Below are 57,280 nucleotides of genomic sequence, written 5' to 3' on the forward strand. Positions count from 1 at the left end.
AGCGCCCGTGTTACCTCGAGGTCCGGTAGCACCAGTAGCGCCTGCTGGTCCAGTAGGTCCGGTAGGTCCTTGAATGAACGAAGCAGAATTAACTAGAGCAGTTTGTAATGCTGCTATTAATTTAAGAAGCTCTTGAAGTGTGCAAGGGTCAATTCGGAATAATTTTGTAATGTATAGTAAATAGTTAATGAGATTTTGAAGCTCAATAAATACAGCGCTTGCTACAAAGGTTGGATTTCTTAATATAGTTATTAAGTTTTTAATAATAGCTAACCCTTGTGCTTTCAGGGAGGAAGTAGCGTCTAGTGAACAAATAAATTTACTTAGTAGGTTCAATGTATCGATTAGATCTTCAATATTTTGGGGAGATGGATTTGCAAAAAGTGTTGGGATTATTTTTGTTAAATCAATAATAATCGCACGAAATGTTCTAAGTTGAGCTTTAGTAATTGGGATTGATGGAGTATTTGGGATTCGTCCAGCGCTACTTGGAAAGCATGGTTTGGAGAATTTGTTTTGATTGTCGTTATAACGAGACATTAAATCTCTCCTTTCTCACGAAAATGTGAACGAAACTCATCATAGTAGATGCAGAAATTAGTTAAATGGTCATAGTAAAATCGTTTGTTTAAAGAAAAAATAGAAAAAACGCCTTACAATAAGGCGTTTTTTCTATTTTCTGCGTATTGATAATATCGCTTTAATGAAATTTTTGATTTGAATCCAGCGAGTTTTATAATTTCTGATTCAGGAGTTTCTTTTTTTATTAAGTTTAAAATATAGGTGTTACGAAAATGTTGTCCTGAAATTCCTTTACGTAAATTGGCTCTAGCCACTTCGAGGCGAATCATTTTTTGTATAGCAATTTCCGTTAATGCCTTTGGTGCATCATTTTCATATACCCACCTGTATGTTCCACGGTTAAAATCAAATGCGACAAACAATGAATCATCACTATGATACTTAGGACGAACTGGTTCTGGGATACTTTTGTAATAATTATATAGTTGTTTTTTGTCTTCTTTTGCTAATGTAATTGTTCTTTCTACACCTGCGGTTGCTGGGATTGACAATGTGTTAGTTTCAAAGTGAACGTGATGCATTGTTAATGCTGTAAGTTCCTGTAAGGATAAACCGTAGTCGATCAATAGATTTAAAATAGCAATATTGCGATCCATTAATAAAGGGCGCACAGGAAGTTGTTTTTCTGAAAGTCCTTCTAATGAAGTGACTATATACTTTAATCTTTTTTCTTCATCAGGTGAAATGAAATCTTCGTTACGAAGTGTACGGTCTGGTTGAATAGATATTTCCATATTCTTCAATGGATTGGGAATGTTTAGAAAGTGATGCATTCTATTTAATACAGTAAATACACGATGCATCGTTTTTTCTGAGTAATGTCGATTCGTTTTTAAATCGGAAAAGTAATCTTCGTAGTCTTTTGTACAAAGTGTAGCCCATATATTACTGGAAGGGAGCTTTTTGTTTTTTTCTAACCAATGTCCGAAGTCTTCAACGTCATAAACATAACGTTTAATAGTTGAGGGTTTTCGGCCTTTATTCAATAAAAAAATAGAAAAGGCTTGTATTGTATCATGGAATTCCGTTGTCTCCATAGTCCCACCACCTTAATTATTTCTTATATTATAGCAAACTTTTCTGAAAATAGGCATTTACAAGGGGGACAGGAATAATAATATTTGGTGAGTGGATAAAGTGAAACTATAATCAGTGGGGATTTTGTTCATCCCCTGCTGATTATTAGTTGAACCAATCGGGCATTTACGGGCGGTTATCTCCCGCTTAAATACCAAGCGTTTGCTGAATGTCGAGGTGGGAGTCTTACTGCTCGCAAATAGCGGGATAAAATGAGGTGATTGTATGGAACAATCGATGCGAAAGAAAAACAACAATCAAATTAATATTGTGTTAAACCATCGAAAGAAAATTTCTTTGCCAGCCGCAGAAAATAAAACGGTAATTTCAAATGAAACTACAATTAAACATGAAATGCTGCAGAGAATTGAAGAAGAGATGGGGAAGCTTGTTGGGATGGATGATATAAAAAAGATAATAAAAGAAATATATGCTTGGATTTATGTGAATAAAAAAAGACAAGAGAAGGGATTGAAGTCTGAGAAGCAAGTACTTCATATGCTGTTTAAAGGGAATCCGGGTACAGGGAAGACAACTGTTGCTAGAATGATAGGAAAATTGCTGTTTGAGATGAATATTCTATCGAAAGGCCACTTGGTTGAAGCTGAACGTGCTGATCTTGTAGGTGAGTACATCGGCCATACAGCTCAAAAAACAAGAGACTTAATAAAAAAAGCAATGGGAGGTATTTTGTTTATTGATGAGGCGTATTCTTTAGCTCGAGGAGGAGAGAAGGACTTTGGAAAAGAAGCAATTGATACGCTTGTAAAACATATGGAAGATAAACAACATGGTTTTGTATTGATTTTAGCTGGATATTCAAGAGAGATGAATCACTTTCTTTCATTAAATCCAGGGCTGCAATCTCGTTTTCCATTTATTATTGAATTTGCGGATTACTCGGTAAATCAGCTATTGGAAATTGGAAAGAGAATGTATGAAGATCGTGAATATCAGTTATCAAAAGAAGCTGAATGGAAATTTAGGGATCATTTACATGCGGTGAAGTATTCGTCGCAAATTACATCGTTTAGTAATGGGCGGTATGTACGGAATATTGTTGAAAAATCAATTCGTACACAGGCGATGCGGTTGTTGCAAGAAGATACGTATGATAAAAATGATTTAATTGGAATATCGAGTATGGATTTGATGTTCGAAGAGGAGACGCACAGTACATAAGCTGTGCGTCTATTTTTGTGTATAAGTTCGTTTACTCTTTTTTTGCTTTTTCTTGGTGCGCTTTATGGAAGCGTTCCATTTTAGCGCTCTTTTCGTGTGCTGAATTAGGGTCGTGTCCAAATTGGTTTACTGAACTTTTTTGAGCTCCTTTATTAACGTGGTTTGTCATTTGTATTCACCTCACTTTAAAAATTAGTATAAACATTATATAAAGAAAAAATCGTTAGAAAAGAAAAACCTCTTTACGATATGTAAAGAGGTTAGATTGCTATTTATGCATTGAACGTTCTTTCGTTTCGATACGTCTGTGCGGTAAATGCCATTTGTAATGAATAGAAACCATGCGGAAGCAAACAATTAAAATGAATAAAATGTAAAGGGCCCAATCGCTAACAATAATTTGAGCGCCAATTAAGAAACCTGCTAAAATTGTCCAAAAGGCATATACTTCAGCTCGAAGAACGAGAGGTTTTCTGCGGGCTAAAAGGTCGCGAATGATACCGCCGCCGATACCAGTTAAAACAGCTGCCACGATTGTGGCGCTAATTGGTAAATTTAATTTTTGAGCATATAATGCTCCTTGTACAGCAAATGCTGATAAGCCGATAGCGTCAGTGATATTTTCCCACTTTTTCCAATGTCTAATTAACTTATTTGGAAAAAGAAAAATAATAGTCATTGATAAAAGTGCGATTTGGAATAACATGTCTTGTTGCCAAAACGCGACAATCGGATAACCGATTAATAAATTACGAAGGGCACCTCCCCCAAATGCGGTTGCCATTCCTAAAATATACACCCCGAAAATATCATAATCCTCTTCCATTGCAACAATGGCTCCGCTTAGTGCGAAAGCGATTGTGCCTATGATGCTAAAAATCTCCCATGCCATGAATTTTCTCCCCCGCTAACTAGATGAAATGTGCTTCCTCTGCTATTATATTAGAAGGTTTAAATTTCGAAAAGGATGAGTGAACATATTTGATGGAAGAAAAAGAAAAAGTCATATTAGTAGGCTGTCAATTGCCGCAAGATGATGATGAAAAATTTATGCATTCCATGAAAGAGCTTGCATCACTAGCTAAGACTGTGAGAGCGGAAGTGTTAGTTTCAACAACGCAAAAACGACCGAAGTTTCATCCGGCAACTTACATAGGTAAAGGGAAATTAGAAGAGCTTACAATGCTAACTGAAGAATTAGAGCCGGATGTTATTATATTTAATAATGAATTAACGCCGAGTCAAATTCGAAATTTATCCTCAGTATTAGATGCGAGAGTAATTGATCGAACGCAACTAATACTAGATATTTTTGCGCAACGTGCGAAGTCGAGGGAAGGTAAGCTTCAAGTAGAATTAGCTCAGTTGCAATATACAATGCCACGTCTTATGGGGCAAGGGTTGTTCTTATCACGTCTTGGTGGTGGTATTGGAACGAGAGGACCGGGTGAGACGAAACTTGAGACGGATCGTCGTCATATTCGATCGCGTATTGATGAAATAAAGAAACAACTTGCAGTTGTTGTGGAACACCGAAAAAGATATCGTGAGAGAAGAAAAGACAATAAAGTATTTCAAATTTCATTAATAGGCTATACAAATGCAGGGAAATCGACACTGTTTAATAGATTAACGGAAGCTAATACGTTTGAAGAAAACCTTCTGTTTGCAACACTAGACCCAACGACGAGGAAGATGCCCTTACCTTCTGGTTATACAGTATTACTAACTGATACTGTTGGTTTTATACAAGATTTACCCACTTCATTAATTGCTGCTTTTCGTTCAACACTGGAAGAAGCGGGGGAAGCAGATGTTATTTTACATGTAGTTGATTCTGCGGATCCTAACTACATAGGGCATGAAAAAACAGTAAAACGATTATTATCAGAACTTGAAATTAATCATATTCCTATTATTACGTTATATAATAAAAAAGATGAATTACATCAAAACTTTATTCCGTTTCCGAAAAGTGATTTCTTAATGACTAGTGCTTTTGAAGAAAGTGATTTATTGCGTATAAAAGAAGCGATAGAAATGAAAATGAAGAAAGAAATGGATCGTTATCGAGTAGAAATCCCTCCGAGTGAAGGTAAGTTATTAACGCTTTTAAAGACGGAAACGCTATTAGCAAAGATGGAGTTTCTGGAAGATAAATTTGTATATGATTGTGCAGGGTATATTTTTACTCATTCATCGCTTAATGTGCAATTAAAGAGATTTTTAGTGGAAGAAGGAGAAAATAAAAATGTTTGATCGTTTGAAAAATGGAGAAAAAATTGCTCCAATCGTAAAAGAAGTAGAGAATCAGATTACAGAAGTACATAAACGTGCGGATGAAGTAATTGAAAGTAATCAGTTTCGTGTATTAGAAAGTTTTCGTAAACATAAAATTAGTGACTCGCATTTTATCCCGACGACAGGTTATGGTTATGATGATATTGGCCGTGATACGTTAGAAAAAGTGTATGCTGATGTATTTGGGGCGGAAGCTGGACTTGTTCGTCCGCAAATTATTTCAGGTACTCACGCTATTTCTACAGCGTTATTCGGTATTTTACGTCCAGGAGATGAGTTATTGTACATCACTGGAAAACCGTATGATACGTTAGAGGAAATCGTTGGCGTGCGTGGGAAAGGTGTAGGTTCATTTAAAGAATATAATATTGGTTACAATGCAGTTCCGCTAACTGAAGGTGGGCTTGTTGATTTTGAAGCTGTTGCAGCAGCGATTCATAGTAATACGAAAATGATCGGTATTCAGCGTTCGAAAGGTTATGCTACTCGTCCATCGTTTACTATTTCTCAAATTAAAGAGATGATCGCGTTTGTTAAAGAAATTAAACCTGATGTTGTTGTGTTTGTAGATAACTGTTATGGTGAGTTTATTGAAGAGCAAGAGCCGTGTCATGTTGGTGCAGATTTAATGGCGGGTTCGCTTATTAAAAACCCAGGCGGGGGAATTGTAAAAACTGGTGGTTACATTGTCGGTAAAGAACAGTATGTTGAAGCGTGTGCATATCGTTTAACATCTCCGGGAATTGGTGCGGAAGCTGGAGCGTCTTTATACAGTCTGCAAGAAATGTATCAAGGGTTCTTCTTAGCGCCACATGTTGCAGGACAAGCGCTGAAAGGTGCAATTTTTACAGCTGCGTTTTTAGAAAAGTTAGGAATGAACACGTCACCAGCGTGGAATGCACCAAGAACAGACTTAATTCAATCTGTTCAATTTGATGATAAAGACCGTATGGTTGCCTTCTGTCAAGCGATTCAATATGCATCTCCAATTAATTCGCATTTTACTCCGTATGCAAACTATATGCCAGGTTATGAAGATGATGTAATTATGGCGGCGGGAACATTTATTCAAGGTGCAAGTATTGAATTGTCTGCTGATGGTCCGATTAGACCACCGTATGTTGCATATGTGCAAGGTGGATTAACGTATTCGCATGTTAAAATTGCGATTTGTTCTGCGATTGATGAATTGATTGAAAAGAATTTATTAACAATTTCTTAAAGGGGAGCTGTCGATATCGGCAGCTTTTTTCGTATAAAAGTAACGATTTATGCGATTAGAAAAAAGAATGAAAAAATTTATAAAAAATCATGTAAGAAAAGCTAACATCTATTGACACTAAACATAACATGTTATAAAATGAGAAGCAGTTAAGGCGAAGGAGGAACTGAAAAATGAAAGAAGATAGACGTTCTGCCCCGCTGTTTCCAATTGGTATTGTTATGGATTTAACACAATTGTCTGCACGTCAAATTCGCTACTATGAAGAGCATAATCTTGTTTCTCCAACCCGTACAAAGGGGAATCGTAGATTATTTTCATTTAACGATGTAGATAAGTTGTTAGAGATTAAAGATTTGTTAGATCAAGGCTTGAATATGGCTGGTATTAAGCAAGTGTTACTAATGAAAGAAAATCAAACAGAAGCAGTGAAAGTAAAAGAAGAAACGAAAGAAATTTCAAAAACTGAGCTTCGCAAAATACTTCGAGATGAACTACAACATACAGGTAGATTCAATCGAACTTCATTGCGACAAGGTGACATTTCAAGATTTTTTCACTAAAGATAACTGATTCTGAAGGCGATTAGAGGGACTAAGGAGGAATTTATAATGTCTAGATACACAAAAGAAGATATTTTCCGTTTGGCGAAAGAAGAGAATGTAAAGTATATCCGTTTACAATTTACGGACCTTTTAGGGGTAATTAAAAACGTAGAGATTCCAGTGAGACAATTAACGAAAGCTCTTGATAACAAAATGATGTTTGATGGATCTTCGATTGAAGGTTTCGTACGTATTGAAGAATCTGATATGTATTTATATCCTGATTTAGACACTTGGGTAATTTTCCCTTGGACAGCTGAAAAAGGTAAAGTAGCTCGACTAATCTGTGATATTTACAATGCAGATGGCACTCCATTTGATGGAGACCCACGTAACAACTTAAAACGTGTGTTAAAAGAAATGGAAGCTTTAGGATTTTCAGACTTCAATCTTGGACCAGAGCCAGAATTCTTCCTATTTAAGGTTGATGAAAAAGGAAATCCAACATTAGAACTAAACGATAACGGTGGATACTTCGACCTTGCGCCGATGGATCTAGGGGAAAACTGTCGTCGTGATATCGTTCTTGAACTTGAAGAAATGGGATTTGAAATTGAAGCATCTCACCATGAGGTTGCTCCAGGGCAGCACGAAATTGACTTTAAATATGCAAATGCAATTCGCTCATGTGATGACATTCAAACATTCAAACTTGTTGTAAAAACAATTGCTCGTAAACATGGTTTACACGCAACGTTTATGCCAAAACCACTATACGGTGTGAACGGTTCAGGTATGCACTGTAACTTATCATTATTTAAAAATGGTGAGAACGTATTCTTTGATGCAAACGGTGACTTACAATTAAGTGATGATGCTCGTCACTTCATCGCAGGTATTTTAAAACATGCACCAGCATTTACAGCGATAGCAAACCCAACTGTAAACTCATACAAACGTCTAGTACCTGGATATGAAGCACCTTGTTACGTAGCATGGTCTGCACAAAACCGTAGCCCGTTAGTACGTATCCCTGCATCTCGTGGTATTAGTACACGCGTAGAAGTACGTAGTGTTGACCCAGCTGCAAACCCATATTTAGTAATGGCTACATTATTAGCTGCAGGTCTTGATGGAATTAAAAACAAATTAACTCCACCAGCTGCAGTAGACCGTAACATCTATGTAATGACAAAAGAAGAGCGCGAAGAAGCAGGTATCGTTGACTTACCAGCAACATTAGCGCAAGCGTTAGTTACATTACAATCTAATGAAGTAGTATGCGGTGCACTAGGAGAACACTTACTTGAGCACTTCATCGAAGCGAAAGAGATTGAGTGGGATATCTTTAGAACACAAGTTCACCAATGGGAACGCGATCAATATATGTCTCTTTACTAAGAGGCTTGAACCCTTGATACAACTCGTATCAAGGGTTTTTTAATTCCCTATTATTACAATTTTATATGGTTGCAAAATGAAAAACAGCCACATAAAAGCCAATAATTAATAACAAGTAGTGATATCATAGAAAAACATTATCAGATAAATGTAAGTTTTATATAATTTGTGAAATGAAAAAGCCTTGATACTACGGTATCAGGGCTTTTTTAGTGAAGTTATTGGATATGTTAACTACTAGATAATGGATTGTTTTTGGTTATTTTGAATCATGTTACTAAGAAAATCTTTTCAAAAGAAGTGATTTTATCTTTTTTTTTAAATCACTTGTGCTATAACTTAATAATTCTTTACTGCCTGTACAACGCGACCAATGATTTTTACATCTTCAGCTGAAAGATCGTAAGTTTTTGGTTCGTGGATAGGATCATTACTCAATGGTATTAAAGTAATGATGCTTCCAGACTTTGAAATCTTTTTCACGGTAGCATCATAACCATTGACTTTTACAACAGCAATTTGTCCGTTTTCAACATAAGGAGTTTCCTCTACTAAAACATAAGAACCATCAGGAAATTCGAGATTCATGCTAGTGCCTTTTACAGTAAGATAAAAATACTTTTTACGCTTGTTTAAAAATGTACTCAGCATTGGTAAATAGCCTTCGATATTTTCTTCAGCGAATATAGGTGTACCAGCTGCTACAGAACCAATGATAGGAATATGAATAATATTTGATTGATCGTTTTGGATGGTTTCATAAATAGAAACTTCTTCTTTAACAGTATTGTCCTCTTGAGTTGCGAGTTTTTCTAAATCATCAGTAGTGATTCCTAATCCCTTACAAACTTTTATTACATTATCAACAGATGCTTTACCAATCCCTCTTGATAACATGGATTGCAGTGTTGTGGGGGGGAGACCTATTTTTTCGGCGAAGGCTCTTTTGCTATAGCCAGCTTCTTTTATTAAGCGTGTTACAACCTCTGCTTTTTTCATTACTTTCACCATCTTTCATATTAAAATGTATACGATATTGCGTATTTCTGTATATATCATAACCTAACTGAATTTGTTAGTAAATAGAAAAGTATACGAAATTGAGTATTTAAATACGTTTTTTTGTTGACTAAATACGAAATTGAGTTTATATTTAAATGGAAATGAACGCAATATCGTACAAAAAATAGGTGGTGAGTCGATGTATTCGAATTTGCGTGCAGAGATGGCGAGAAAAAGAATTATGATTACACAAATTTCTTCGCATCTGAAACTTCGCCACGCAACAGTGAGCGACAAAATAAATGGTAAATTTCGTTTTTATTATGATGAAGCTTTTGAAATTAAGAAAACTTTTTTTCCAGAACATAATTTGGAATATCTCTTTGAATTTGAAGAAAACGAAGCGAATTGAAATCGGAGGAGAATTGCTTAAAATGGATAACCGAATTATTGAATAATGACTTAATAAAAGGGTTCATATCATAGTATTTATTTTAAATTTCGATAATTAGTTAATCTGTAAAAAGAAAGCAACGAATTATGCGTAGTGCGAAATTATCTCAATACAATAAAGATAGTTCAAAATTAGTAGTGAGGAGGAGATGAGGATGGGGCAATTAACTGACTCATCAGTACATAGTTCATTAGTATTTGAAGTTAATGGAAAAGTAGTAACGGATAGTTTGGTAATTGCGAAGATATTCAAAAAAGATCACTTCGACGTTTTGAAGGAAGTTCGAAAACAAATTGTATCTGTAGGTGAAGAGTTTGGAGGAGAAAATTTTCACGAGTCCACTTATATGAATTCAAAGAACAGGCGAATCCCTAAATATGATTTAACAGAAGAAGCATTTACGTTACTTGTGATGGGATATACCAGTAGAGAAGCGGTTGGAATAAAAATTAAATTCATGAAAGAGTTCAAACGAATGAAGCAGTATATACAAAATCAACAAAATGTGCCAAAGGATCCAATGGGGGTTTTAAAGTTAACATTTGCTGCGTTAGAAGGGCATACCCAGGAGATACAAGAGATTAAGTCTGAGGTGAAGGGATTGCGAGAAAATACGCCGCTGTATGCTATCGAGTGTGAAGAAATAACAAGGGCTGTAAAAAGGTTAGGTGTTATGTTATTGGGAGGTAAAAATTCAAATTCTTATCAGGATATCGGCCTTAGAAGGAAGTTATATAGAGATATTTACAGTCAGTTACATCGGGAATTTGGTGTGAATAGTTATAAAGCTATTAAGCGTCATCATTTGGATAGAGCAATACAAATTATTAATGAAGAATATTCAATCCCAACTGTTTTAAATGAAGAAATTACAGTTAAAAACTCACAAATAAATATGGCAGACATTCAGTAGGAGGAAAGAACATGCAAAGAAAGATTTTAGTAATTACTAGCAGTTTAGCAGGATTACCAACTGTCAGTGAATTTAAAACAAAAGAAGATGCAAAAGAGCAGGTTAGAAAGCTTATTCAAAAAGGAATGAGTCAAAATGTGATTCGTATAACACAAGAAATTCCAATGAATATCGAAATTCAAGTGGATGTTGAATTTGAGGAATAAGAGAGGTTTAGAAGAAAATAGATATGGATAGCATGATTGTTTTGAATGAATAAGAAAAGAATCCGTTGCAGCGGATTCTATAAGAAAAAATATCTCTAGATAAGTATAACATTGAATACCGTTTTTGAGAATTTATGAGGTGGCTAGTATGGGGATTATTCGAGTGAAAAAAGATAGTAATTATTCTGTTATAAATAATACTGGTTTAAAAGATGAAAGGTTGTCATGGAAAGCGAAAGGAATCTTAGCCTATGCGCTTACATTACCAGACGATTGGACTTTTCATATTAGCGAATTAGCTCGACATGCTAAGGATGGAGAAGATTCGCTCCGTACAGGTTTTAAGGAATTAAAAGAATTAGGTTATGTAAAACGTTATCCTGTTCGTGATGGGAATACGAAAAAAATTACAAGGTGGGATACGGAAATTTACGAAACGCCACAAAGGAACATGCCACAAGTGGAAAACCAAGATGTGGTAAAGCCATATGTGGAAAATCAGACACTACTAAATACTAATAGACTAACTACTAATAAACGAAATACTAATATACAAAATACTAATCATTTTGATGATATGGATAAATTAGACTCTCGTGTATTTATTAATGAGAGGGTTAAAGTAAGTTGTAACTTTATTAAGGGGATGGGCATTCCGTTAAGTGAAATTGCAATTGCAGAGTTGGGGGATTTTTGTAATTTGTTTAGTGATGAGTTAATTCAGTATGCAATTAATAAAGCCGTTGATGAGAATGCACCAAGATGGAACTACATTAAGGCTATATTGAGGAATTGGAAGGAGCAAGAAGTTAAAACATTAGTTGATGTGGCTATAATAGATAGACGTTTCGAAATGAGCAAGAAAAAGAAATATAACGGGACAGGTAGGAAGTATTCAAATAGAAAAGAGATTGTACCCGATTGGTTATATAAAGATGATGAATCAACAAATCTAGAAGAGGAAAGAAAAACTGTGCAGTCTATTGATGAAGAGCGTGAGAGATTACAAGAAGTGTTAAATAAATATAGGTCATAAGAAAAAATACTAGATGATTTACGAGTAATAAAGATTGAAAAGGCTAATAAGCATATTCATTCTATTAAATTAGTATTAAGAGACTTTGTAAAAAGAACGGAAGTGGGTGAATCAGTAAGTGTTCGAATGGCTCAAAGATTATAAGAAGTTAGAAGAAGAAATTGCTTATTTAGAATACAACTTAGATAAATCAAAAGCCGAATTGAAGCGTTGGATTAGCGGTGATTTGCAAAATGTAAGGTTAACCGCTGAATCGGAAGGGGCTAAGGTAGAAGGGCGGATTGAAGCAATTGAATATGAATTAGCTCATAAGATGAATGAAGAGTATGATTTAAAGCTTTTGATTAATAAGTTTACAGGACTGGATCATCAAATACTTAAAATGAAATATGTTGATGGAATGACTTTAGAACAAATTGCGTTTGAATTACATTATAGTACAGGTTATATACGCCGGAAACACGCTGAAATAAGGAAGATTGTCAAGTTTTTAGATGGATTTTAATGTTACCTTTTTGTAGGATACATGCAGTGTACAGAAAGTATTGAAAAAGTGATTTATAGTAGTAATATAAGATTTCGACGAAAGGGCAACTATTTTTATGGTTGCTCTTTTTGTTGTGAAAGAAGGTGAGTAACATGAAGTGATTTGATGGATTAATGGGTCTTTAGCTTCTAGTTATATTTAGTAAAGTAGTAGTTTTGCAGGCGAAAATAATAGAAAAATAAGGAGATGTTTAATGATGAGTTTATTAGCTGCTTCAGTCAAAACAAAGAATTTGCCACAACAGGTGTTACGTTGGCAATCAATGGTAGAAAGTGAATGTGCTGCACAAGGTGTATCTGAGTTAGTTCCTTACGTGCTTGGAGTTATTATGGTAGAAAGTGGAGGGAATTCTGAAACGACACCTGATATTATGCAGTCCAGTGAATCACAAGGATGGGCAATGAATACGATTAAAAATCCGAAAGATTCAATTTATTACGGAGTGAAGCATTTAAAGGGTGCTTTTGATGATGCGAAGAAAAATGGCATTACAGATTTAAGTGCCATTGTTCAATCATATAATTTTGGACGAGCTTACCTTCGCTGGTTAGCATCTAATAATAAACAGCATTCATTACCGGTGGCAGATCTGTATTCTAAAACGGTTGTTGCACCATCTCTTGGAAATACAACTGGTGCTATGGTTCGATATAATCAGCCTATCGCAGTGGCATACAATGGTGGTTACCGATATAAAAATGGAGGGAATTTTTTCTACTCTGAAATCGTTAAGCAATATGTGAATTTTGATGGAGGTGGCAACAATACTGATAAACCGATACAACCAGTAGGTCTTGGAATTGCTGTAAATAAATATCCGAATAACGGTGGTATTAATCTATATAGCCAACCACAAGGTGGACATTTTACGAGAGTAATTTATGATAAAACACCGTACCTTATTATAGATGCAGCATGGTTTGAAAATCCTATGATTTGTCTCGGGAACGAGGCATGGGCTGCTCTGGAACATTTCGATGTGCAATGGTTCAGTGCTTATTCAAAATATCCACCAGGTGGCGGTATTAACACGTATGATGGTCCTAACGGAAATTATACAGGTTTTGTAGATGGGTCTGTTCCGTATAGACTTTTAGGACGAAAAGATGGTTACCTGGGTATTGGAAATAATGCATGGGTAAAAGAAGAACATTTTGATGTTAGATAATAACGGGGAGCTTTTCGTTCGGTTAATCTTAAGATTTGAAAAACTAAAATACATCCAAAAAATAATAAATATAGACAGTGAACGAAGGTGCTCATTCAAGCACCTTTTTTATATTGTGTAAAAATAGAAAGGAAGACTAATATGGCAAAATTTATTTATCCTACAGATACAACAAGAGTAACAAGTGGTTTTAGAGGTAGTAGACCAGATCATCATGGGGTAGACCTTGCTGAAGCGGGCTATCATCCGATTTATGCAGCAGCTAGCGGGCAGGTTAGTCGTTCTTATCTTTCATCTAGTTATGGTGAATGTATTATGATTGTGCATACTATTGATGGAGTTACATGGGAAACTGTATACGCTCATATGCGTAGTGGTTCTCGAACAGTAAAAGTAGGCGATTATGTTACACAAGGACAAACTATTGGGGTTATGGGGAACACAGGGGAGTCTAGTGGCCAACACTTACATTTTGAATTGCATAAAGGGCGCTGGGATGCTAGTAAGAGTAAAGCTGTGAATCCACTAGATTATTTGGGGAAAGGTGACAGTGGCAACAATACTGATAAACCGATACAACCAGTAGGTCTTGGAATTGCTGTAAATAAATATCCAAATAATGGGGGTATTAATCTATATAGCCAACCACAAGGTGGACATTTTACGAGAGTAATTTATGATAAAACACCGTACCTTATTATAGATGCAGCATGGTTTGAAAATCCTATGATTTGTCTCGGAAACGAGGCATGGGCTGCTCTGGAACATTTCGATGTGCAATGGTTCAGTGCTTATTCAAAATATCCACCAGGTGGCGGTATTAACACGTATGATGGTCCTAACGGAAATTATACAGGTTTTGTAGATGGGTCTGTTCCGTATAGACTTTTAGGACGAAAAGATGGTTACCTGGGTATTGGAAATAATGCATGGGTAAAAGAAGAACATTTTGATGTAAAGTAGTATCTCGAAATCCATGAATATTAAATTAGATAAACAAAAAGCATTATATGATGATTTTTTGAGGTGAGGTTAATCTCTGTAAACCGGTGGGCGAAGAGTAGAGAGAAATTAATGGAAGAGCAAGAGCAACGGACACATAGTTGCTCTTTTTTTTTTGAAAGAAAGTGATAACAATGAATCACCTATAGAAAATGCTAGCCGTATATGCATTAAGCCATCAGATGTACTTAGTAACACAGTAGAAATTTTAGGTGAAAAAACAAGAGAATAAAAAGGAGATGTTCAGCAATGGAAATTAGACAAAAATTAGTTAACTCAAGTAAATATGGTATAAAGTGTCCCAATACAATGACACCGGAATTCATCACAGTGCATAATACATACAATGATGCATCAGCTGAAAACGAAATATCTTATATGATTGGAAATAATAATTCAGTTTCGTTCCATGTTGCAGTAGACGATAAAGAGGCAGTACAAGGTATTCCATTCGATCGTAATGCTTGGCATGCTGGTGATGGTAACGGAAATGGTAATCGTAAATCTATCGGGGTTGAAATTTGCTACTCTTTAAGTGGTGGGGATAAATATTACAAAGCAGAAGATAATGCAGCAATTGTTATTGCTCAGTTAATGAAACACTTCAATATTCCAATTAGTAATGTACGTACACATAAGTCCTGGAGTGGCAAGCATTGCCCACATCGTATGCTTGATGAAGGAAGGCTGGATCAATTTATTAAGAAGATAAATGAAGCACTTAACAACGGTAATAACGATAATAAACCGATACAACCAAAAGGCCTTGGAATTGCGACATCTAAATATCCAGAGGGTTGGGGTATTAATTTATATAGTAGTGGTAATAAAGATGCTTGGTTCACTGGTGAAGTAATTAATACTAAGACTCCATATTTAATTTTAGATGGTGCTTGGTATGGTGGTAATGAAAATATGCTGTGCCTAGGATGGCAGCAATGGGCGAAGCAAGAACATCTTGATGTACAGTGGTTCTATGCATATTCAAAATATCCAGCAGGTTATGGTATTAACACATATAAAGGGCCGAATGGTGAATGGACTGGTAATGTAGATGGGTCTGTGCCTTATGGGATTTTTGCAAGAAAAGATGGTTATATCGATATTGGGCAAAACACATGGGTAAAAGAAGAACATTTTAATGTGAGATAAGGATATGAGAGTAGGATCACTCGTGTGATTCTTTTTAATTTTTGAAAAGGAGATGAGAACGATGGAAGAACAAATCTTCAATTCAATGATTCAACAAGGAGCATTCGCAGCTTTATTTGTATGGATGCTGTTTACTACGCAAAAAAAGAATGAACAGCGCGAAGAACAATATCAAAAAGTTATTGAAAAAAATCAACAGGTCATTGAAGAACAAGCGAAAGCATTTAGTTCGTTGTCGAAGGATTTATCAGATGTTAAGCAAAAAATCTTGGGAAACGGGGATGAGAAATAAAATATGATATTAAAGTATTTGTCGCGTATGCAGGTTCTCAAATAGGAATGCGATTAATATATAATAATGAGAAAAAGCCCTAATACCGATAAGTATTGGGGCTTTTTCTCATTAGCTATAGTGAATAAGGTTGTGGTGGATTCTTCAAGAGGAAAGAGTGAATGAAGTCTAATGTAAATGAAATGAAACCTTGAATGATGCTTAGTTATAACGCAGTCTTATTCAGGGGTTCGTTAGTTTATTTTCTAAATTTAGGGAATAAATATAGCTTAGTACCTTGCAATAAACAATACCAAGTGGTATATTATGGATAAAACAGGTACCGTGTATTGAACAGTACTAAGATAGGAAAGGAGGATGGCACTTGAACGTTCAGTTTAAAAAAGGTGTGCTTGAACTTTGTGTATTAGCACTTGTAAAACGTAAAGATAGTTACGGTTATGAACTTGTTCAGCAAATTTCTAATAAATTTTTAATATCGGAAGGGTCAGTATACCCTTTATTACGCCGTTTGACGAAAGAAGGGTATTTTCAAACGTATTTAAAGGAATCTACGGAAGGGCCACCTCGTAAATATTATCAATTAACAGAGCAAGGGGAGACGCAATTTCATTTGTTAGTAACAGAATGGCGTGATTTTGCGAAAGGGGTACAAGAAATTATTGAAGGGGTGGAATGGGATGAGTAAAGAAGGGTTTCTTAAAGAATTATCAAGTTATCTTAGAAAGTTACCAGAGGAAGAGAGGCAAGATATTTTATTGGATTATGAAGAGCACTTTCAGTTTGGACTAGAAGAGGGGAAAACTGAATCAGAAATAATTCAGGGCCTTGGTTCTCCGAAAGTAATCGCAAAAGAGTTACTTGCGATGTATCGCTTCGATGAAATGAAAAAAAATCCATCGACTTCAAATGTGACAAGAGCTGTTATGGCAGCGATTGGACTTAGTTTGTTTAATTTTATTATTGTGTTAGGCCCGTTAGTCGCAATTGTTGCTTTTATATTTTCTTTTTGGATTGGTGGTATTGCTAGTGTAGTAACACCATTTTTCGTTATTGGAAAAGTATTTATGGGTACTTTTATATGGTTGGATCTTTTCGTTAGTATAACGTTTGTTGGAGTAGGTTTATTGTTATGTATTATCGCTTTTTATAGTACAAAGTGGTTTAAGAGATTGTGTGTACGATATGTAATATGGAACTTCAAAATGATAAAAGGAGAGTAAATGATGAAAAAACTATTTTTAATCGCTATCGCTTGTATCATTATTGGAGTAATAGGAATTTCCCAAACATATGAAAAAGCAGTACAAACTGCTGAAAAAGGCGATAAAGAAGATGTAATTAAAAACGAAACATTAAAAAATATAGAAGTTAAGTTAGATGCCGGAGATATTGTTATCCAAAAATCTCCTGATTCTTCTTTTTATGTAAAGCAATCAGGAGATGTACGTAAACAAGAGATTCGTATTGCAGAAGATGGTGACACATTAAAAATTATTGGGGAAAGAGAAAAAGGTGCTTCATTTGATTTTTCTTTTTATGATTTTAGGTTTCAAACGTCTAAATTGACTCTCCTTGTGCCCGAACGCTCTTATCAAGATGTAAAAGTAAATTCATCTGCTGGACAAATCGAAATGAGTGATGTGAAAAGTGATAGCGTAAGTGTTAGAACACTTGCTGGAGAAGTAGAGTTGAAACAAGTAACGGCTAAGAATGTGGAGGGATCGACAAAAGCTGGTGAGGTGAACTTTAAGAAGGTATTAGGGAAAGTGACCGCAAAAACAACAAGTGGGGAAATAAATATTCAAGATCATGATTCTAAGTATAATCTAGAAGCAAGTTCAACTGCGGGAGATATAGATATTACTTTATCGGAAAAACCACAAGATGCGGTAATTACTGGGCAAAGTGCTGCCGGAGATGTAACAATTTTTAATGAAGAAAATAATAACGTAACAATTGGCAATGGTAGTAAAAAGATTAGCGGTAAAACGGCTGCGGGAGATGTGACGATTGAAACTCGTTAATAAGAAATAGAATGTATGGAAATCTATCAAAATACAAAAAAAGAAGATAATTACCGTATATAAATAAGGTAATTATCTTCTTTTTATTATTTTTAATGTAAATCACGATATACGCCAATTACTTTCCCGATAACTGACACTTGTTTTAAAATGATAGGTTCTAATGAAGAGTTTTCTGGTTGTAGACGGAAATGGTCTTTTTCTTTATAGAAACGTTTAACAGTTGCTTCGTTATCTTCTGTTAAAGCGACTACAATTTCACCATTATATGCAGACTGTTGTTGGCGAACAACAACTAAATCTCCATCGAAAATACCAGCTTCAATCATACTATCTCCAGAAATACGTAACATGAACACTTGGTCTGCTCCAGCAACAATACTAGCTGGAAGTGGGAAATGTTCCTCTACGCTTTCAACCGCTGTAATTGGTAAACCGGCAGTAACTTTTCCGACAATTGGAACTTGAATAACAGATTGTGTTTCCGTATCCATTCGGTCTTCACCTAAAATTTCAATGGCACGTGGTTTTGTTGGATCGCGTCGAATGTATCCTTTTTCTTCTAATCGTGATAAATGTCCGTGCACTGTAGAACTAGAAGCGAGGCCGACTGCTTGACCAATTTCACGTACGGAAGGTGGATATCCTTTTTCTTGTACTTTTAGCTTAATAAAGTCGAGAATGTCTTGCTGGCGTTTCGTTAACTTTTCCATGTTTTCTAACACCTCGTTTTCTTTCATTTTTCTTATTAATAAGTATAACATGTGAAAAAACATTCTACAAACATAAGTTCGAACAAATGGCGGATTTATGTTACACTATAGGGAAATAATAGGGAGAAAGAGGGGTTCAAAATGAATGCAATTATTTATGCACGTGTGAGTACAACGAAAGAAGCGCAAGAAACATCATTATTACGTCAAAAAGATGAATTATTGCATTTAGCTGAGCGCTATCAAATGAATGTTACTAAGGTGATTGAAGAGCAGGCTAGTGGATATACAATTGAACGTGACGGTATATTAGAGGTGCTGGATACAATTCGAGACGAACAAATTGATGTGTTACTTATACAAGATGAAACGCGCCTTGGTAGAGGAAATGCGAAGATCGCATTAATGCATTGTTTACATAAAGAAGGCATAAAAGTATATACGCATACACATAATGGTGAATTACAATTGTCGGATTCTGATTCGATGGTATTAGATATTATTGGTATTGTTGAAGAATATCAAAGAAAGATTCATAATTTGAAAATTAAACGAGGTATGCAACGTGCAGTAGAAAAAGGTTATCGTCCAGAAAATAATTTAAAAAATCGTCATTTAAGTGTAGGAAGAGAGAAAAAAGAAGTGCCAATTGAGGAAATTGTACGTTTGCGAAAAAGTGAACTCACGTTTGAAGAAATTGCAGCAACATTACGTGGATTTGGTCATAATGTTTCAAAGGCGACTGTACATCGTAGATATGTAGAGTATACGAAGCAATTGCTTGATAAAGAAGAGTAACTATTGTATGATAATAATCAGTTTTGATTAGAAGGGGGATTCGAGATGATTAATCACGAACTCGTTGAACGCATTAACTTCTTAGCGAAAAAAGCAAAAGCTGAAGGTTTAACTGAAGAAGAGCAACGTGAGCGTCAATCGCTACGTGAACAATATTTAAAAGGATTTCGTCAAAATATGTTAAACGAACTTAAAGGAATTAAAGTTGTTAATGAAGAAGGTACAGATGTTACACCGACGAAATTAAAAGCTTTAAAAAAGCAAGATAATGCAAAATTAAATTAAAAGATGGGCGAAGCCCATCTTTTTTTATTTGTAAAAATCGTTATTTAATAACTTTCCAGTTGTTATTAACTGTTGCTTCTATCGTTTTATGTTCCAATATATAATTAGCGATAAGTTCAGACATATCTGTGGGTATATCTTTTACTACCGGTTTGTTTTGAAACATAAAGAAATTTCCCCCGCCACTTGCACGATAATTATTCATTACAACTTCATATTCTTCATTCATATTAAGAGGAGCACTGTTATGCTGTAAAGATTCTACTCTTTCACCAATTGGTTTTGAAATGTTTAATACATATGAAATCCCTTCCCACATATCATAATTATAATGTTGTGGTTTTGGTTCTATGTAGGTAGGACTTACGATGATGGATCCATCTGTTTTTAATGTGAAATAAGAAGCAGAGAGTTCAAGAGCGGCTTTTATATCAGCTCCAGTTATTCTAATTACTTTTAATGTGTTTGGATAAATATAATTAGAAACGATGTCACGCATTGTTACATGTTCCGGGAAACCTGGAGATGTATTATGGAACAAACTTGTACAAGAAATTGATACCTTAGCTATATCCATCTGTATTTTATTTATGAATTCGATAAAAGGATGATCGTGCAAACGAGTTTGCATAGCATCTGAAATTTGCATGTCCCCCTGAATGATTCCAATAGGTTGATCAAGCCACTTTTGTGTTTTCTCTTCGTAATCGGCTACCAATGAAAGTACATCTTGGTCCGCTTCAATTCCTTGTACAGATAATAATTCAGAAGAGCTCTCTTTTTTCACCCATTTATGTTTCGTTTTTTCGAATGTTACTTTTACTTTTCCGACTGAGTGTCCATTGCATCCGGTCTGTAAAATTGTTACACCGTTAGCCATTGTGTGAGAAATTTCTCGGTGTTGATGACCTGTTAGTAAAAGATCTATGCCTTCAATTTCATGGCACATTGCATATCCTTGGTTTTCACCTGTTAACACTTCAGTAGGTTCCCCGGTTTGTAAATCTTTTTCAAATCCACCGTGATAGGCTACGACTAATAAATCGGGTTTCTCATGTTCGCGAATATAAGAAACCCATTTTTTTGTAGTCTTTAATGCATCTTCAAATAGTAAATCTTTAATGTGATGGGCCTGTTCCCAATTTGGGATGTAATGTGTTGTTACCCCTAAAATAGCGATTTTTATATTGGATTCAATCTGTTTGATTAAATAAGGTTTTCCGAAATAGGGTTTGTTTATGTTTTTATCTAATATGTTTGCTGATAGGTACGGGAAGTTCGCAGTAGTCACAGCATTATTTAATATATTCATCCCGTAATTAAATTCATGATTGCCGATAATTGCAGCGTCATACTGTAAGTAATTCGCTAATAAGGACATTGGATTTTTTTTGTTTTTTTCGTATGTAACGTAATGATAAGTAAATGGCGTTCCTTGAATAAAGTCGCCATTATCAATTAAAAGAACGTTTGTATTTTGGGAACGTTCTTTTTTTATAAGAGTAGAAATTTTAGCTAAACCAAGTTCTGCTGGGGAGTTATCTTGGTAGTGAATAGGATAAACAGTGCCATGTATATCGCTTGTTAATAAGATGTTTAAAGTTACAGTTTGATTTTGTTCCAATATGACTCACCTTTTCTATTGTTATCTTCCAATTAATCATATCAAATATGTGAAGTGAATTTTGATGTGAATGTATAGAATGTGTAAAGATTCTGTAAATAACCAATTGTGTATCAAAATATGTGATATATTTCTTCATGTTTACGGAAGGTTATTTTATAACAAGAAAAATGGAGGCATTAATATGTTGAAAAAAGTTTTTGCAATGAGTACAACAGTTGTACTAGCGGCCGGATTATTAAGTGGCTGCGGGACGAAAGAGTCCAGTGCAAGTAAAAATGAAGATACGAAAAAAGGTTATGTACCAAAGACCTTAAATGTTCAATTTGTTCCTTCTCAAAATGCGGATACGTTAGAGGCAAAGGCAAAACCATTGGAAAAGCTATTAAGCGATAAATTAAATATTCCGGTAAAAGTTAGTATTTCAACTAACTACAATACAATTGTAGAAGCGATGGCATCTAAACAAGTAGATGTAGGATTTTTACCGCCAACAGCGTACGTATTAGCACATGAAAAGAAGGCTGCAAATGTAATTTTGCAAGCACAACGTTTTGGAGTAGAGGATGAAACAGGAGCTCCTACAAAAGATTTAGTAGATTATTATAAATCTGAGTTTGTTGTTAAAAAAGACTCTAATATAAATAGTGTAAAAGATTTAAAAGGTAAAAAAATTGGTTATCAAGATGTAACATCATCAGCAGGATATGTATGGCCTGCAGCTGTTCTATTAAAAGAGGGAATTGATCCGCTAAAGGATGTGAAACCTGTTACATTAAAAGGGCATGATCAGTCACTTATTGCTCTTTTAAATGGTGATGTAGATGCAGCTGTTGTATTTCAAGATGCTCGTAATATTGTAAAAAAGGATTATCCGAATATATTTGATCAAACGAAAATAGTGAAATTTACTGAGAAAATTCCGAACGATACAATTTCTGTACGCTCGGATTTAGATGCAGAGTGGAGCAAGAAATTACAAGATGCTTTCATTGAAATTGGAAAAAATGAGGAAGGCCGTAAAATCATTAAAGAAGTATATTCTCATGAAGGATATATTAAATCTGATGATAGTAAATTTGATATTGTTCGTGAATATGGAAAGACAGTGAAGACGCAATAATACATAGTGAAATGGCGGCTAGCTGGAAGGTGTGAGATTTCAGTTAGTTTGCCGTTTTTTAGTTATTGATAATACATTGAAAGTAGGTAAGATGTGTGATAGAGTTTCGAAATGTTTCCAAAATGTATCCGAATGGCACAAAGGGATTGAATAATATAAATTTAAAGATTCAAAAAGGTGAGTTTATTGTAATGGTCGGATTATCCGGAGCTGGAAAATCTACACTTCTCAGATCCGTAAATCGTCTTCATGAGATTACCGAAGGAGAAATCTTTATTGAAGGTGAGTCTATTACTTCTGCGAAAGGAAAAGGATTAAGGCGTATGCGCCGGGATATCGGTATGATCTTCCAAAGTTTTAACCTTGTAAAGCGATCAACAGTATTAAAAAATGTATTAGCTGGTCGTGTTGGATATCATTCCACATTACGTACAACGTTAGGTTTGTTTCCGAAAGAAGATGTGGAGCTCGCATTTCAAGCATTAAAAAGAGTGAATATTTTAGAAAAAGCATATGCACGTGCTGATGAATTATCAGGAGGACAACAGCAACGTGTATCGATAGCTAGAGCATTGGCACAAGAAGCAAAAATCATATTGGCAGATGAGCCTGTTGCATCGTTAGATCCACTTACGACAAAGCAAGTGCTAGATGATTTGAAAAAAATTAATGAAGATTTTGGAATCACGACAATTGTAAATTTACATTCTATTGATTTGGCTAGACAATATGCGACACGCATTATCGGATTACATGCAGGAGAAATTGTTTTTGACGGTTTAGTAGAAGAAGCGACGGATGAAAAATTTGCTGAAATTTATGGGGACGTTGCTCAGAAAAGCGAATTATTAGAGGTGGCAGTAAAATGAAAGACGTGACGATATATTCAAATGAAATACCGAAGCCACCGAGTAATTTGAAACATATGTTAACGTTTATTTTAGTTATTCTAATGCTGTGGAGTAGTAGTGTACAAGTAGATGCATCATTTTCAAAATTGGTAGACGGTTTTCCAAATATCGTAGATCTATTGAAAGAAATGGTGCCACCTGATTGGAGTTATTTTCAAGTTATTACAACAGCGATGTTAGATACAATACGTATGGCGATTATTGGGACGACCTTAGGAGCGATTTTAGCTATTCCACTTGCATTGTTTGCAGCAAGTAATGTGTTTACTAACACATTTTTATACAGTCTAGCTCGAATGATTTTAAATTTTATACGAACAATACCAGATTTATTATTGGCGGCTATTTTCGTAGCGATTTTTGGAATTGGGCCACTTCCAGGTATTTTGGCTCTTACTTTTTTTTCAATTGGACTTGTAGCGAAATTGTTGTATGAATCAATTGAATCAATTGACCCTGGCCCACTAGAAGCGATGACAGCTGTAGGGGCTACTAAGGTACAATGGATTGTTTATGGAGTCATTCCACAAGTAAAAGCACACTTTGTTTCCTATGTACTATATACATTTGAGGTGAATGTACGTGCAGCGGCTGTTCTAGGTTTAGTAGGAGCAGGTGGTATTGGACTATATTATGATCGTACACTTGGATTTTTACAATATCAACAAACTGCTTCTATAATTATCTATACCCTTATTGTTGTTTTGTTAATTGACTACATTAGTACATTGTTGCGGGAGAAACTATAATGAATAGAACGACGATGATTGTGCCAAAACCGAAGAAACCGAGTATATATCGCTGGATTATTTTAATAGCACTTACAGTTGTATATGTATGGGCCTTTTCAGGAGTACCATTAGAAGGGATAAAGGACACAGCAGGTGAAATCACGAAAGCAATTATGACAGGGATATTAAATCCAGACTGGTCGTATGTATCTTTGCCAGATGGTGAAGATTTATTGCATGGATTAATTGATACGTTGGCAATTGCGATATTAGGTACATTTATTTCTGCATTTTTATCTGTTCCGTTTGCCTTCTGGGCGGCAACGAATATGAGTAGTGGAAAATTAACTTCAGGATCTGGGAAATTTGTACTTAGTTTTGTTCGTACGTTTCCTGAATTAGTTATGGCTCTTTTATTTATAAAAGCTGTTGGTCCAGGCTCCTTTGCAGGAGTATTAGCTTTAGGATTACATTCTATTGGAATGTTAGGGAAACTATATTCAGAAGGAATTGAAAACATAGATAAAGGACCGACGGAAGCGTTGCTAGCAACAGGAGCAAACCGTTTTCAAATACTTTGGTATGCAGTGTTACCACAAGTGTTACCAGATTTTCTATCGTATACGTTATACAGATTTGAAATTAATGTACGATCCGCTGCGGTTTTAGGGGTTATTGGAGCGGGAGGGATTGGTACACCTTTAATTTTTGCGCTGAGTTCACGGAATTGGTCTCGTGTTGGGATTATTTTATTAGGTATTATTTTAATGGTAATTATAATTGATTTGATTTCAAGTTCGATTCGGAAACGGATTGTTTAACTTATTTGAAAAGCATCGAAGTTAGATGCTTTTTTATGTTTTTAAAAACGTATTTAAAAAAGTAAGAATAGAAGAAAATTGTATAAATATACAGATAATTCTCTTTCTTTTTAAAATAAAAATAATGAAAAAGTATGTCATATTGAATGCCCATACATTCCCGGAAACATTGATTTTTTTATAAAAAATCAAAAAAATATCAACATATTTGTCGATACATGTTGTATAATCTTGCGTGGGAAGCTATCATATAAATGTATAAAACGTTTACTAATATAAGCGAAGGGAAGAATAGCATGTCACATTCAATCGAACAACTTTCTATCAACACGATTCGCACATTATCCATCGATGCGATTGAAAAAGCAAACTCTGGTCACCCAGGAATGCCAATGGGTGCAGCACCAATGGCTTATACATTATGGACTCAATTTATGAAACACAATCCAAATAACCCAACGTGGTTTAACCGTGATCGTTTCGTATTATCTGCAGGTCATGGTTCAATGTTATTATACAGCCTACTTCACCTATCTGGTTATGATGTAACAATGGATGACTTAAAGAACTTCCGTCAATGGGGAAGCAAAACTCCAGGACATCCTGAGTACGGTCATACAGCTGGTGTAGATGCAACGACTGGTCCACTTGGACAAGGTATTGCAACTGCTGTAGGTATGGCAATGGCTGAAAGACATTTAGCTGCTAAATATAACCGTGATGCGTATAATGTAGTAGATCATTATACATACGCTATTTGTGGTGATGGAGATTTAATGGAAGGCGTTTCTGCTGAAGCATCTTCATTAGCTGCTCATTTACAATTAGGTCGCCTTGTTGTGCTTTATGATTCAAACGATATTTCATTAGATGGCGATTTAAATCGTTCATTCTCTGAAAGTGTAGAAGATCGTTACAAAGCATACGGATGGCAAGTAATCCGTGTTGAGGATGGAAACGATATTGAAGCAATCGCGAAAGCAATTGAAGAAGCGAAAGCTGACGAAAAACGCCCAACGCTAATTGAAGTAAGAACGACAATTGGTTTCGGTTCTCCAAACAAATCAGGAAAATCAGCTTCACATGGTTCTCCACTTGGTGTAGAAGAAACAAAATTAACGAAAGAAGCATATGCTTGGACTGCTGAGCAAGATTTCCACGTAGCAGAAGAGGTATACGACAACTTCCGTAAAACAGTACAAGATGTTGGTGAAACTACGCAAGCAGAGTGGAACACTATGCTAGGTGAATATGCACAAGCATACCCAGAATTAGCAAACGAATTCCAAGCAGCAATGAACGGTCAACTTCCAGAAGGTTGGGAGCAAAACTTACCAACTTATGAATTAGGATCAAAAGCAGCAACTCGTAATTCTTCTGGTGCTGTAATTAATGCAATTGCAGAGTCTGTACCATCATTCTTCGGTGGATCTGCTGACCTTGCTGGTTCTAACAAAACATACATGAATAACGAAAAAGACTTTACAAGAGATGATTACAGCGGTAAAAACATTTGGTACGGTGTACGTGAGTTCGCAATGGGTGCAGCAATGAACGGTATTGCATTACATGGCGGTTTAAAAACTTACGGTGGTACGTTCTTCGTATTCTCTGATTACTTACGTCCAGCAATTCGCCTTGCAGCATTAATGCAATTGCCAGTAACGTATGTATTCACACATGACAGTATCGCTGTTGGTGAAGATGGTCCAACACATGAACCAGTCGAGCAATTAGCAGCGCTTCGTGCAATGCCGAACGTTTCTGTTATCCGTCCAGCTGATGGTAACGAATCTGTTGCAGCTTGGAGACTGGCTTTAGAATCTACAAACAAACCAACTGCTGTAGTATTAACTCGTCAAGACCTTCCAACATTAGAAGGTGCAAAAGATGATACGTATGAAAAAGTAGCAAAAGGTGCATATGTAGTTTCTGCAAGCAAGAAAGAAACGGCTGATGTTATCTTACTTGCAACTGGATCTGAAGTAAGCCTAGCTGTTGAAGCTCAAAAAGCATTAGCAGCAGACGGTGTTGACGCAGCTGTTGTCAGCATGCCATCTATGGATCGTTTTGAAGCTCAAACTGCAGAGTACAAAGAATCTGTATTACCAAAAGCAGTAACAAAACGTTTCGCAATCGAAATGGGTGCTACATTCGGATGGCACCGTTACGTAGGTCTTGAAGGAGATGTGTTAGGTATCGATACATTCGGTGCTTCTGCTCCTGGTGAGAAGATTATGGAAGAGTATGGATTTACTGTAGAGAACGTTGTTCGTAAAGTAAAAGAAATGCTTTAATGATTTCAGAAAAATCTCTCCGGCATGGAGAGATTTTTCTATGTAAATGAGTTTTTTCGACAGAAAAAGTTTTTTATCTCTCCGCAGTCAGACAATCATTGCAAATTTTCTTATATATAATGAAGAGAAAAGGTTGTCCAGATTGGGAGGGGAAAAATGAAAACGTATGAATTGTATTTAATTCAAGAGGATATTGCGAAATCTTATTTTGGTCGTGAATATTTGTTTTTTGATTTATTTGCTCGATTTTCAGAATCTGGGTCCCTTTCGGAGAAAAAAGTGTTATATAAACAAATGATGTATATAACAAAACCATTGCAAGTAATGAAAATTCATCATAAATTAGAACAAGCTTTGCGCGTTCTTGGTAAATATGATAGAACACATCATACACATACACTTTATACGGGAGCGGAGTACGGTGAAATAATGGTGAAACCGCACTATATTCGTATGAATACCTCTGGAAATGTCTCTATGGAAACGACTTTCTTTGAGGTGTTAAGAAAGTGTGAATTAACATTTTTAGCTATGGATTATGAAAATACAAAGTACGGATGGCTGAATCCTCTAAAACAAGTACGAACATATGTGTAAAAATGTCGAATTGTATCTTGTCTTATTGAAAAGGTTTTAGTACACTGTAAGGTAGACAACATGAAGGAGGAAAATATATGCCAATTTGGTTAGGTATTCTAGTGGGCGTAGTAGCACTAGTAGCAGGCGTGGCGTTAGGATTTTTCATTGCCCGCAAATACATGATGAATTACTTACAAAAAAATCCACCAATTAACGAACAAATGTTAAAAATGATGATGATGCAAATGGGACAAAAACCTTCCCAAAAGAAAATCAATCAAATGATGAGCGCAATGAACAAGCAACAAATGAAATAAGCGCTAAAAGACACTCGCTAAGAGTGTCTTTCTTTTTGTTAGTTACAGTTTTTAAAACTTTTAAAAATTCTGTATTTTTGATAAACTGAAAACATCGCTCATTTTAAGGGAGGAGGAAAAAAATGAAAGTGTTTATGAATTTAGCGTGGTTTTTTAAACAAGAAAAACGAGCATACATAACCGGAATTATTTTATTATTCGGCGTTGCACTTTTAGAACTTGTAGCACCAAAAGTAATTGGAATCGTTGTAGATGAAATTAATGATGGAACATTGACGACCAATAAGTTACTAAATTTGGTTGTACTATTAGTAATTGTAGGTATTACGATGTACATATTACGTTACATATGGCGTATTATGATTTTCGGGTCTTCGTTAAAATTAGCTCGCCAATTACGAAAAAATTTATATGAACATTTTACAAAGATGAGTCCATCTTTCTATCAGTCAAATCGAACAGGTGATTTAATGGCACATGCGACCAATGATATTCAAGCGATCCAGCAAACTGCTGGAGCGGGTGTTTTAACGCTTGTTGATTCATTAGCTGTTGGGGGATGTGTACTCGTAGCGATGGGTTTTACAATTAGTTGGAAGTTAACATTGTTAAGTTTAATTCCGATGCCGATTGTAGCCATTTCGACAAATTATTATGGAACGTTATTACATAAAAGGTTTCATAAAGCACAGCAATCGTTTTCGGAAATTAATGATAAAGTGCAAGAGAGTATGAGTGGAATGAAAGTGATTCGATCGCTTGGGCAAGAGAAAGAAGATTTGCAGGCGTTTCGAAAAAAATCAGAAGATGTTGTGCATAAAAATGTGTTAGTTGCACGTATTGATTCGTTATTTGATCCGACAATCGCTCTTATCGTTGGATTTTCTTTTTTAATTGCAGTATGTTACGGATCGGTATTAGTTGTAAGAGGTGAATTAACAGTAGGTGATCTCGTTACATTTACGACATATTTAGGTACCCTCGTTTGGCCAATGTTAGCGTTTGGATGGTTGTTCAATATTATGGAGCGTGGGCGTGCTTCATATGACCGTGTAGAAAAAATTCTTTCACAAAAATCAGATGTAGTAAATAGAGAAAATGCTGTACATACAATAGCGAGCGGTAATGTTTCGTTTGCTGTTGATTCATTTTCGTATAAGAAAAATGAACTGTTACATTTAAACGATATTCACTTTGATTTGAAGAAGGGCGAAACACTAGGAGTTGTAGGACGTACAGGTGCAGGGAAAACGACTTTATTAAAATGTTTAATCCGTGAGTATGATCATTTTAATGGTGAATTAAAAGTTGGGGAGCGAGATATTCGAGATTTAACACTTCATGGTGTCCGTTCTGCTATTTCATATGTGCCGCAAGATCATTTTTTATTTTCAGCAAGTATTGGTGAGAATATTGCCTTTGGAAAGGCGGATGCTACATATAATGAAATTACCGAAGCTGCGGATATTGCTTGTATTCATAATGATATCCTCCAATTTTCAGAAGGATATGAAACAGTAGTAGGGGAAAGAGGCGTTTCGTTATCTGGTGGTCAAAAACAGCGAATCTCTATTGCTCGTGCTTTATTAACAAATGCTGAAATTTTAATTTTGGATGATTGTTTATCAGCGGTAGATGCAAAAACAGAAGAGACAATTTTAAGTGCCTTAAAGAGGGAAAGAGCAGGGAAAACGACGATTATTACTGCACACCGATTAAGTGCAATTCAGCATGCCAATCTTATTCTTGTTGTTGATGAAGGTAGAATTGTACAAAGAGGTACACATGAGGAATTAATGAAGGAAAACGGCTGGTATAAAGAAATGTATGAAAGTCAGCAATTAGAAGCTTTAGTTGAGAAAGGAGGCGTATGATGGTAGAGAAGAAGCGAAGTGATTTAAGTAGATTGCTTTCTTATATGAAGCCATATAAAGGGTTGCTATCTTTAGCATTTATCTTTTTAGTTGGTGCGACAGTAACGGAAATGATGGGGCCTTTTTTAATTAAACAATTCCTCGATGAACACCTAGTACCGCGGGATTTTGAACGATCAGCACTCGTTACTTTATTTGTAATTTACATAGTTGCTCATTTATTAAAAGTATTATTTACGTATTTAAATCTATTGTACTTTCAGAACATTGCTTTTAAGATTGTTCAAGATATGCGAGTTGAAGTATATGAACATGTTCAAAAGCTATCATTAAGTTTCTTTGATCGTACGCCAATTGGTACGCTCGTATCTCGTATAACGAATGATACGGAAGCGATTAAAGATTTTTATGTCAGTGTATTATCAACATTTGTGAAAAATGTAGTCTTTTTAGTAGGTATTTTAATAGCGATGTTTTTATTAGATGTAAAATTAGCGTTATTTTCTCTCGTATTAATTCCGATAATGTTCGCGATTATGGTATTATATCGCCGGAAAAGTGCAGCTTTTTATTTAGAAGTACGTAATCAACTAAGCGTGTTAAATGCAAAATTGAACGAGTCCATACAAGGAATGAATATTGTTCAAGTGTTCAGACAAGAAAAACGTATGAGAAAAGAGTTTGAAGAAGTGAATAATAAACATTATAGTGCAGGGCGACGTACATTGAAGTTAGACGCATTACTTTTACGACCAGCTACGGATTTAGTACATATTGTAGCTATTGCTTTAGTACTAGGTTTATTTGGGATTGATGCTTTAAAGAGCCCTGTTGAAGTAGGCGTTTTATATGCTTTTGTTAACTATATACATCGTTTCTTCCAACCTGTAAATGAGATGATGATGAAATTGTCCTTTTTCCAACAGGCACTTGTTTCGTCATCACGTGTATTTCATTTAATGGACGAGAAAGATTTAGCACCGGTTCAAAAAGGCAATGAGAATCCTCAAGTTGTGGATGGAGATATTGAATTTAAAAATGTTACTTTTTCGTATGATGGAAAGCGTGACGTTTTAAAAAATGTATCATTTCACGTGAAACAAGGGCAAACGGTTGCTTTTGTTGGGCATACTGGTAGCGGAAAAAGTACGATTATGAATTTGTTAATGCGATTTTATAATCTTAAGTCAGGAAATATTGTAATAGACGGTGTAGATTTAGAAAAATTTGAAGAACGAGAAATTAGAAAGAAAATAGGACTCGTATTGCAAGATGCATTTTTATTTGCTGGAAATGTAAAGCAAAATATTCGTATGTATAATGAAGAAATTACGGATGAAGAAGTAAAAGAAGCTGCTCGATTTGTGCAAGCGAATACGTTTATTGAAAAGTTACCAGAGCAGTATGAAACAGAAGTAGTAGAAAGAGGTGCAGCATTTTCAAGCGGTCAACGACAATTAATTGCTTTTGCTAGAACGATAGCAACGAATCCGAAAGTATTAGTATTAGATGAAGCAACAGCTAATATCGATACAGAAACAGAAGAGGCTATTCAAACAGCGTTGCAACAAATGCGAAAAGGTAGAACGACGATAGCCATTGCGCATAGGTTATCTACAATTCAAGATGCAGATCAAATTTTTGTGATGCATGATGGAGAGATAGTAGAAAGAGGAACACATCAAGAATTACTAAGTGAGCAAGGTTTGTATTATAATATGTACTTGTTACAAAATAAAGGGAGTTTGCAAAAGGCCTTGTAAATACAAGGTCTTTTTTATTTTGTATACAAAATATATTTACTCTTTGTTTCTATAGCATAAATGTCGTGTCCTCTTATGAAACTTGTACATATTGTATGTATACGAAGTAAAAAAATTGATAGGAGATTTTATATGCAAAACAGATCGAGTTCAAATGTTACGTTTATTGATGTGTCTCATTGGGAAGGGAATATTGATTGGAATGCAGTGAAGGCATCTGGAATTCCAGCAGCGTATGCAAAAGCGACAGAAGGTGTAAATTACATTGATCCTACTTTTACTAAAAATGTACAAGCAGCCCGAAGTGCGAATGTATTAATTGGTGCATACCATTTTGCACGTCCAGAACAAAATGATGCAATTTCAGAGGCGAAATATTTTGTGAGTATATTACAAAGTAACCAGACAGACTTAATGCCAGTTCTGGATTTAGAATCACCAAAAGATCCGAGTAATAGTAATTTAACTGGTAGCGCTATATCGAATTGGGCAAGAAGCTTCATAAATTATGTGAAACAGGCTACTGGAAAAGATGTAATGTTATATACAGGAGTTTGGTATATTAATGAGTTCGGAATTAGCGGATTAAGTGATATTCCACTTTGGATTGCTAAATACTCGAGTACACCGCCTGCTGATGCTGGTGGATGGACAGCGTGGACAGCATGGCAGTACACAGATTCTGGACAAATTTCAGGTGTAGGAAATTGTGATGTATCAGCTGCAGTTTCACTAGAAGCTTTACAAGGGAATGGAGCAAGTGGTGGAGGGAATGTTTCTCCGCCTAATAATGCAACTCCAGTGTACGGGGTTGCTATAATTAATGGAGATAATGTGAATTTGAGAAGTGGACCATCTTTGCAGTCTAGTATAATTCGCCAATTGAATCGTGGCGAAACATATGAAGTTTGGGGAGAACAAGATGGATGGCTTTGTTTAGGGACAAATCAGTGGGTATATAATGATCCGAGTTATATTCAGTATAAACATTATGTGGCGACTATTACTGGTGATAATGTAAATTTACGTGACGCTCCATCATTAAAAGGAAATGTTATAAGACAGTTACATCATGGTGAATCGTATCGAGTATGGAGTAAGCAAGATGGATGGCTTTGCTTAGGGACAAATCAATGGATATACTACGATCCAAGTTATATTCAGTATGGTGTACAATAGAGTGAAAATAAAAGGTGCCCCGTCAGAGGTGCCTTTTATCCCGCATTAACTGGCGGTAAGACCCCCACCTCAAAATTCAGCGGAAGCAAAGAAGTTAGGGGGGATCAATTGCCAGTAAACGCCCGATTGGTTCAACTAATAATCAGTGGGGAAGGAACAAAACCCCCACTGATTAAAGTTTCACTTTATTAAAAATATACAACTTTTACAAAGTCTATATCGAAACCATAGTATACTATAGTAGATATATTTTAAAAAATAATAGAAAATGAAATAAAGGGGTAAAAATATGAATTATGTGCTAATAGGTGCGGTTTTAATATTATTAGCTGTAGTATTTGTGCTGTTTTATAAAAATAAACAGTTAGAATCAGAGAGTCAGCAAGTAGAATTTGAAAAGAAACAAGCAATTGAAACGTATGAAAACGAAATTGCAGCTACGGTGATAGAGCATAAAGAACAACAAAATAATTTAAAAAATATGGAACAGAAAAAATACAATGATTTACAAGTAAGTGCAAATAGAGAAATTGAAAATATGCGTATGATGAAAAATCAATTAGCTATGCAACATAGTAAAGAACGTAGTGAAATACAAAATAAACATAATAACGAAATACATATGTTTCAAAAATTAATTGCAAATTTACGAGAATATACTAAAAACGGCGCTGAAATGAATACGTATGAAACATTACATTATATGAAGCGAGGATTCATAGAGCAAGGCATCATATTAGATGCTGAAATTGAAATCATGCCGAATGTTTTTATTAAAAATAATAGTGAAATAAACGATAATCGAATCCATCATCTCATCTTGTGCAAAACTGGTATTTATCTACTTGAGACGAAAGAATGGGAAGAGAAATTAATTCATGGTTTAACGAAAGAAAATGCTGGTATATATTCATTTATGATTGATGAAATGGGTAAGTATCAACAAGAAGTTGAAAAAGAAGAGACGTTTGAATATATAGTAGGTAAAGATTCGTCAACTATGCAAGTGAAAAATGAAGGAAATCCAGTATATAAGGCGAAGAAACTATCTCAAATTTTATACAATTGTTTGAAAGAAATGCAGGCTAATAGTATAAAAGAAAAGGTAAAACCAGTTGTATATTTTTATAATGAAAATGGAAAAGAAATAATAGATCTTTCTAGTGAGGAAACACCTAGATTAAAAGATCGGGAGCAAATTGTAACGTTCTTCAGAAATGAAATCTTAGCAGGGAAAGTAGTATATACAGTGCAAGAATTAGAACAGATTCGAGAAATGATTAGCCGGATGAATTATATAGTGAGTTAAAAGGGGAGATCTTTCTGAACGCTATGCTACGTGGCATTTTGTATGTCTATTTTTGTTTGTATATAGTAATGTACATTGTATTTATATTCGTCATTGATATGGTCCATATACCCTTAAGTGTAAGGAGCATTTTTGTAGTATTCATACCATTTGTTTTATTAGTCATGATTCAAAGGGCTATTTTATATGTTTCTAAAAATCGTAATGAAGAAAAGAAGCAAATGTTGGGGGTTTTAATAGTAGCACTCATACCATTAATAGTGTGCACTGTACAACTAAGTGTAAATGAATATACATCAAAGTTTAATCAAAATAGATGGTTAAATCATGCAGATAAGCGGGTACATATGGTAGATGATCTATTACAAAAATATAAATTAATAGGGAAATCAAATGAAGAAATTATCCAATTGTTAGGAGCTCCAACGGAAACGAGAAGTGGGGAAGAAGGAGTTACCACTTTGTATTATCTTGGGACTGAACGTGGCTTTATTCCAATAGATAGCGAACAGCTTGTTTTACAATTTGATAGAGATGGAAAAGTCATGGAATATACGGTGCATAAAGATTAAAGAAACGTAGAGGGAAGCTATATGTTATAGCTTCTTTTTTATTTTTCAATATGTCACGGAAGGGGGAGAAGGTTTTTGAGTGGAATAAGGAATGAAAGCGGAGGTGATGCATATATATAGATGCATTGGGTGATTATTAGTCCGATTGGTGAGGGGTAATAATTAATAAGTACGGACAAAAACCCCACTCATTAAAGTTTCACTTTATCATATTGTATAAATGAAAAGGAGGTAAGACGGTGAAAGCAATCCCGACTGATGTCCTGAGTAAAGAATTGATGGAAAGAGAAGGAGTTATCTCTATTACAGTAAAGGAATTTGAAAAGATAGAAGTAGCTGGAGTGGTGGTCGCTGGTCCAGCAGTTATTTTGATTAATCAAGATTAAGTACATATCATTGAAATAAAAAGCATCCATCTAGGATGCTTTTTATTTGTATGTAAGGATAAATATGATGGATAATTGTGTTACTGGAGGGAAAGTCTGTGGCAATAATTATAACAATGTTAGTAATGGGTATTTTATTAGGATTTGTTGGAGCTGGAGGAGCTGGGTTTATTATCGCGATACTCACTTTAGTATTCCAAATTCCTATTCATGTTGCTCTTGCAACATCTTTAACTGCAATGGCATTTACGACATTATCAGGTGTTGTAAGTCATTACCGTGAAGGCAATGTTGCACTTATTATAGGCGGGATTGTTGGGGGATTTGGCGCAATTGGCTCTTATATTGGTTCTAAATTTGGTTCACTTATACCAGCACATCTTCTTCATTGGTTTACAGCTGGGATGTTATTTTTATCGGCAATTTTTATGTTTATTAAATTAATTATGTTCCAAAACAAAGAAAAGTCGTCTTTATATAAACATAAAGAGTTTTCTGTGAACTACTTGTTGAAATGTGTATGCCTTGGATTAGTTACTGGAATGATGGCTGGTTCATTTGGGATTGGTTCTGCACCGTTTATTCAACTTGGATTAATGGTTCTATTGGGACTTACGATTCAGCAATCTGTAGGGACAACAATGCTTGTTATATTACCGATTGCAATTGGAGGCGGGATAGGATATAGTTCGGAAGGATATTTAGATTATATATTGTTATTACAAGTATTGATTGGGACCATGTTAGGGGCATACATTGGCGCGAAGTTTACAAATTATGCACCGCGAACGCTTTTGAGGTTTTCGATGATTATGACACCGGTTTTAGCTGGTTGTATGCTATTGATGGAATAAAGTGAAATTATAATCAGTAGGGGGTTACTGCTTACAAATAGCGGGATAAAATTAATATAGCAAACTATTAATATATTTTACGAATGAATTATATAGGTAATTCATATTTCCCATATAAAAGGATTTGTTTTAATATTATGAGTGTAAAGTTCGAGTATTCGAAGTACTACTTGAATTATATCCCTATCCCTTTTCTAAAAATGCGAACAAGTTTTGCCCTATTCTATTCAATAGTTAATTGCATAGAAATATATTGTTCGATGACCATTATGGAACGTACATAATGGGAAAATCCCGATCCTTAAAGAGGATGCCCCTAATCTTCATGTGAAAATATGATCGGATATGAAAGCTGACCAATTTATGGTCAGCTTTCTTTTTGTTCGAAATTTATTTCTTCTTTAATTTCTGTTTGCAATAATACAGTTTTTCCGAAGCGACGTTTGCATTCCGCGCGCACTTTTTCAAGGGCTAGTAGCTGAGTAGTGGCGGGAACTGTGACAATAGCTTGGCGAGGTTTTCGATTTTCTTCACAAAAGACACATTCCACAACATAATTAGAAATCATATTTTCATCCTTCCAGTTTTAATTTCTAAGAAGGGATTGTCTATGAAGTTGATGTAACTTTTCGTCATTGTTTTATTATTTTCCTCTTTTTTTCAAGGGGAAAATAATAAAGAAGGCGAATTTTAGTAGGGGAGGGATGTTTATGGAGAGATGGATAGGTAGTGCAGCGGTATGTGTAAATGAAAAAAATGAAGTTTTAATGGTATTGCAGGGCAAAGAGGGAGAAGAAAAAAGGTGGTCTGTCCCAAGTGGAGGACTTGAAAAGGGAGAGACACTAGAAGAATGTTGTATTAGGGAAGTTTGGGAAGAAACAGGTTACAATGTGGAAGTTGTAAATAAAATATATGAAAAAGAGGGTATTACATACGGAATTCCAGTGTATGTCCATTATTATTTTGTTAAACAAATAGGCGGTAATATGAAAATCCAAGATCCTGATGAGTTAATACATGAAATTGCTTGGAAAGGGATATATGAAGTTGAACAATTGTGTTTAGCTTTTCCAGAGGATTATGAATTGCTGTGCCAATATATAAATAAAGAAGCAAGTATGTAAATGCTTGCTTCTTTAATGTATCCAAGACAAGAAAAGCGGAACGATAACTAAACTAGCACCTGCTGTTAAAAGCATGGATAAACTTGCAATTGTTCCTTCCACAGGACCGATTTCGAATGCTTTTGATGTACCGGTTCCGTTTGCGCTCGTTCCTAACATAATACCTTTTGCAATTGCTGTTTTAATACGGCAAATACGTATGAGAGAAGGGCCGAGCAATGCTCCTGTTAAGGCAGTTAAAACGACAAATACAGCAGTTAATTGTGACATACCACCAATCATTTCTGAAATAGCCATTGCGATTGGTGTTGTTACGATATGTGGCGCTAAACTATGTTCTAGTGATGAATCAATTTGAAAATAATTTGCTAGTAGTGCTGAAGTAATGACTGATAAAAACGAACCGACAATGACATTAAGTAAGATAGCCATTCCATGTTTCTTTAATAAATCAAAGTATTTATAGATTGGCCATGCAAAAGCAACTGTTGCGGGTTTTAATAATTCAGTTAACCAGTGACCACCAGATTCATATGTTTCATAAGGCGTATCTAATCCGAGCAATAAAGCAATTAAAATAATGGGACATACGAGAAGAGGAGAAAGTAGACTCCAATTCCAGCGTTGATACATTTTTTTTGATATCCAATATGTGAATAGTGTTAATAGTAAACAAAGAAATCCGATCATTGCGTTGATCCTTTCCGCTTTAGTAGCAATTCTGTTAAAAGTCCTGTAACTAAGGTAACGCAAAGAGTGCTAATCATAATAATTAAAATGAGATCGATTCCATATTGTGTTAGTGTATCTCTGTAACGTATGACAGCGACTGCAGAAGGGATGAAAAATAAAATAAGTTCTTTTAATAAAAAATCTGCTCCGTCCTGTATCCATTCTTTTTTAACTAGGTTAAATTTTAATGAAATTAATAATAAAAAAATACCGATTATACTTCCTGGAACTGGGAGGTGTGCCTGTTTTGCAATCCATTCACCTGTCCAAGCGAAACAAAATAGTAATAAAATTTGTCCGCTTAACTTCCACCATTTCATACAGTAACCACCTCTTTCTTTTTTTACATAAAAATTGTAAAAAAGAATTAACAATTTCTACTATACGTTCATTCAAAATATTTGTCTAATATATAAATTATATGTTATTAATATATTAGACATATTAATCGAAAGTGAAAAGGGTGTCCAAAAATGGAATTACGGCATTTGCAATATTTTGTTGTTGTGGCAGAAGAGTTACACTTTGGACGGGCGGCTGCTCGTTTACAAATGACACAACCACCACTTAGTCAACAAATACAGCAATTAGAAAAAGAAATGGGAGTTACATTATTTTCAAGAACGAAAAGAAAGGTTGAACTAACAGAAGCAGGAGAAATGTTTTTAAAAGAAGTAAAAAAGGCGTTTGAACAAATTGAAAAAGCAGTAGAAGTTGCACAAAGTGCGCAAAGGGGAGAAGTAGGATCACTTTCAATTGGTTTTGTAGGTGCGGCGATATATGATATTTTACCATCAATTGTTAGGGAATATAGAAAGAAATTTCCGAGAGTGTCTGTTGCATTACATGAATTGTCAACACCAGATCAAGTTCATGCACTTCATGATAACCGTATCGATATTGGCTTTTTACGTCCACCAATTCCAACACAATTATTAGAATTAGAGCCAATTCAAAGGTTATCTTGCACCTTATGTTTACCAAAGGCACATCCACTTGCAGAGAAAGATGAAATACATATAGAAGATTTACGAGATGAGCCGTTTGTATTTATTACGAGACCAGTATGGCCAGCTTTGTATGATACAATTTTATCTCTTTGCAGAGAAGTTGGATTTAGTCCGCGTATTGTACAAGAAGCAACAGAGTATCAAACAGTTATGGGGCTTGTAGCAGCAGGGATTGGAATTACAGTAATACCCGTGTCGGCAAATAAGTTATATAAAACAGAAGTTGTATATAAAGAGTTATATGATTCTAATTTTGTTGCAGAAATGTCAGTGGCTTACAAAAAAATGAATAGTAATCCAGAGCTGCTAGAGTTTTTAAAAATTGCAAGAGAGAAGAAAAGAATAGAAGTAGAAGATGAGCAATAGTAGTAACAGAATATGGATTTAATTCAAATCCATAAAAGTACACCTTATTAAACAATAAAGCGGAAATGCAACTTAAGTTGCATTTCCGCTTTATTGTTCTTTTTTTAGCTCGATACTAAATAGATAAACGTGTTCATTTTCTTTTAAGAGTAGATCAATACCTGTTTCTTCATCAATGGTAGGAACGCTTACAGTTTCTTTACTGGTTTGGATTACAGCAGCTAAAGTTGTTTTTTGATTGTATTTTAAATTTTTTATAGATTGGATTGTAGTAGTTGCAGAGCTATTTACGCTTGGTGGCGCTTCTTCAGGAACAAGTGTTGAACCACCTTCAATATTCAGATACCACTGCCTTTTTTCTTGTATATCTTTATCGAATTGGAAATGTGGTGGTAAAAAAGAAAGCTTTACTTTCTTTTTTGAAAAATGTGAGGTAGCTATATTAGCAATTTCTTTTGTTTTTTTACCATTGTTATAATAATCAATTGTAGCATTTATTTCATCTTTATCATTTTTAAGAGTAACGTTATAAAACATGCTATTTCCTTCTTGAAAAGGAGTCATTTGTAAAATAGAAGCTTGCTCTTTTGTTAATTTGTATGGCTCAACAATGGCAACTTCATTGTTTTTTATTTGGCTACAACTTGTGAGTAATAATAAACACAAGATTGATAGTAATTTTATACGCATGCAATTTCCTCCTTTTTACAATTATATTCTAAATGTGATTTTTTATCATTTCGTTTTCTAGGACTAAAGACTTAGAAGAAATTCCGATTGTAGTGCGATGTTTAAAATGTCATATTTTTATACACTAGTAGTATAGAATGCGTATGTAATAAGGTAGGGGAAGAATTTTATGTCTTTATGTCGGTTAGCGAGAAAAAATATTAGAACATTTGCTACCAAAAGGATGAAGCAATTTATGTGGATTGCTATGAGTACTATGATTTTGTTTTTTATGATATCGTTACAATTTAATGAAGGAGCTATTTTGAAAGTAGGGGATGCATTTGTATTTCAAATGTATTTTTACACACTGTTTATTGTACTAATTTTCATATGTATTTTTACTACATATAAAATGATGTACTCCCTTTTGCTAGTGAGGAGAGAGGAGTTTACATCTTATGTAGCAGAAAATATAAAAAGAAAAGAAGTACTATGTTTATTATGTCAGGAGCAATTATTCATTTATGGAGCAGCGTTTGTTTTTGGATTAGTTAATGGGATGTTATTTTTAAAATTATTTACGGTTATCTTTATGAAAATCGCAGGGATACAAGGAGTAAATAGTGCGCCAATTACAATATATGCAGTTGTAATTATTAGTGTAATTATGATGACTGTCGTTTTAATATCGATGATGCAATGTTATCGATTTGTTCGAAGTTTAAAAGATGAAAATTCGTTGCGGTTTAAAGAAAGGGCATGAGAAATCATGCTTTTTTCTATTTTACACGTAAAAATAATCATGTTACAGTGAAAAGACCTGACAAAGAATGGGAAGGAAAGGTTGTATAGAATGACAAATGAACAATCAATTGTAAAAGTCGATCGGTTAACGAAGCGAATCGGCTCAAAGACACTTGTACAAAATATTAGTTTTGAAGTGAAAAAAGGCGAGGTTGTCGGTTTACTCGGACCAAACGGTGCTGGAAAAACGACTTTAATGAGAATGATGGTTGGTATGATCCGTATGACAGAAGGTGAAGTATGGATTGATGGTCAATCTGTGAAACAGCAATTTGAAAAAACCGCTGCGAAAATTGGGGCGGTAATTGAGACACCCGAATTTTATCCTTTTTTGAGCGGGTATGAAAATTTAACATATTTCGGACGAATGAATGGTAATGTGACCGAAGAGCGTATCGATGAAGTAGTGAAATTGTTAGGAATGGGACAAGTAATTAATCGTAAAGTAAAGGCATATTCACTCGGCATGAGACAACGTTTAGGAATCGCTCAGGCGCTTATTCACGATCCGGATGTGTTGGTACTAGATGAACCGACGAATGGATTAGACCCTAGTGGAATACATGAAATGAGAATGTATATAAAAAAAATTGCACATGAACAAGGAAAAGCTGTACTTGTATCAAGTCACTTACTTTCAGAAGTTGAATTAATGTGTGACAGAGTTATCATTATTCAGCACGGGGAATATGTGGCTACGCAAAATATTCAGCATAGTCAAAGTGAAGAGATGGAGACGATCCGTATACGTGTAGATGATGCGAATAAAGCAGCGGAAATGTTAGGGCATGATGTTTTAGTAAAGGATAATGAATTAATTATTAACGTAAAAGATGAAGAAATCCCAAATGTTATTCGTACATTGCTTGAGAAAAATATTCAAGTGTATCGTGTATATGAAGAAAGAAAAACGTTAGAAGAGCAATTTTTAGAATTAACAGGGGGAAAAGATATTGTTTAATTTAGTATATAACGAACTGTATAAAATATTTAAGCGGAAGCGAACGATTATTCCATTTGCGGTTATTGCAGTATTAATAATCGGATTAGGGTGGGTTACGGTAAAGTATTTTGAACCGGAAACAAAAGGATGGAAAGTAGATTATACAGAACGTACTGTAGAAATTGAGAAAAAGCTTGGCATGAAAAAAGAGGCTATTTTAGCAGAAAAATCAGGGGATGAGCTTGTAAAAGAATACCAGCTTAAGATGAAGTATTTAGATACGGATACAGCACCGGCAAGCAGTTCTCCACTTTCTTTCATGAGAGATACAGGTTTTATCGTATTTCCAATTTTGCTCCCATTTATCCTCGTGTATGCAAGTACAATTTTTGCGAATGAATATAGCTGGGGAACATATAAATTTTTAACAATCCGTCCGGCGAGTCGATTTAAAATTTTAACAGCAAAGTTTTTAGCAATCGTTATATTTGCAGCTTTATTGTTTATATTTAATATGATTTTCTCCGCTTTATGTGGACTTGTTATTTATAAATTCCAACAGCCTGCATGGAGTGAGTTTATTTTCCAAGATGGAAATATAATAAAACAAAATATTTTTGTGGAAGCAAGTAAATATTATGTTTTATCGTGGTTACCAACGGTTGTGTATGCATCGTTTGCATTTATGATTTCTGTGTTAACGAGATCTAGTGGAGGTGCAATTGGTATTTCACTATTCCTTGCTTTATCAGGCAATATTGCGTTATTAGCAGCCACTAGATATAACTGGGCGAAATATTTATTGCCAGCAAACACAGATTTATATAGTATTTCAAAGAATGGAAGTTTTATTGATGGAGTAACATTCCCGTTTGCATCATGTATGTTACTACTTTATTTGTTCGTATTTTTATGTATTTCATATACTGTGTTTTTAAAACGTGATTTAACTTAATAAGAAAAGCCGTTCAGGGTGCTGAGATGCACTTCGAACGGCTTTTTTTATGAGAATTGTTTAAGTGCTCTTTCGGCTAGTAAAGCAAAGTATTCGGCACTTATAGGCAGTGCCTCTTCATTAATTGTAAAAGCAGGATGATGCCATTCATGTGTACCGCTCGTTCCCATAAAGACGAATGAACCTGGTATTTCCTGTTGGTAAAATGAAAAATCTTCTCCAGCCATTGACGGACTAGGCGAGATGATATTAAGGTTCATCTTTGTGGCAACTTGAGTAGATAAGTCTGTAAGAGCTTTATCGTTGTGAACAGCAGGAGGACCTGAAAAAAAACGGAATTCCGTTTTTACACCTAATGCATCAGATACACCTTTAATAATACGCTCCATGAGTGCTGGGATCTTTTCACGTGTTTCAGCTTGGAACGTGCGAATCGTTCCTTCTAACGTAGCTTTTTCAGGAATCACGTTCCACGTATTTCCTGCATGAATATTTGTAACACTAACAACCGCATTATGAGATGAACTTATATTTCGGCTTACAATTGTTTGCAGTGCCATCACAAGTTGAGAGGATGCGACAATAGGATCTACGCCAGCATCTGGTACAGCCGCGTGTGTACCAACTCCGTGAATTTCAATTTCAAATCGATCAACTCCGGCCATCAGTGGACCATTTTTAATGCCAATTGTACCTACTGGTAAATCAGGTTTATTATGCATGCCGAAAATCGCTTGCACATTACGTAAATGTCCAGCATCAATAACTTTGCAAGCGCCATTACTACTTTCTTCAGCTGGTTGGAATATGAAGCGAATCGTTCCATTTAGGGAAGATTCTCTTTCTTTTAATAAGAAAGCAGTACCTAAAATAGCAGCTGTATGAAAATCGTGTCCACAAGCATGCATTTTCCCTCGTACTTTAGATGCATAGGACAAATGTGTTTCTTCTTGAATAGGAAGGGCATCAATATCAGCACGAACTGCTACAATTGGCCCGTTTTTATTACCAGACACTTCAGCGATAATTCCTGTTTCTAAATTGGAATCAATGATAGTAATGTTTTTCTCTTCTAACCAATTTTTTATTGCTTTTGTTGTTTCGAACTCTTCATATGATAGTTCTGGATACTCATGTAAATGTCGACGGATGGAAATAAGTTTTTCTTTTAGTTGATTTGAAATAGATACCATGTAGTATGCCTTCTTTCTTCAGCAAAATATTTACCATAAGTATACAACAATAAAAGAGAGGATTCTCAAATGAAAATCCTCTCTCGTTTATCCCATAAAAGCCCGATTGGTTCAACTAATTAAAGTTTCACTTTATGCTGCGACTTTTTTATGCGTAGGATGTTTACGATAACGTCCACGCATTGCGTATGCAATTTGCGGGATTGCAATCCCAATTAATATAAGTGATACACCGAACCATTGTGAAGATAGTACAGCCTCTTTTAAAACGAATACGGACATAATTGTTGTAACTGGTAGTTCCGCTGCACCAAGAATAGTCGCTAAGCCAGAACCGATTTTTGGAATCCCGATTGTAAAGGCAATAGATGGAATGACGATACTAAATGTTCCTAATCCTAAACCGTATTTCCAAAGACCTTGAGAAATGGCACCATTAAAAATAAATGTTGGTGGGAATACAATCATGACTAAAGTTAAAGCACCAGTCATTAAGAGAACACCGCGCGGTAATGAAGGTACTTCAACAGCAACTTTTCCGCTCACGAAAATGTATGTTGCGAATGTAACAGCAGATAATAAACCTAAAATGATTCCAGTCGTATCGAAAGCACCTGCTGATTGTTCTAGTAAACCACTGGATAAAAATGTCCCTACAAGTAAGAAAATAACAGAAATAACTTTTTCTCTTGAAGGTAAAGTTTTTGTTGCGACTGCTTCAATGATAATTCCGACCCAAACGAATTGGAATAAAAGAATAATTGCAATAGAAGCTGGTACAGTTTTTAATGAAGCATAATAAAAAATTCCGGTAAAACTTGCAGATGTTCCTGCAACGAATAAAAGTAATGCTTGCTTTAAAGGAACGCGATGTCTAGAAAATAGAAGTGTAATAGCAAGCAAAATAATCCAACCGAACAAATATTGGCTGCCAATTACCTCTCCAAGTGAAAATCCTTCTGCATATGCAAGCTTAACAAAAATAGCTAAAATTCCATAACTACACGCTCCTAATAAAACTAAAAGAGAATAACGAAGCATGAAAAATTCCTCCCATCTATATGAAGTTGTTCCGTATCGAAAATATATAACTAGAGGGAAGTATACAAAATTAGAAATAAAGGGTCAAATGAAAGAAAAGTATGACATTTTATAGAATAATAATAAAAGTATGATATTTATGCATAATCTTGAAATTATTAATAGTAGAAGTATTATAAAATCAACTTTGCATTGTATAGAGACAGCATTTGAAAAAAATAATTTTTAAACAAATATGTAAATAGGCGTACTAGTAGCGTGCTAATTATTTGAGAAACTATGTTACCTTTGTTATGTTAATAACAATTAAAGGAGTTTCATAATGCATTTGAGTTTTTTCTATATAATAGAAGGAAATGAAAACGTTTTATTAGAAACTGTGAGAAAATATGTTTTTTCTTATTGCCACGTTGTAAAAGTGATTTCACGAATTGTTCATAGTATTTTTATGTGTTTTTGTTACAATATTTAGGGAGAGGAGTGGAATGATGCAAGATATTAGTATTTTTTTAGCGTTTGGCGCCGGGTTCTTATCATTTATTTCCCCATGTTGCTTACCGCTTTATCCGGCATTTTTATCGTACATAACAGGTATGTCGGTTTCTGAATTGAAAGAAGAAAATGCAATGCTTCGCAAAAGAAGTATGATACATACAGCGTTTTTCTTACTTGGATTTTCAATTATATTTATTGCAATTGGATTTGGTACAAGTTTTATTGGAGGAATCTTTACTGACTATAAAGATTTAATCAGACAGTTAGGTGGTATCTTTATCATCGTGTTCGGTTTAATTATTGTCGGAGTGTTTAAGCCGAAATTTTTAATGCAAGACCGTAAATTTACATTTAAAAATCGTCCAAGTGGCTATTTTGGATCAGTACTAATTGGATTAGCTTTTGCAGCAGGGTGGACGCCATGTACCGGACCAATTCTAGTGTCCGTAATTGGATTAGCAGCAACAAATCCAGAATCAGCAATGATATACATGATTGCTTACATACTTGGATTTGCAATCCCGTTTTTCGTACTGTCATTCTTTATTACGAAAATGTCTTGGATTAAAAGAAATAGTATGGCCTTCATGAAAGTCGGAGGATACATTATGATTGTTATGGGTGTCTTCCTATACTTTAACTGGATGACGAAAATTATCGTATATTTCTCAAGTTTATTTGGTGGTTTTACCGGTTTTTAGTATTATTCTGCGAAAATGTTGGAAATACTAACGGAAAAGCATATAATGAAAGTATATTTTGCATATAGCCACAAAAAAGGATGAGAAAATATGAACATAGTTGTTTTATCCAGTATCGTTGCTGTTTGTATGGCTGTCGGTGCGATGTTTATTCGTTTAAAAGCAGCTAAGAAACCTGCAACATTGAAAAAAATTATACTTCCACCATTTTTTATGAGTACGGGCGCATTGATGTATGTTTTTCCTGAATTTCGATTAACTCCAGCAGAAATGTTAGAAGCAATTGGTGTCGGTTTGATTTTCTCTATTTTTCTTATTAAAACATCTAAGTTTGAAATTAGAGGACAAGAGATTTATTTGAAGCGTTCAAAAGCCTTTGTTTTTATATTAATTGGATTACTTGTAGTGCGGATTGTATTTAAAACATACTTAAGCCAATCTCTTGATTTAGGACAACTTAGTGGCATGTTCTACTTACTTGCGTTTGCGATGATTGTGTCATGGAGAATTGCAATGTACCGTTCCTTTACGAAATTACAGAAGGAAATGGAAAAAGAAGATGGTTTTTATAATGAAAAAGATATGAAGCTAACTTAAAAACTGTATATGTACCAAATAAAAAGACAGCGTTAAAGGCGCTGTCTTTTTTATCGAAAATAATATGGAGTTACTTTGCGAGTAAAGATTGATAGTTAGAATAATCAATCTTTTTTTCTTGTAGTTTTTTAATTAAAAATTTATGATCACGCTTTGGTGTGGCAATGATATATCCTTTAATAATTAAGTCTTGTGTAATTTGAGAGGCATTTTCTTGTAATGCAAGTTCCCCGATTTTTCCAGCGATCTTTGATTTTGCAACATCGCGAAATAGTTCTGGAACAGGACTTACAAGCTCTTCTAACAATTGTTTTTGTTCGTCAGCCCATAAATGTCTCGTTTTATTTATGTAGTGTTCTTCCCAATCTAAAATGGACATGCCGTCTTCTTTTGGTAATCGTTTTAAAAATTTTCTGAACATAAAGTATCCACCGATAGACATAAGCCCTAATAAAATAACCGTCCATAGCACAATGAACCAACTGAACCATCCTTCGAGCAAGCATATCCCCCCTTAATGATAGCGGTTTTCTTTTATTCATATTATATACAGTGAGATTCATAGAAAGCAAGAACGCTTGGTCATTTTGACCAAGCGTTATAGTTTAAACGAAGTATAGTTGTTCAACATATAAATTATTATTATCGTCTTCAACATACTCAATAATAAGTGTGCCAACTTTACGATCTTTATCTTCAGTTGTGAAAATAGAGTAAGAAGTAAAACGTGTTTTTGATAGGCCGCTTATATGTGTAGGTAAAGAAATGTAGTCTTTATCGCGGAAGAATTCCATCAGTTCAATATCCTCAAATTCTTTTCGGTCAACTTGTTTGTTTGTATAGCGGCGTTGAAGTTGTTTTAAAGACTCATTCCAAGAAATTGCTTTTGTGTCGTATACCATTGTTCTATCTCCTTACTGTATGTAATCATTAAGAACATACGTTCTAATCTAGTATACTCTTTTTATTCGAAAAGGGAAAGCAAAAAATAATGTAAGCTTGGATTCCCAAGCTTACATTATTGATGCGTCCGTCATAATCTCTATTTTTTATTATAAGTTAGATAGGAATAAGAAACAAGATGATATATATAATGTTGAGAGTTTTAAAAATTCTGTATATTATAGGTGTACTAAAGTGTAAGGGAATGAGAGGTATGGTATACGTAATTTCACTGCAAGGGCCGATGGCTAGCGGAAAAACAACATTGGCTAAAAGGTTAGAGAGATGTGGGCTTTCGGTTATATATGAAAATCCTTATCCAATTGTAGAAAAGCGAAAGCAATTAAATTTGGATATGAATTCAAAAGAAGGGTTTATCATAAATCAAAAAATGTTTATCGAAGCAAAAATTAAGGAGTTTCAAAATGTGAAAGGTTCAGTCGTAATTTTTGATCGCGGACCAGAAGACATTGAGTTTTTTACACTCTTTTATCCAACGATTATAGGGGAAGAGTGGGATATAGAAGCTGAATTGAAAGGTGAATTATATAAATTAAGAGAATGTCGTTCAGATGCCATTTTTTATTTAGATGTGACGAAAAAGAATGTATATGATAGAAAAAATAACGATAGGACAAGAAAACGAAGTACATTTGAGGAGCAATTTAAATTAGTAGAAACGGAAAAAGATTGGTATAAACAATTTCCTGTAACTTATTTGGATACGAATAGATTAACAGTGGACGATCTAGAGGTATATTTTATGTACTGGTTAAAGGAGAGAGGGCTATGAAAAAAATACTTTTATTTGTATACCCAACATTTGCAGAGTTTGAAATAACAGTAGCAACGGCATTGCTGAAGAATAAATTTGAAATCATTACAGCGGGCTTAACAAAAGAATTGATTATAAGTGAAACAGGTTTGCAAGTGCAACCGCATATAGAAGTAAGTGAAGTACGTGTAGATGAGTATGAGGGGATACTTATTCCAGGTGGAGAAGAAGTACAGTTGGAAGATGAAAAATCTCTTTTTTCAATCATTCGTCAATTTCATGAACAAGAAAAATTAGTGGGGGCAATTTGCGCTGGACCGTATGCGCTAGCAAAAGCGGGCTTATTTAAGGGGATTTCTTATACTGCGACTATAGATTATCAAAAGTTCGATTGTTTTCCAATAGAAAATTTCGTGTATAAAGAAGTTGTGCAACACTCAAATATCATTACAGCACAAGGGCATGCATTTGTACCATTCGGAATAGCAATTGCCTCTTATTTTGGAGTGGCAGACGAACATAATACCAATTTTTATGGTGGTAAAGGCAATGTAGTAATGGAGAAACTTTTACGAGAAAACGTGTAAAAGCTAGCAAATGCTAGCTTTTTTCTTTTTGACATCGATAAATTGCTAACGTTTTCGGATCGCGCCATATACCGTTATGAAGTGATAATTCATTTTCTACTTCTTCTTTTAGCCATTCCTTCATTTCCGCGTGAAGATATGTATTATCAGGTATATTTAGCGACGGAAACATGCTAGAAATATAGTTTACTATTGGAGTAGCATGATGAAAAACGAGCGCATTATGAATAACTGTTTCTTCAACAGTTGGAAAAACGGATTGTAATATCTCTTTACCGTTTTCTAAACAAAATGGAGTGACTGATGATGTTGTTTTCGGTAAATCAAATGCGTCTAACATGCGGTTACACATTTCAACTATACGAGGTAGTGTAACGCTAGAATTTGTTGTAGCTAAAAGTGAGCCGCCGGGACGAATTACTTTATGGAATCCTTGAATTGTTTTTTCAACATCTTTCATGTGATATAACATATGTCTTGCGATTATTAGGTCATAATAATTTGTTTTGAAAGGGAGTTTACTAGCATCCCCTCGTTTCCATTCTATTAAGTTATTTGTCTTAGCAGCCTCAGCAAGCATAGCTTCGGATTGATCCAATCCGGTTAATGGGCCTTTATGACCATTTGTTTGTAAAAGGGAAAGGAATTTTCCACTAGCACATCCAAGCTCTAATATGTTTTCTTCCCCTTGAAGTTGTAAATGTTTAATGACAATCGTATCTAAATCTACGTGTTTTTCTTCGTAATGTACATGTGTGTCTATGCGTGTTTGTAAATGGTTGCTAACGTTATATTGACGTTTTACATCATTCATTTTTTCACATTCCACCTTCGTGCAAAATTGCTGAATCGCATGTGTTAATACGTCGATTTTCTTTAAACCTTCGTAATGGAGTGCAGCTTCAAACCTTGCAAGTAATTTTTCTTCAATTCGAAAATGAATATCTTTTCGCTTCGTCATTGAAATCTCGCCCCTTTGCATCTGTTAGAGAGACTATAGCATGCTTGGAAAAATTGTGTAAATAATTTGTGTACACAAATGGAGGGGATGAAAAAATTGTTTGAATGTGAGTTTAAACTATTGACGATTTAACCGTTTTCATATATTCTTAAATTAAGTAATATTCAAATAATTCAAAAGAAATGAGAGAGTCACATGCTTCTTCAAGGAACACATCGAATTGGTCGTATGGCCATGCTGTTGGCACTTGCGGATGAAAATGAAAGTCCTGTATTATCCATTCCAAAAGGTTGGAAGTATTGTACGGGGAAAGTGGGTTCGATGAATTCGCAAAAGGTTGTCGCAGCAATGGAAACAGCGGCTAAGAGCAACCAAGTTATTGAAACAGACGTTTACAGAGAAACACATGCACTTTATCATGCAATTATGGAAGCTTTGTACGGAGTGACGAGAGGTCAAATTCAGTTAGCAGACGTTCTTCGTACAGTAGGACTTCGTTTTGCGATTGTGCGCGGTACACCATACGACGGAAAAAAAGAAGGCGAATGGGTTGCTGTTGCATTATATGGAACGATTGGTGCACCTGTAAAAGGATCTGAGCATGAGGCGATTGGTTTAGGAATTAATCACATATGATTTGCCCATAGTCTATTAGTTAGAAGGGGGCCTTACTTTTTTAGGACAGCAGTCTGTCTTAAAAAGATAAGGTCCCCTTTTGCCTTTTTAAGGAGGAAAAATGATGATTACGTTAACAGGACATACATTGACAGTTGAAGAAATGAAGAGGTTATTACTGGAAGGAGAAGGTGTAACAGCTTGTCCAACTAGTATGCAAAAGGTAGCGGAGTGCCGCGAAGTAGTTGAGAAAATTGTAGAGGACGGAAAAGTCGTTTACGGAATTACAACTGGATTTGGAAAGTTTAGTGATGTGCTTATCCAAAAAGATGATGTAAAGGCACTTCAGCATAATTTAATTCAGTCACATGCATGCGGGATTGGTGATCCATTCCCTGAAGAAGTATCGCGCGGAATGTTAATTTTACGAGCAAACACGATGCTTAAAGGAGTATCAGGCGTAAGGCCGCTTGTTGTAAATATGCTTCTTGAGTTTGTAAATCGTAAAATTCATCCAGTCGTTCCGCAACAAGGTTCACTTGGTGCGAGTGGAGATTTGGCACCTTTATCTCATCTTGCGCTTGTATTATTAGGCGAAGGTGAAGTGTTCTATAAGGGGAAACGCGTTCATGCAATGGTTGCTCTTACAGAAGAAGGGCTTGAGCCAATTGAACTTGAAGCGAAAGAAGGTCTTGCATTAATTAATGGTACGCAGGCGATGACAGCGCAAGGAGTTCTTTCTTATATAGAAGCAGAAGCAACGGCGTATCAAGCTGAACTAATTGCTTCGATGACAATTGAAGGGTTACAAGGCATTATTGATGCATTTGATGAAAATGTTCATAAAGCACGTGGTTATAAAGAGCAAGTGGATGTAGCAAGCAGAATTCGTGACATTCTTCATGATAGTAAGTTAACAACAAAACAAGGAGAACTACGTGTACAGGATGCCTATTCACTTCGTTGTATCCCGCAAGTACACGGTGCTTCTTGGCAAGTTTTGAATTATGTGAAAGAAAAATTAGAAATTGAAATGAATGCCGCAACAGATAATCCGCTAATCTTTGATGGCGGGGAAAAAGTAATTTCAGGTGGTAACTTCCACGGTCAACCGATTGCGTTTGCGATGGACTTCTTAAAAGTAGGAATGGCGGAACTTGCAAATATTTCAGAACGTCGTATTGAGCGTTTAGTAAATCCGCAATTAAATGATTTACCACCATTTTTAAGTCCAGAACCAGGACTACAGTCAGGTGCAATGATTATGCAGTATGCTGCAGCGTCACTTGTTTCTGAAAATAAAACGTTAGCACATCCGGCGAGTGTAGATTCAATTCCGTCTTCTGCTAACCAAGAAGATCATGTAAGTATGGGAACAATTGCTTCACGCCATGCACATCAGATCATTCAAAATGCAAGACGTGTTCTTTCAATTGAGATGATTTGTGCAATGCAAGCAGCAGAATATCGTGGTATTGAAAACATGAGTACAGTGACGAAGAGCTTCTACCATCAAGGCCGTCAACAAGTACCTTCTATTACAAATGACCGCATATTCTCAACTGATATTGAAAATATTGCACATTGGTTAAAAACGAATTATTCGATAAAAGAAAGATTAGATGTAAACGCAGCACTATAAAATGAGAAAAGGGAGAGATTGAAATGGAAAAAGTACAACAAACAATTCGCGCACCAAGAGGTACAGAGTTACAAACGAAAGGTTGGGTGCAAGAAGCAGCACTTCGAATGTTAATGAACAATTTAGATCCTGAGGTAGCTGAAAAACCAGAAGAATTAGTTGTATATGGCGGAATTGGCCGTGCAGCTCGTAACTGGGAAAGCTACAATGCAATCGTAGATTCATTAAAAACGTTAGAAAGCGATGAAACGTTACTTGTTCAATCAGGAAAACCAGTTGCCATTTTTAAATCACATGAAGACGCGCCGCGCGTTCTGTTAGCGAACTCAAACTTAGTACCAAAATGGGCGAATTGGGATCACTTCCGAGAACTAGAGAAAAAAGGTCTTATGATGTACGGACAAATGACAGCTGGTAGCTGGATTTACATTGGAACACAAGGTATTTTACAAGGAACATATGAAACATTTGGTGAAGCAGCTCGTCAACATTTCGACGGTTCATTAAAAGGTACATTAACACTTACTGCTGGTTTAGGTGGTATGGGTGGTGCACAACCTCTTGCTGTAACGATGAATGGCGGTGTTGTCATTGCTATTGATGTAGATAAGCGTAGTATCGATCGTCGTATTGAAAAGAGATATTGTGACATGTATACAGAATCATTAGAAGAAGCATTAACTGTTGCGAACGAGTATAAAGAGAAGAAAGAACCGATTTCTATTGGTTTATTAGGAAATGCGGCAGAGATTTTACCAGAATTAGTGAAGCGTAATATCACGCCAGATTTAGTTACGGATCAAACATCTGCTCATGACCCATTAAACGGTTATATTCCAGTAGGTTATACGTTAGAAGAGGCAGCGAAACTTCGTGAAGAAGACCCAGAACGTTACGTACAATTATCAAAAGAAAGCATGACAAAGCACGTAGAAGCAATGCTTGCGATGCAAGAAAAAGGCGCAATTACATTTGATTATGGAAATAACATTCGCCAAGTTGCTTTCGATGAAGGCTTGAAAAATGCATTCGATTTCCCAGGATTCGTTCCAGCATTTATCCGTCCATTATTCTGTGAAGGAAAAGGACCGTTCCGCTGGGTAGCACTTTCTGGTGATCCAGAAGATATTTATAAAACAGACGAAGTAATTTTACGCGAGTTCGCTGATAATGAACATTTATGTAACTGGATTCGTATGGCTCGTCAGCAAGTTGAATTCCAAGGCCTTCCATCACGTATTTGTTGGCTTGGTTACGGTGAGCGCGCGAAATTTGGTCGCATTATTAATGAAATGGTGGCAAATGGTGAATTATCAGCACCAATCGTTATCGGTCGTGACCATTTAGATTGCGGATCAGTAGCATCTCCAAACCGTGAAACAGAAGCGATGAAAGACGGTAGTGATGCAGTAGCAGACTGGCCAATTTTAAATGCATTAATTAACAGTGTAAACGGTGCAAGCTGGGTGTCTGTTCACCACGGTGGCGGCGTTGGTATGGGGTATTCACTTCACGCTGGAATGGTTATCGTTGCAGATGGAACAGAAGCAGCAGCAAAACGTATTGAGCGCGTATTAACTTCTGACCCTGGTATGGGTGTTGTTCGTCACGTGGATGCTGGATATGACTTAGCTGTGGAAACTGCGAAAGAAAAAGGCGTTAACATTCCAATGATGAAATAAGGGGGAGAAAACATGCTGGACACTTTACTAATAAATATTGGTCAATTACTAACAATGGATCAAGAAGATGGCTTGTTAAGACGGGAAGCGATGAACACGCTTCCTGTTATCGAAAACGGTGTGGTTGGAATTGAAAATGATGTAATCACTTTCGTTGGAACAGCGGAAGAAGCGAAAGGACTTCAGGCGAAAGAAGTTATTGATTGCGGCGGAAAAATGGTTTCTCCTGGTCTTGTCGACCCGCATACTCATCTTGTATTTGGTGGATCTCGCGAAAATGAAATCGCACTAAAATTACAAGGAGTTCCGTACTTAGAAATTTTAGAACAAGGTGGAGGTATTCTTTCAACTGTAAATGCAACGAAACAGGCGTCGAAGGAAGAGCTTGTTCAAAAAGCGAAATTCCATTTAGACCGTATGCTATCTTTCGGAGTTACTACTGTAGAAGCGAAGAGCGGTTACGGATTAGATGATGAGACGGAATGGAAACAATTAGAGGCAACTGCACAATTACAAAAAGAGCATCCGATTGATTTAGTTTCCACATTTTTAGGTGCTCATGCAGTTCCGAAAGAATATAAAGGTAGATCGAAAGAATTTTTACAATGGATGTTAGACCTACTACCAGAAATGAAAGAGAAGCAATTAGCGGAGTTCGTTGATATTTTCTGTGAAACAGGTGTGTTCTCTGTCGAAGAGTCAAAAGAGTTTTTATTAAAAGCGAAAGAGCTTGGCTTTGATGTGAAAATTCATGCAGATGAAATCGACCCTCTTGGTGGTGCGGAAGCAGCGGCAGAAATTGGTGCAGCATCAGCCGACCATTTAGTTGGCGCTTCTGATAAAGGGATTGAAATGCTTGCAAATTCGAATACAGTAGCAACATTATTACCAGGAACAACTTTCTATTTAAATAAAGAAAGCTTTGCTCGTGGTCGTAAAATGATTGATGAAGGTGTTGCAGTTGCGTTAGCTACAGACTTTAACCCAGGTAGCTGTCCAACTGAAAATATTCAGCTTATTATGAGCATTGCGATGCTAAAACTGAAAATGACACCAGAAGAAGTGTGGAATGCTGTAACGGTTAACTCATCATATGCCATTAACCGTGGTGATGTAGCTGGGAAAATTAGAGTTGGTCGTAAGGCAGATTTAGTTTTATGGGATGCTTACAATTATGCTTACGTACCGTATCATTACGGCGTAAGTCATGTGAATACAGTATGGAAGAATGGTAATATTGCATATACAAGAGGTGAACAATCGTGGAGCACGGCCACTATTTAAAGAAAAATGCAAAGTTTATTGATCGTGAAGTGACAAAATGGAGTGAGATGATTAAAGATTGGGAGGAAGGCGTAGAAATATTCGGTGCTGCTTTAATTGGAGCACCCCTTTCTAAACCATCTATTAGTCATTCAGGAGCAAGTTTTGCTCCAAAAACAATTCGAGCGATGTTAGATGCATACAGCACATATGCAATTACAGAAGAACACGATATGAAAGAAAGTGTCTTATATGATTGCGGCGATATTACGATGCATGTGACGGATATAAAAGAAAGTCATAACCGAATTGCGAAAACAGTTGGTCATGTAACGAAAGTAAATCCGAACATGATACCAATCGTTCTTGGTGGTGACCACTCGATTAGTTTTCCGAGTATAACAGGCTTTGCAAACAGTAAAGGAAAGGTCGGGATTATTCAATTTGATGCTCATCATGATTTGCGTAATTTAGATGATGGAGGCCCGTCAAATGGTACACCATTCCGTAGTTTACTAGAAAATGATGTCATTACAGGGAAACAACTTGTTCAAATTGGAATTCGTAATTTTTCTAACGCACGTACGTACCATGAATATGCAATAGAGCATGGCGTAACAGTGTATACAATGAAAGACGTACGAGAGCGAGAAATAAAAGATATTATCACGGAAAGTATTGAAGTGTTAAGAAAACAAGGTGTGACTTCTATTTATATTTCTCTTGATATGGATGTACTAGACCAAGCGTTTGCACCAGGTTGTCCAGCAATTGGGCCAGGTGGAATGGATAGTACGACTTTACTAGATGCGATTGAATTCCTTGGTAAAGAACCGCTCGTTCAAGGGATGGATATAGTAGAGATTGATCCAACTCTTGATTTCAGGGATATGACGAGTAGAGTAGCAGCGCAAGTGATTATGAGTTTTCTTTTAGCGAGGGAAATAGTTAGTAAGCAGGTTAGTATATAGACGGAAAAGTAGATCTTTATCTATGCCTTATCAAAAACACATTACTACTCAAATGTAGTAATGTGTTTTTATGTTAAAAGAGAATGAATGTGGGTGGAACCGTTAATAAAATTGCGGGTTTTTATAGTGTGTTATGTAAATTTAATTTCTTGCTTTTGAAGTATTGACGTGTAAAATAATTTTATGATAAAATGAAAATTTTGCTAAAAAACTAAAAGTGTGTTAAGCTTGAGAAGGTTACCATATATGGAGGTGGATTATTTGTTTCAAATTGGCGATAACATTGTTTATCCAATGCAGGGAGCAGGTATAATTAAAGCCATAGAAGAGAAGGAAGTCTCAGGAGAAAAACAACAGTATTATGTTATAAAAATGTCGGCTAGTAATATGGAACTAATGATTCCAGCAGGGAGAATATTGAATTCGAATATACGACCAGTGACGGATATAACCGCATTAGCACACATAATGGATATTTTTCAACATGGGGAATCAGATAGATTACTTACGTGGAAACAAAGGTATAAATTGAACACTGATAAAATAAAGACGGGTAAAATGCAAGAAGGTGCTGAAGTTGTGCGCGATTTAATGCGTATACAGAAAGAAAAAGCACTTAATGCAAGCGAAAAGAAGATGTTAGATAACGCATATGAATTTTTGATTAGTGAACTGGGATTAATTGAAGGTATCACAGAAAATCAGATAAAAAGCTTTTGTTAAGGTTCATTACAAATAATGTATTATATCCCAAAAAAGATCTTGAATTTTTTGGGAACATAATTATAGAAATTTTATCATTTCAAAGACATTCAACTCTTTCAAACCACTTTTAGAGCATTACCTCTATTGTTATTACTACAATCAAATCCATTTTTATTTTTTAATTTCATTTATGAATGTTCGAAGTTTAATTGAATACTTCGATAAAATAGTTACTTGATTTTTGCAATCCTGATTCACA

At 35.4% G+C, this 57,280-nt stretch carries 65 protein-coding genes; 49 read left to right on the top strand and 16 right to left on the bottom strand.

All coding sequences use genetic code 11. The features are described 5' to 3' along the window. Both DN400_RS25645 and DN400_RS25650 read right to left on the bottom strand, forming a co-directional pair. Positions 1–540: collagen-like protein (locus tag DN400_RS25645; RefSeq protein ID WP_147802012.1), on the bottom strand; the 540-nt coding region annotated here is incomplete at its 3' end. A 113-nt stretch (positions 541–653) separates the two neighbouring features. Further along, a complete protein-coding gene (locus DN400_RS25650; protein WP_000450330.1) occupies positions 654–1,619 on the bottom strand; it encodes a tyrosine-type recombinase/integrase in 966 nt (321 codons plus the stop codon). 265 nt (positions 1,620–1,884) lie between these two features. Between DN400_RS25650 and spoVK the strand changes: the two genes are divergently transcribed. After that, complete coding sequence (gene spoVK / locus DN400_RS25660; protein ID WP_065229217.1) at positions 1,885–2,841, top strand: stage V sporulation protein K; 957 nt, start codon at positions 1,885–1,887, stop codon at positions 2,839–2,841. Positions 2,842–2,872: 31 nt separating this feature from the next. On the opposite strand, the gene DN400_RS29640 is transcribed toward spoVK, so the two are convergent. After that, positions 2,873–3,010 carry a hypothetical protein gene (locus tag DN400_RS29640; protein ID WP_000181505.1) on the bottom strand — a complete coding sequence of 46 codons (138 nt, stop codon included), beginning with the start codon at positions 3,008–3,010 and terminating at the stop codon, positions 2,873–2,875. Positions 3,011–3,109: 99 nt separating this feature from the next. Beyond that, positions 3,110–3,733 (bottom strand): trimeric intracellular cation channel family protein, encoded by a 624-nt coding sequence (locus DN400_RS25665; protein ID WP_000312267.1) that lies wholly within the window; start codon positions 3,731–3,733, stop codon positions 3,110–3,112. 92 nt (positions 3,734–3,825) lie between these two features. On the opposite strand from DN400_RS25665, the gene hflX reads away from it, so the two are divergent. The 4 genes from hflX (at position 3,826) to glnA (ending at position 8,310) form a co-directional block, all read left to right on the top strand. Further along, positions 3,826–5,100 carry a GTPase HflX gene (gene hflX / locus DN400_RS25670; protein WP_065229216.1) on the top strand — a complete coding sequence of 425 codons (1,275 nt, stop codon included), beginning with the start codon at positions 3,826–3,828 and terminating at the stop codon, positions 5,098–5,100. Beyond that, positions 5,093–6,364 carry a methionine gamma-lyase family protein gene (locus tag DN400_RS25675; protein ID WP_000460282.1) on the top strand — a complete coding sequence of 424 codons (1,272 nt, stop codon included), beginning with the start codon at positions 5,093–5,095 and terminating at the stop codon, positions 6,362–6,364. The genes hflX and DN400_RS25675 overlap by 8 nt, the downstream gene beginning before the upstream one ends. Before the next feature lie 173 nt (positions 6,365–6,537). Next, the gene (gene glnR, locus DN400_RS25680) at positions 6,538–6,927 is read left to right on the top strand and encodes a transcriptional repressor GlnR (protein ID WP_000656783.1); all 390 of its coding nucleotides are present in this window, start codon (positions 6,538–6,540) and stop codon (positions 6,925–6,927) included. A gap of 48 nt (positions 6,928–6,975) precedes the next feature. Beyond that, the gene (gene glnA / locus DN400_RS25685; protein WP_000092763.1) at positions 6,976–8,310 is read left to right on the top strand and encodes a type I glutamate--ammonia ligase; all 1,335 of its coding nucleotides are present in this window, start codon (positions 6,976–6,978) and stop codon (positions 8,308–8,310) included. Between the two features lie 339 nt (positions 8,311–8,649). Here glnA and DN400_RS25690 read toward each other — a convergent pair whose 3' ends face one another. Next, positions 8,650–9,309, bottom strand: a complete 660-nt coding sequence (locus tag DN400_RS25690) for a LexA family protein (RefSeq protein ID WP_000708856.1) — start codon at positions 9,307–9,309, stop codon at positions 8,650–8,652. A gap of 202 nt (positions 9,310–9,511) precedes the next feature. Here DN400_RS25690 and DN400_RS25695 point away from each other — a divergent pair, with 202 nt between their 5' ends. From DN400_RS25695 to DN400_RS25750, 12 genes are all read left to right on the top strand, one after another. Then, entirely contained in the window at positions 9,512–9,724 is a 213-nt protein-coding gene (locus DN400_RS25695; protein WP_029443074.1) for a hypothetical protein, read from the top strand. Between the two features lie 196 nt (positions 9,725–9,920). Then, positions 9,921–10,679 (top strand): ORF6C domain-containing protein, encoded by a 759-nt coding sequence (locus DN400_RS25700; RefSeq protein WP_048564701.1) that lies wholly within the window; start codon positions 9,921–9,923, stop codon positions 10,677–10,679. Positions 10,680–10,690: 11 nt separating this feature from the next. Continuing rightward, complete coding sequence (locus tag DN400_RS25705) at positions 10,691–10,885, top strand: hypothetical protein (RefSeq protein WP_001189064.1); 195 nt, start codon at positions 10,691–10,693, stop codon at positions 10,883–10,885. 148 nt (positions 10,886–11,033) lie between these two features. After that, complete coding sequence (locus DN400_RS25710) at positions 11,034–11,921, top strand: DnaD domain protein (RefSeq protein WP_065229215.1); 888 nt, start codon at positions 11,034–11,036, stop codon at positions 11,919–11,921. Between the two features lie 118 nt (positions 11,922–12,039). After that, the gene (locus tag DN400_RS25715) at positions 12,040–12,426 is read left to right on the top strand and encodes a DUF1492 domain-containing protein (RefSeq protein ID WP_000464425.1); all 387 of its coding nucleotides are present in this window, start codon (positions 12,040–12,042) and stop codon (positions 12,424–12,426) included. Between the two features lie 238 nt (positions 12,427–12,664). Beyond that, positions 12,665–13,636: a lysozyme family protein gene (locus DN400_RS25720; RefSeq protein WP_065229286.1), complete on the top strand. Its 972-nt coding sequence runs from the start codon at positions 12,665–12,667 to the stop codon at positions 13,634–13,636. 141 nt (positions 13,637–13,777) lie between these two features. Beyond that, positions 13,778–14,599 (top strand): M23 family metallopeptidase, encoded by an 822-nt coding sequence (locus tag DN400_RS25725; protein ID WP_065229214.1) that lies wholly within the window; start codon positions 13,778–13,780, stop codon positions 14,597–14,599. Positions 14,600–14,887: 288 nt separating this feature from the next. Continuing rightward, positions 14,888–15,790 (top strand): peptidoglycan recognition protein family protein, encoded by a 903-nt coding sequence (locus DN400_RS25730; RefSeq protein ID WP_063548393.1) that lies wholly within the window; start codon positions 14,888–14,890, stop codon positions 15,788–15,790. A 61-nt stretch (positions 15,791–15,851) separates the two neighbouring features. After that, entirely contained in the window at positions 15,852–16,082 is a 231-nt protein-coding gene (locus DN400_RS25735; RefSeq protein ID WP_000392443.1) for a BhlA/UviB family holin-like peptide, read from the top strand. 364 nt (positions 16,083–16,446) lie between these two features. Continuing rightward, entirely contained in the window at positions 16,447–16,770 is a 324-nt protein-coding gene (locus tag DN400_RS25740; RefSeq protein WP_001102628.1) for a PadR family transcriptional regulator, read from the top strand. Continuing rightward, complete coding sequence (locus DN400_RS25745; RefSeq protein WP_000031386.1) at positions 16,763–17,305, top strand: DUF1700 domain-containing protein; 543 nt, start codon at positions 16,763–16,765, stop codon at positions 17,303–17,305. The genes DN400_RS25740 and DN400_RS25745 overlap by 8 nt, the downstream gene beginning before the upstream one ends. Next, complete coding sequence (locus DN400_RS25750) at positions 17,306–18,109, top strand: DUF4097 family beta strand repeat-containing protein (RefSeq protein ID WP_001986547.1); 804 nt, start codon at positions 17,306–17,308, stop codon at positions 18,107–18,109. A 92-nt stretch (positions 18,110–18,201) separates the two neighbouring features. On the opposite strand, the gene lexA is transcribed toward DN400_RS25750, so the two are convergent. Further along, positions 18,202–18,822: a transcriptional repressor LexA gene (gene lexA / locus DN400_RS25755; protein WP_000413738.1), complete on the bottom strand. Its 621-nt coding sequence runs from the start codon at positions 18,820–18,822 to the stop codon at positions 18,202–18,204. Positions 18,823–18,963: 141 nt separating this feature from the next. Here lexA and DN400_RS25760 point away from each other — a divergent pair, with 141 nt between their 5' ends. After that, entirely contained in the window at positions 18,964–19,620 is a 657-nt protein-coding gene (locus DN400_RS25760; protein WP_000991471.1) for a YneB family resolvase-like protein, read from the top strand. 45 nt (positions 19,621–19,665) lie between these two features. Beyond that, entirely contained in the window at positions 19,666–19,905 is a 240-nt protein-coding gene (locus tag DN400_RS25765; RefSeq protein ID WP_000607015.1) for a DUF896 domain-containing protein, read from the top strand. 40 nt (positions 19,906–19,945) lie between these two features. Here the strand turns inward: DN400_RS25765 and DN400_RS25770 are convergent, their stop codons facing one another. Continuing rightward, positions 19,946–21,529: a bifunctional metallophosphatase/5'-nucleotidase gene (locus DN400_RS25770; RefSeq protein ID WP_065229213.1), complete on the bottom strand. Its 1,584-nt coding sequence runs from the start codon at positions 21,527–21,529 to the stop codon at positions 19,946–19,948. Between the two features lie 184 nt (positions 21,530–21,713). Here DN400_RS25770 and DN400_RS25775 point away from each other — a divergent pair, with 184 nt between their 5' ends. The 14 genes from DN400_RS25775 to DN400_RS25840 all read left to right on the top strand — a co-directional run bounded on the left by DN400_RS25775 (position 21,714) and on the right by DN400_RS25840 (position 36,245). Continuing rightward, complete coding sequence (locus DN400_RS25775; protein ID WP_000915063.1) at positions 21,714–22,652, top strand: phosphate/phosphite/phosphonate ABC transporter substrate-binding protein; 939 nt, start codon at positions 21,714–21,716, stop codon at positions 22,650–22,652. Positions 22,653–22,747: 95 nt separating this feature from the next. Beyond that, positions 22,748–23,521, top strand: coding sequence for a phosphonate ABC transporter ATP-binding protein (gene phnC, locus DN400_RS25780; protein WP_053563801.1), 774 nt, complete (start codon positions 22,748–22,750; stop codon positions 23,519–23,521). Further along, entirely contained in the window at positions 23,518–24,312 is a 795-nt protein-coding gene (gene phnE, locus DN400_RS25785) for a phosphonate ABC transporter, permease protein PhnE (protein ID WP_065229212.1), read from the top strand. Before phnC ends, phnE (DN400_RS25785) begins: the two co-directional genes overlap by 4 nt. Next, the gene (phnE, locus tag DN400_RS25790; RefSeq protein ID WP_001082390.1) at positions 24,312–25,115 is read left to right on the top strand and encodes a phosphonate ABC transporter, permease protein PhnE; all 804 of its coding nucleotides are present in this window, start codon (positions 24,312–24,314) and stop codon (positions 25,113–25,115) included. Before phnE (DN400_RS25785) ends, phnE (DN400_RS25790) begins: the two co-directional genes overlap by 1 nt. Before the next feature lie 296 nt (positions 25,116–25,411). Continuing rightward, positions 25,412–27,412 (top strand): transketolase, encoded by a 2,001-nt coding sequence (gene tkt, locus DN400_RS25795; protein ID WP_147802013.1) that lies wholly within the window; start codon positions 25,412–25,414, stop codon positions 27,410–27,412. A gap of 156 nt (positions 27,413–27,568) precedes the next feature. Beyond that, positions 27,569–28,009: a sporulation inhibitor of replication protein SirA gene (gene sirA / locus DN400_RS25800; protein WP_000860652.1), complete on the top strand. Its 441-nt coding sequence runs from the start codon at positions 27,569–27,571 to the stop codon at positions 28,007–28,009. A gap of 77 nt (positions 28,010–28,086) precedes the next feature. Then, a complete protein-coding gene (locus DN400_RS25805; protein ID WP_001123317.1) occupies positions 28,087–28,308 on the top strand; it encodes a YneF family protein in 222 nt (73 codons plus the stop codon). A gap of 122 nt (positions 28,309–28,430) precedes the next feature. Next, positions 28,431–30,182 carry an ABC transporter ATP-binding protein gene (locus tag DN400_RS25810; protein WP_065229211.1) on the top strand — a complete coding sequence of 584 codons (1,752 nt, stop codon included), beginning with the start codon at positions 28,431–28,433 and terminating at the stop codon, positions 30,180–30,182. Then, the gene (locus DN400_RS25815) at positions 30,182–31,945 is read left to right on the top strand and encodes an ABC transporter ATP-binding protein (RefSeq protein WP_000229518.1); all 1,764 of its coding nucleotides are present in this window, start codon (positions 30,182–30,184) and stop codon (positions 31,943–31,945) included. Before DN400_RS25810 ends, DN400_RS25815 begins: the two co-directional genes overlap by 1 nt. A gap of 132 nt (positions 31,946–32,077) precedes the next feature. Further along, entirely contained in the window at positions 32,078–33,124 is a 1,047-nt protein-coding gene (locus tag DN400_RS25820) for a GH25 family lysozyme (RefSeq protein ID WP_001181401.1), read from the top strand. 289 nt (positions 33,125–33,413) lie between these two features. Continuing rightward, positions 33,414–34,433 carry an NERD domain-containing protein gene (locus tag DN400_RS25825; RefSeq protein WP_063548385.1) on the top strand — a complete coding sequence of 340 codons (1,020 nt, stop codon included), beginning with the start codon at positions 33,414–33,416 and terminating at the stop codon, positions 34,431–34,433. A gap of 23 nt (positions 34,434–34,456) precedes the next feature. Continuing rightward, positions 34,457–35,005: a hypothetical protein gene (locus tag DN400_RS25830; RefSeq protein WP_016080625.1), complete on the top strand. Its 549-nt coding sequence runs from the start codon at positions 34,457–34,459 to the stop codon at positions 35,003–35,005. Between the two features lie 239 nt (positions 35,006–35,244). Continuing rightward, on the top strand, positions 35,245–35,391 hold the full coding sequence (locus tag DN400_RS25835; RefSeq protein ID WP_000644411.1) for a BC1881 family protein: 147 nt from the start codon (positions 35,245–35,247) through the stop codon (positions 35,389–35,391). Between the two features lie 98 nt (positions 35,392–35,489). Then, positions 35,490–36,245, top strand: coding sequence for a sulfite exporter TauE/SafE family protein (locus DN400_RS25840; RefSeq protein WP_000974667.1), 756 nt, complete (start codon positions 35,490–35,492; stop codon positions 36,243–36,245). Between the two features lie 367 nt (positions 36,246–36,612). Here the strand turns inward: DN400_RS25840 and DN400_RS25845 are convergent, their stop codons facing one another. Further along, positions 36,613–36,813: a DUF3903 domain-containing protein gene (locus DN400_RS25845; RefSeq protein ID WP_065229210.1), complete on the bottom strand. Its 201-nt coding sequence runs from the start codon at positions 36,811–36,813 to the stop codon at positions 36,613–36,615. Positions 36,814–36,955: 142 nt separating this feature from the next. Between DN400_RS25845 and DN400_RS25850 the strand changes: the two genes are divergently transcribed. Then, a complete protein-coding gene (locus DN400_RS25850) occupies positions 36,956–37,369 on the top strand; it encodes an NUDIX hydrolase (RefSeq protein ID WP_000442974.1) in 414 nt (137 codons plus the stop codon). A gap of 12 nt (positions 37,370–37,381) precedes the next feature. Here DN400_RS25850 and DN400_RS25855 read toward each other — a convergent pair whose 3' ends face one another. Then, the gene (locus tag DN400_RS25855) at positions 37,382–38,059 is read right to left on the bottom strand and encodes an LrgB family protein (protein WP_000578954.1); all 678 of its coding nucleotides are present in this window, start codon (positions 38,057–38,059) and stop codon (positions 37,382–37,384) included. Further along, positions 38,056–38,421, bottom strand: a complete 366-nt coding sequence (locus DN400_RS25860) for a CidA/LrgA family holin-like protein (protein WP_000872365.1) — start codon at positions 38,419–38,421, stop codon at positions 38,056–38,058. Before DN400_RS25860 ends, DN400_RS25855 begins: the two co-directional genes overlap by 4 nt. A 153-nt stretch (positions 38,422–38,574) precedes the next feature. Between DN400_RS25860 and alsR the strand changes: the two genes are divergently transcribed. Continuing rightward, positions 38,575–39,477: an acetoin biosynthesis transcriptional regulator AlsR gene (gene alsR / locus DN400_RS25865; protein WP_000423235.1), complete on the top strand. Its 903-nt coding sequence runs from the start codon at positions 38,575–38,577 to the stop codon at positions 39,475–39,477. A gap of 90 nt (positions 39,478–39,567) precedes the next feature. Here the strand turns inward: alsR and DN400_RS25870 are convergent, their stop codons facing one another. Further along, positions 39,568–40,167: a hypothetical protein gene (locus DN400_RS25870; RefSeq protein ID WP_023522779.1), complete on the bottom strand. Its 600-nt coding sequence runs from the start codon at positions 40,165–40,167 to the stop codon at positions 39,568–39,570. Between the two features lie 169 nt (positions 40,168–40,336). Here DN400_RS25870 and DN400_RS25875 point away from each other — a divergent pair, with 169 nt between their 5' ends. The 3 genes from DN400_RS25875 (at position 40,337) to DN400_RS25885 (ending at position 42,851) form a co-directional block, all read left to right on the top strand. Continuing rightward, positions 40,337–40,912, top strand: a complete 576-nt coding sequence (locus tag DN400_RS25875; RefSeq protein WP_065229209.1) for an ABC transporter permease — start codon at positions 40,337–40,339, stop codon at positions 40,910–40,912. A 90-nt stretch (positions 40,913–41,002) separates the two neighbouring features. Then, complete coding sequence (locus DN400_RS25880; protein ID WP_000180626.1) at positions 41,003–41,914, top strand: ABC transporter ATP-binding protein; 912 nt, start codon at positions 41,003–41,005, stop codon at positions 41,912–41,914. Further along, positions 41,907–42,851: an ABC transporter permease gene (locus DN400_RS25885; protein WP_147802014.1), complete on the top strand. Its 945-nt coding sequence runs from the start codon at positions 41,907–41,909 to the stop codon at positions 42,849–42,851. Before DN400_RS25880 ends, DN400_RS25885 begins: the two co-directional genes overlap by 8 nt. A 47-nt stretch (positions 42,852–42,898) precedes the next feature. Here the strand turns inward: DN400_RS25885 and DN400_RS25890 are convergent, their stop codons facing one another. Beyond that, entirely contained in the window at positions 42,899–44,044 is a 1,146-nt protein-coding gene (locus DN400_RS25890) for a M20 peptidase aminoacylase family protein (protein WP_065224084.1), read from the bottom strand. A gap of 132 nt (positions 44,045–44,176) precedes the next feature. Next, positions 44,177–45,085, bottom strand: a complete 909-nt coding sequence (locus DN400_RS25895; protein ID WP_000947044.1) for an EamA family transporter — start codon at positions 45,083–45,085, stop codon at positions 44,177–44,179. Between the two features lie 322 nt (positions 45,086–45,407). Between DN400_RS25895 and DN400_RS30195 the strand changes: the two genes are divergently transcribed. The 3 genes from DN400_RS30195 to DN400_RS25910 all read left to right on the top strand — a co-directional run bounded on the left by DN400_RS30195 (position 45,408) and on the right by DN400_RS25910 (position 46,878). Then, entirely contained in the window at positions 45,408–45,557 is a 150-nt protein-coding gene (locus DN400_RS30195; RefSeq protein ID WP_002152557.1) for a hypothetical protein, read from the top strand. 16 nt (positions 45,558–45,573) lie between these two features. Beyond that, entirely contained in the window at positions 45,574–46,281 is a 708-nt protein-coding gene (ccdA, locus tag DN400_RS25905) for a cytochrome c-type biogenesis protein CcdA (protein ID WP_001152676.1), read from the top strand. A 90-nt stretch (positions 46,282–46,371) separates the two neighbouring features. Continuing rightward, a complete protein-coding gene (locus tag DN400_RS25910; RefSeq protein WP_065229208.1) occupies positions 46,372–46,878 on the top strand; it encodes a CcdC family protein in 507 nt (168 codons plus the stop codon). 70 nt (positions 46,879–46,948) lie between these two features. Here the strand turns inward: DN400_RS25910 and DN400_RS25915 are convergent, their stop codons facing one another. Continuing rightward, positions 46,949–47,380 (bottom strand): DUF2621 domain-containing protein, encoded by a 432-nt coding sequence (locus DN400_RS25915; protein WP_000889371.1) that lies wholly within the window; start codon positions 47,378–47,380, stop codon positions 46,949–46,951. Between the two features lie 103 nt (positions 47,381–47,483). Next, the gene (locus DN400_RS25920; protein ID WP_065229207.1) at positions 47,484–47,780 is read right to left on the bottom strand and encodes a hypothetical protein; all 297 of its coding nucleotides are present in this window, start codon (positions 47,778–47,780) and stop codon (positions 47,484–47,486) included. Between the two features lie 245 nt (positions 47,781–48,025). Between DN400_RS25920 and DN400_RS25930 the strand changes: the two genes are divergently transcribed. Beyond that, positions 48,026–48,613: an AAA family ATPase gene (locus DN400_RS25930; protein WP_072941421.1), complete on the top strand. Its 588-nt coding sequence runs from the start codon at positions 48,026–48,028 to the stop codon at positions 48,611–48,613. Beyond that, positions 48,610–49,182 carry a DJ-1/PfpI family protein gene (locus DN400_RS25935; protein ID WP_147802015.1) on the top strand — a complete coding sequence of 191 codons (573 nt, stop codon included), beginning with the start codon at positions 48,610–48,612 and terminating at the stop codon, positions 49,180–49,182. The genes DN400_RS25930 and DN400_RS25935 overlap by 4 nt, the downstream gene beginning before the upstream one ends. Positions 49,183–49,195: 13 nt before the next feature. On the opposite strand, the gene DN400_RS25940 is transcribed toward DN400_RS25935, so the two are convergent. Then, positions 49,196–50,143, bottom strand: coding sequence for a class I SAM-dependent methyltransferase (locus DN400_RS25940; protein WP_147802016.1), 948 nt, complete (start codon positions 50,141–50,143; stop codon positions 49,196–49,198). Positions 50,144–50,338: 195 nt separating this feature from the next. Between DN400_RS25940 and hutP the strand changes: the two genes are divergently transcribed. The 6 genes from hutP (at position 50,339) to DN400_RS25970 (ending at position 57,039) form a co-directional block, all read left to right on the top strand. Next, a complete protein-coding gene (gene hutP, locus DN400_RS25945) occupies positions 50,339–50,779 on the top strand; it encodes a hut operon transcriptional regulator HutP (protein WP_000926516.1) in 441 nt (146 codons plus the stop codon). A 103-nt stretch (positions 50,780–50,882) separates the two neighbouring features. Then, complete coding sequence (gene hutH, locus DN400_RS25950; RefSeq protein WP_000631871.1) at positions 50,883–52,400, top strand: histidine ammonia-lyase; 1,518 nt, start codon at positions 50,883–50,885, stop codon at positions 52,398–52,400. A 23-nt stretch (positions 52,401–52,423) separates the two neighbouring features. Continuing rightward, a complete protein-coding gene (gene hutU, locus DN400_RS25955) occupies positions 52,424–54,082 on the top strand; it encodes a urocanate hydratase (RefSeq protein ID WP_065229204.1) in 1,659 nt (552 codons plus the stop codon). Positions 54,083–54,094: 12 nt separating this feature from the next. Further along, positions 54,095–55,366, top strand: a complete 1,272-nt coding sequence (hutI, locus tag DN400_RS25960) for an imidazolonepropionase (protein WP_000887549.1) — start codon at positions 54,095–54,097, stop codon at positions 55,364–55,366. Beyond that, positions 55,345–56,316, top strand: a complete 972-nt coding sequence (hutG, locus tag DN400_RS25965) for a formimidoylglutamase (RefSeq protein ID WP_016512447.1) — start codon at positions 55,345–55,347, stop codon at positions 56,314–56,316. Before hutI ends, hutG begins: the two co-directional genes overlap by 22 nt. Positions 56,317–56,577: 261 nt before the next feature. Then, positions 56,578–57,039, top strand: coding sequence for a CarD family transcriptional regulator (locus tag DN400_RS25970; protein ID WP_014482101.1), 462 nt, complete (start codon positions 56,578–56,580; stop codon positions 57,037–57,039). Positions 57,040–57,280 lie beyond the last annotated feature (241 nt).

Source organism: Bacillus sp. AR8-1, from assembly GCF_008042345.1.
GTDB classification, from domain to species: Bacteria; Bacillota; Bacilli; order Bacillales; family Bacillaceae_G; genus Bacillus_A; species Bacillus_A cereus.

What these genes read in the sequence shown, in the direction of transcription:
- DN400_RS25730 (WP_063548393.1), top strand. Translation starts at nt 14,888, where the DNA reads ATGGAAATTAGACAAAAATTAGTTAACTCAAGTAAATATGGTATAAAG.
- DN400_RS25825 (WP_063548385.1), top strand. Translation starts at nt 33,414, where the DNA reads ATGAATTATGTGCTAATAGGTGCGGTTTTAATATTATTAGCTGTAGTA.
- DN400_RS25720 (WP_065229286.1), top strand. Translation starts at nt 12,665, where the DNA reads ATGAGTTTATTAGCTGCTTCAGTCAAAACAAAGAATTTGCCACAACAG.
- DN400_RS25920 (WP_065229207.1), bottom strand. Translation starts at nt 47,780, where the DNA reads ATGGTATACGACACAAAAGCAATTTCTTGGAATGAGTCTTTAAAACAA.
- DN400_RS25650 (WP_000450330.1), bottom strand. Translation starts at nt 1,619, where the DNA reads ATGGAGACAACGGAATTCCATGATACAATACAAGCCTTTTCTATTTTT.
- DN400_RS25845 (WP_065229210.1), bottom strand. Translation starts at nt 36,813, where the DNA reads ATGATTTCTAATTATGTTGTGGAATGTGTCTTTTGTGAAGAAAATCGA.
- phnE (WP_065229212.1), top strand. Translation starts at nt 23,518, where the DNA reads ATGAAAGACGTGACGATATATTCAAATGAAATACCGAAGCCACCGAGT.
- DN400_RS25910 (WP_065229208.1), top strand. Translation starts at nt 46,372, where the DNA reads ATGAACATAGTTGTTTTATCCAGTATCGTTGCTGTTTGTATGGCTGTC.
- phnE (WP_001082390.1), top strand. Translation starts at nt 24,312, where the DNA reads ATGAATAGAACGACGATGATTGTGCCAAAACCGAAGAAACCGAGTATA.
- tkt (WP_147802013.1), top strand. Translation starts at nt 25,412, where the DNA reads ATGTCACATTCAATCGAACAACTTTCTATCAACACGATTCGCACATTA.
- hutI (WP_000887549.1), top strand. Translation starts at nt 54,095, where the DNA reads ATGCTGGACACTTTACTAATAAATATTGGTCAATTACTAACAATGGAT.
- DN400_RS25890 (WP_065224084.1), bottom strand. Translation starts at nt 44,044, where the DNA reads ATGGTATCTATTTCAAATCAACTAAAAGAAAAACTTATTTCCATCCGT.
- DN400_RS25860 (WP_000872365.1), bottom strand. Translation starts at nt 38,421, where the DNA reads ATGAAATGGTGGAAGTTAAGCGGACAAATTTTATTACTATTTTGTTTC.
- DN400_RS25850 (WP_000442974.1), top strand. Translation starts at nt 36,956, where the DNA reads ATGGAGAGATGGATAGGTAGTGCAGCGGTATGTGTAAATGAAAAAAAT.
- DN400_RS25930 (WP_072941421.1), top strand. Translation starts at nt 48,026, where the DNA reads ATGAGAGGTATGGTATACGTAATTTCACTGCAAGGGCCGATGGCTAGC.
- DN400_RS25830 (WP_016080625.1), top strand. Translation starts at nt 34,457, where the DNA reads ATGCTACGTGGCATTTTGTATGTCTATTTTTGTTTGTATATAGTAATG.
- DN400_RS25710 (WP_065229215.1), top strand. Translation starts at nt 11,034, where the DNA reads ATGGGGATTATTCGAGTGAAAAAAGATAGTAATTATTCTGTTATAAAT.
- DN400_RS25760 (WP_000991471.1), top strand. Translation starts at nt 18,964, where the DNA reads ATGAATGCAATTATTTATGCACGTGTGAGTACAACGAAAGAAGCGCAA.
- DN400_RS30195 (WP_002152557.1), top strand. Translation starts at nt 45,408, where the DNA reads ATGCATTTGAGTTTTTTCTATATAATAGAAGGAAATGAAAACGTTTTA.
- DN400_RS25895 (WP_000947044.1), bottom strand. Translation starts at nt 45,085, where the DNA reads ATGCTTCGTTATTCTCTTTTAGTTTTATTAGGAGCGTGTAGTTATGGA.
- DN400_RS25695 (WP_029443074.1), top strand. Translation starts at nt 9,512, where the DNA reads ATGTATTCGAATTTGCGTGCAGAGATGGCGAGAAAAAGAATTATGATT.
- DN400_RS25820 (WP_001181401.1), top strand. Translation starts at nt 32,078, where the DNA reads ATGCAAAACAGATCGAGTTCAAATGTTACGTTTATTGATGTGTCTCAT.
- spoVK (WP_065229217.1), top strand. Translation starts at nt 1,885, where the DNA reads ATGGAACAATCGATGCGAAAGAAAAACAACAATCAAATTAATATTGTG.
- alsR (WP_000423235.1), top strand. Translation starts at nt 38,575, where the DNA reads ATGGAATTACGGCATTTGCAATATTTTGTTGTTGTGGCAGAAGAGTTA.
- hflX (WP_065229216.1), top strand. Translation starts at nt 3,826, where the DNA reads ATGGAAGAAAAAGAAAAAGTCATATTAGTAGGCTGTCAATTGCCGCAA.
- sirA (WP_000860652.1), top strand. Translation starts at nt 27,569, where the DNA reads ATGAAAACGTATGAATTGTATTTAATTCAAGAGGATATTGCGAAATCT.
- hutP (WP_000926516.1), top strand. Translation starts at nt 50,339, where the DNA reads ATGCTTCTTCAAGGAACACATCGAATTGGTCGTATGGCCATGCTGTTG.
- DN400_RS25940 (WP_147802016.1), bottom strand. Translation starts at nt 50,143, where the DNA reads ATGACGAAGCGAAAAGATATTCATTTTCGAATTGAAGAAAAATTACTT.
- DN400_RS29640 (WP_000181505.1), bottom strand. Translation starts at nt 3,010, where the DNA reads ATGACAAACCACGTTAATAAAGGAGCTCAAAAAAGTTCAGTAAACCAA.
- DN400_RS25875 (WP_065229209.1), top strand. Translation starts at nt 40,337, where the DNA reads ATGTCTTTATGTCGGTTAGCGAGAAAAAATATTAGAACATTTGCTACC.
- DN400_RS25665 (WP_000312267.1), bottom strand. Translation starts at nt 3,733, where the DNA reads ATGGCATGGGAGATTTTTAGCATCATAGGCACAATCGCTTTCGCACTA.
- lexA (WP_000413738.1), bottom strand. Translation starts at nt 18,822, where the DNA reads ATGGAAAAGTTAACGAAACGCCAGCAAGACATTCTCGACTTTATTAAG.
- glnR (WP_000656783.1), top strand. Translation starts at nt 6,538, where the DNA reads ATGAAAGAAGATAGACGTTCTGCCCCGCTGTTTCCAATTGGTATTGTT.
- DN400_RS25765 (WP_000607015.1), top strand. Translation starts at nt 19,666, where the DNA reads ATGATTAATCACGAACTCGTTGAACGCATTAACTTCTTAGCGAAAAAA.
- DN400_RS25815 (WP_000229518.1), top strand. Translation starts at nt 30,182, where the DNA reads ATGGTAGAGAAGAAGCGAAGTGATTTAAGTAGATTGCTTTCTTATATG.
- DN400_RS25880 (WP_000180626.1), top strand. Translation starts at nt 41,003, where the DNA reads ATGACAAATGAACAATCAATTGTAAAAGTCGATCGGTTAACGAAGCGA.
- DN400_RS25750 (WP_001986547.1), top strand. Translation starts at nt 17,306, where the DNA reads ATGATGAAAAAACTATTTTTAATCGCTATCGCTTGTATCATTATTGGA.
- DN400_RS25690 (WP_000708856.1), bottom strand. Translation starts at nt 9,309, where the DNA reads ATGAAAAAAGCAGAGGTTGTAACACGCTTAATAAAAGAAGCTGGCTAT.
- DN400_RS25745 (WP_000031386.1), top strand. Translation starts at nt 16,763, where the DNA reads ATGAGTAAAGAAGGGTTTCTTAAAGAATTATCAAGTTATCTTAGAAAG.
- DN400_RS25675 (WP_000460282.1), top strand. Translation starts at nt 5,093, where the DNA reads ATGTTTGATCGTTTGAAAAATGGAGAAAAAATTGCTCCAATCGTAAAA.
- hutH (WP_000631871.1), top strand. Translation starts at nt 50,883, where the DNA reads ATGATTACGTTAACAGGACATACATTGACAGTTGAAGAAATGAAGAGG.
- DN400_RS25705 (WP_001189064.1), top strand. Translation starts at nt 10,691, where the DNA reads ATGCAAAGAAAGATTTTAGTAATTACTAGCAGTTTAGCAGGATTACCA.
- DN400_RS25735 (WP_000392443.1), top strand. Translation starts at nt 15,852, where the DNA reads ATGGAAGAACAAATCTTCAATTCAATGATTCAACAAGGAGCATTCGCA.
- DN400_RS25935 (WP_147802015.1), top strand. Translation starts at nt 48,610, where the DNA reads ATGAAAAAAATACTTTTATTTGTATACCCAACATTTGCAGAGTTTGAA.
- hutU (WP_065229204.1), top strand. Translation starts at nt 52,424, where the DNA reads ATGGAAAAAGTACAACAAACAATTCGCGCACCAAGAGGTACAGAGTTA.
- DN400_RS25700 (WP_048564701.1), top strand. Translation starts at nt 9,921, where the DNA reads ATGGGGCAATTAACTGACTCATCAGTACATAGTTCATTAGTATTTGAA.
- DN400_RS25855 (WP_000578954.1), bottom strand. Translation starts at nt 38,059, where the DNA reads ATGATCGGATTTCTTTGTTTACTATTAACACTATTCACATATTGGATA.
- DN400_RS25805 (WP_001123317.1), top strand. Translation starts at nt 28,087, where the DNA reads ATGCCAATTTGGTTAGGTATTCTAGTGGGCGTAGTAGCACTAGTAGCA.
- DN400_RS25810 (WP_065229211.1), top strand. Translation starts at nt 28,431, where the DNA reads ATGAAAGTGTTTATGAATTTAGCGTGGTTTTTTAAACAAGAAAAACGA.
- glnA (WP_000092763.1), top strand. Translation starts at nt 6,976, where the DNA reads ATGTCTAGATACACAAAAGAAGATATTTTCCGTTTGGCGAAAGAAGAG.
- DN400_RS25870 (WP_023522779.1), bottom strand. Translation starts at nt 40,167, where the DNA reads ATGCGTATAAAATTACTATCAATCTTGTGTTTATTATTACTCACAAGT.
- DN400_RS25725 (WP_065229214.1), top strand. Translation starts at nt 13,778, where the DNA reads ATGGCAAAATTTATTTATCCTACAGATACAACAAGAGTAACAAGTGGT.
- DN400_RS25775 (WP_000915063.1), top strand. Translation starts at nt 21,714, where the DNA reads ATGTTGAAAAAAGTTTTTGCAATGAGTACAACAGTTGTACTAGCGGCC.
- ccdA (WP_001152676.1), top strand. Translation starts at nt 45,574, where the DNA reads ATGCAAGATATTAGTATTTTTTTAGCGTTTGGCGCCGGGTTCTTATCA.